This window comes from Savagea serpentis (assembly GCF_015351395.1).
In the GTDB taxonomy this organism is placed as follows: domain Bacteria; phylum Bacillota; class Bacilli; order Bacillales_A; family Planococcaceae; genus Savagea; species Savagea serpentis.
The window spans coordinates 1-42,472 of record NZ_JADKPV010000011.1 but is presented as its reverse complement, the minus strand read 5'-3'; the positions used below and the strand labels follow the sequence as shown (position 1 = coordinate 42,472).

The 42,472-nt window shown below is 39.3% G+C and carries 43 protein-coding genes, 1 tRNA gene and 1 rRNA gene; 43 read left to right on the top strand and 2 right to left on the bottom strand.

Annotated features, from left to right (window positions below; genetic code table 11):
* Positions 1–72 precede the first annotated feature (72 nt).
* From rrf to rsmI, 10 genes are all read left to right on the top strand, one after another.
* Positions 73–188, top strand: a 5S ribosomal RNA gene (gene rrf, locus IRY55_RS13180).
* Between the two features lie 79 nt (positions 189–267).
* A complete protein-coding gene (tmk, locus tag IRY55_RS13175; protein ID WP_194563797.1) occupies positions 268–888 on the top strand; it encodes a dTMP kinase in 621 nt (206 codons plus the stop codon).
* Between the two features lie 43 nt (positions 889–931).
* Positions 932–1,261 carry a cyclic-di-AMP receptor gene (locus tag IRY55_RS13170; protein WP_194563796.1) on the top strand — a complete coding sequence of 110 codons (330 nt, stop codon included), beginning with the start codon at positions 932–934 and terminating at the stop codon, positions 1,259–1,261.
* 15 nt (positions 1,262–1,276) lie between these two features.
* Positions 1,277–1,717, top strand: a complete 441-nt coding sequence (locus IRY55_RS13165; protein WP_194563795.1) for a YaaR family protein — start codon at positions 1,277–1,279, stop codon at positions 1,715–1,717.
* Between the two features lie 57 nt (positions 1,718–1,774).
* Positions 1,775–2,752 carry a DNA polymerase III subunit delta' gene (holB, locus tag IRY55_RS13160; RefSeq protein ID WP_194563794.1) on the top strand — a complete coding sequence of 326 codons (978 nt, stop codon included), beginning with the start codon at positions 1,775–1,777 and terminating at the stop codon, positions 2,750–2,752.
* 12 nt (positions 2,753–2,764) lie between these two features.
* Positions 2,765–3,577, top strand: coding sequence for a PSP1 domain-containing protein (locus tag IRY55_RS13155; protein WP_194563793.1), 813 nt, complete (start codon positions 2,765–2,767; stop codon positions 3,575–3,577).
* A gap of 17 nt (positions 3,578–3,594) precedes the next feature.
* Positions 3,595–3,945, top strand: coding sequence for an initiation-control protein YabA (locus IRY55_RS13150; RefSeq protein WP_194563792.1), 351 nt, complete (start codon positions 3,595–3,597; stop codon positions 3,943–3,945).
* Positions 3,946–4,017: 72 nt separating this feature from the next.
* Positions 4,018–4,764: a tRNA1(Val) (adenine(37)-N6)-methyltransferase gene (locus tag IRY55_RS13145; RefSeq protein WP_194563791.1), complete on the top strand. Its 747-nt coding sequence runs from the start codon at positions 4,018–4,020 to the stop codon at positions 4,762–4,764.
* The gene (locus IRY55_RS13140) at positions 4,754–5,026 is read left to right on the top strand and encodes a GIY-YIG nuclease family protein (protein WP_194563790.1); all 273 of its coding nucleotides are present in this window, start codon (positions 4,754–4,756) and stop codon (positions 5,024–5,026) included. The genes IRY55_RS13145 and IRY55_RS13140 overlap by 11 nt, the downstream gene beginning before the upstream one ends.
* Positions 5,010–5,882 carry a 16S rRNA (cytidine(1402)-2'-O)-methyltransferase gene (rsmI, locus tag IRY55_RS13135; protein WP_194563789.1) on the top strand — a complete coding sequence of 291 codons (873 nt, stop codon included), beginning with the start codon at positions 5,010–5,012 and terminating at the stop codon, positions 5,880–5,882. Before IRY55_RS13140 ends, rsmI begins: the two co-directional genes overlap by 17 nt.
* A gap of 46 nt (positions 5,883–5,928) precedes the next feature.
* Here the strand turns inward: rsmI and IRY55_RS13130 are convergent, their stop codons facing one another.
* Positions 5,929–6,204: an AbrB/MazE/SpoVT family DNA-binding domain-containing protein gene (locus IRY55_RS13130; RefSeq protein ID WP_194563788.1), complete on the bottom strand. Its 276-nt coding sequence runs from the start codon at positions 6,202–6,204 to the stop codon at positions 5,929–5,931.
* Positions 6,205–6,598: 394 nt separating this feature from the next.
* Here IRY55_RS13130 and metG point away from each other — a divergent pair, with 394 nt between their 5' ends.
* From metG to IRY55_RS13035, 19 genes are all read left to right on the top strand, one after another.
* Positions 6,599–8,545 (top strand): methionine--tRNA ligase, encoded by a 1,947-nt coding sequence (metG, locus tag IRY55_RS13125; protein WP_194563787.1) that lies wholly within the window; start codon positions 6,599–6,601, stop codon positions 8,543–8,545.
* Between the two features lie 295 nt (positions 8,546–8,840).
* Positions 8,841–9,611, top strand: coding sequence for a TatD family hydrolase (locus tag IRY55_RS13120; RefSeq protein ID WP_194563801.1), 771 nt, complete (start codon positions 8,841–8,843; stop codon positions 9,609–9,611).
* A gap of 92 nt (positions 9,612–9,703) precedes the next feature.
* A complete protein-coding gene (locus IRY55_RS13115; RefSeq protein WP_235961149.1) occupies positions 9,704–10,948 on the top strand; it encodes a G5 and 3D domain-containing protein in 1,245 nt (414 codons plus the stop codon).
* Positions 10,949–11,062: 114 nt separating this feature from the next.
* Positions 11,063–11,614, top strand: coding sequence for a ribonuclease M5 (rnmV, locus tag IRY55_RS13110; protein ID WP_194563786.1), 552 nt, complete (start codon positions 11,063–11,065; stop codon positions 11,612–11,614).
* 1 nt (position 11,615) lies between these two features.
* On the top strand, positions 11,616–12,521 hold the full coding sequence (rsmA, locus tag IRY55_RS13105; RefSeq protein WP_194563785.1) for a 16S rRNA (adenine(1518)-N(6)/adenine(1519)-N(6))-dimethyltransferase RsmA: 906 nt from the start codon (positions 11,616–11,618) through the stop codon (positions 12,519–12,521).
* Positions 12,522–12,612: 91 nt separating this feature from the next.
* Positions 12,613–12,879: a biofilm formation stimulator Veg gene (veg, locus tag IRY55_RS13100; RefSeq protein WP_194563784.1), complete on the top strand. Its 267-nt coding sequence runs from the start codon at positions 12,613–12,615 to the stop codon at positions 12,877–12,879.
* Between the two features lie 284 nt (positions 12,880–13,163).
* Positions 13,164–14,045: a 4-(cytidine 5'-diphospho)-2-C-methyl-D-erythritol kinase gene (gene ispE, locus IRY55_RS13095; protein WP_194563783.1), complete on the top strand. Its 882-nt coding sequence runs from the start codon at positions 13,164–13,166 to the stop codon at positions 14,043–14,045.
* Positions 14,046–14,112: 67 nt separating this feature from the next.
* Positions 14,113–14,940, top strand: coding sequence for a pur operon repressor (gene purR, locus IRY55_RS13090; RefSeq protein WP_194563782.1), 828 nt, complete (start codon positions 14,113–14,115; stop codon positions 14,938–14,940).
* Complete coding sequence (locus tag IRY55_RS13085) at positions 14,940–15,311, top strand: RidA family protein (protein WP_194563781.1); 372 nt, start codon at positions 14,940–14,942, stop codon at positions 15,309–15,311. The genes purR and IRY55_RS13085 overlap by 1 nt, the downstream gene beginning before the upstream one ends.
* A gap of 138 nt (positions 15,312–15,449) precedes the next feature.
* On the top strand, positions 15,450–16,823 hold the full coding sequence (gene glmU, locus IRY55_RS13080) for a bifunctional UDP-N-acetylglucosamine diphosphorylase/glucosamine-1-phosphate N-acetyltransferase GlmU (RefSeq protein ID WP_194563780.1): 1,374 nt from the start codon (positions 15,450–15,452) through the stop codon (positions 16,821–16,823).
* A 180-nt stretch (positions 16,824–17,003) separates the two neighbouring features.
* On the top strand, positions 17,004–17,963 hold the full coding sequence (locus IRY55_RS13075) for a ribose-phosphate diphosphokinase (protein ID WP_194563779.1): 960 nt from the start codon (positions 17,004–17,006) through the stop codon (positions 17,961–17,963).
* Positions 17,964–18,184: 221 nt separating this feature from the next.
* Positions 18,185–18,820, top strand: coding sequence for a 50S ribosomal protein L25/general stress protein Ctc (locus IRY55_RS13070; protein WP_194563778.1), 636 nt, complete (start codon positions 18,185–18,187; stop codon positions 18,818–18,820).
* Between the two features lie 71 nt (positions 18,821–18,891).
* Positions 18,892–19,455 (top strand): aminoacyl-tRNA hydrolase, encoded by a 564-nt coding sequence (gene pth, locus IRY55_RS13065; RefSeq protein ID WP_194563777.1) that lies wholly within the window; start codon positions 18,892–18,894, stop codon positions 19,453–19,455.
* Positions 19,456–19,508: 53 nt separating this feature from the next.
* Positions 19,509–23,030, top strand: a complete 3,522-nt coding sequence (mfd, locus tag IRY55_RS13060) for a transcription-repair coupling factor (RefSeq protein WP_194563776.1) — start codon at positions 19,509–19,511, stop codon at positions 23,028–23,030.
* A 51-nt stretch (positions 23,031–23,081) separates the two neighbouring features.
* Complete coding sequence (locus IRY55_RS13055) at positions 23,082–24,668, top strand: putative polysaccharide biosynthesis protein (RefSeq protein ID WP_194563775.1); 1,587 nt, start codon at positions 23,082–23,084, stop codon at positions 24,666–24,668.
* On the top strand, positions 24,665–26,119 hold the full coding sequence (yabN, locus tag IRY55_RS13050; protein WP_194563774.1) for a bifunctional methyltransferase/pyrophosphohydrolase YabN: 1,455 nt from the start codon (positions 24,665–24,667) through the stop codon (positions 26,117–26,119). The genes IRY55_RS13055 and yabN overlap by 4 nt, the downstream gene beginning before the upstream one ends.
* Positions 26,116–26,376, top strand: a complete 261-nt coding sequence (locus IRY55_RS13045) for an RNA-binding S4 domain-containing protein (protein WP_194563773.1) — start codon at positions 26,116–26,118, stop codon at positions 26,374–26,376. Before yabN ends, IRY55_RS13045 begins: the two co-directional genes overlap by 4 nt.
* A 78-nt stretch (positions 26,377–26,454) precedes the next feature.
* Positions 26,455–26,841: an FtsB family cell division protein gene (locus IRY55_RS13040; protein ID WP_194563772.1), complete on the top strand. Its 387-nt coding sequence runs from the start codon at positions 26,455–26,457 to the stop codon at positions 26,839–26,841.
* A gap of 125 nt (positions 26,842–26,966) precedes the next feature.
* Entirely contained in the window at positions 26,967–27,386 is a 420-nt protein-coding gene (locus IRY55_RS13035; RefSeq protein WP_194563771.1) for a S1 domain-containing RNA-binding protein, read from the top strand.
* Between the two features lie 98 nt (positions 27,387–27,484).
* On the opposite strand, the gene IRY55_RS13030 is transcribed toward IRY55_RS13035, so the two are convergent.
* Positions 27,485–27,558, bottom strand: a tRNA-Met gene (locus tag IRY55_RS13030).
* A gap of 103 nt (positions 27,559–27,661) precedes the next feature.
* Between IRY55_RS13030 and tilS the strand changes: the two genes are divergently transcribed.
* From tilS to lysS, 14 genes are all read left to right on the top strand, one after another.
* A complete protein-coding gene (gene tilS / locus IRY55_RS13025; protein ID WP_194563770.1) occupies positions 27,662–29,041 on the top strand; it encodes a tRNA lysidine(34) synthetase TilS in 1,380 nt (459 codons plus the stop codon).
* A 13-nt stretch (positions 29,042–29,054) separates the two neighbouring features.
* Positions 29,055–29,597: a hypoxanthine phosphoribosyltransferase gene (gene hpt / locus IRY55_RS13020; RefSeq protein WP_194563769.1), complete on the top strand. Its 543-nt coding sequence runs from the start codon at positions 29,055–29,057 to the stop codon at positions 29,595–29,597.
* Positions 29,598–29,704: 107 nt separating this feature from the next.
* Positions 29,705–31,738: an ATP-dependent zinc metalloprotease FtsH gene (gene ftsH, locus IRY55_RS13015; RefSeq protein ID WP_194563768.1), complete on the top strand. Its 2,034-nt coding sequence runs from the start codon at positions 29,705–29,707 to the stop codon at positions 31,736–31,738.
* A 152-nt stretch (positions 31,739–31,890) separates the two neighbouring features.
* Positions 31,891–32,655 carry a type III pantothenate kinase gene (locus IRY55_RS13010; RefSeq protein WP_194563767.1) on the top strand — a complete coding sequence of 255 codons (765 nt, stop codon included), beginning with the start codon at positions 31,891–31,893 and terminating at the stop codon, positions 32,653–32,655.
* Positions 32,648–33,550 carry an Hsp33 family molecular chaperone HslO gene (gene hslO / locus IRY55_RS13005; protein ID WP_194563799.1) on the top strand — a complete coding sequence of 301 codons (903 nt, stop codon included), beginning with the start codon at positions 32,648–32,650 and terminating at the stop codon, positions 33,548–33,550. Before IRY55_RS13010 ends, hslO begins: the two co-directional genes overlap by 8 nt.
* Positions 33,534–34,502, top strand: coding sequence for a peptidyl-prolyl cis-trans isomerase (locus IRY55_RS13000; RefSeq protein WP_194563766.1), 969 nt, complete (start codon positions 33,534–33,536; stop codon positions 34,500–34,502). Before hslO ends, IRY55_RS13000 begins: the two co-directional genes overlap by 17 nt.
* Positions 34,503–34,637: 135 nt before the next feature.
* The gene (gene cysK, locus IRY55_RS12995) at positions 34,638–35,561 is read left to right on the top strand and encodes a cysteine synthase A (protein ID WP_194563765.1); all 924 of its coding nucleotides are present in this window, start codon (positions 34,638–34,640) and stop codon (positions 35,559–35,561) included.
* 161 nt (positions 35,562–35,722) lie between these two features.
* Entirely contained in the window at positions 35,723–37,090 is a 1,368-nt protein-coding gene (locus IRY55_RS12990; RefSeq protein ID WP_194563764.1) for an anthranilate synthase component I family protein, read from the top strand.
* 5 nt (positions 37,091–37,095) lie between these two features.
* Positions 37,096–37,941: an aminotransferase class IV gene (locus tag IRY55_RS12985; protein ID WP_235961148.1), complete on the top strand. Its 846-nt coding sequence runs from the start codon at positions 37,096–37,098 to the stop codon at positions 37,939–37,941.
* Positions 37,938–38,756 carry a dihydropteroate synthase gene (gene folP / locus IRY55_RS12980; RefSeq protein ID WP_194563763.1) on the top strand — a complete coding sequence of 273 codons (819 nt, stop codon included), beginning with the start codon at positions 37,938–37,940 and terminating at the stop codon, positions 38,754–38,756. The genes IRY55_RS12985 and folP overlap by 4 nt, the downstream gene beginning before the upstream one ends.
* 8 nt (positions 38,757–38,764) lie before the next feature.
* Positions 38,765–39,133, top strand: coding sequence for a dihydroneopterin aldolase (gene folB, locus IRY55_RS12975; protein WP_194563762.1), 369 nt, complete (start codon positions 38,765–38,767; stop codon positions 39,131–39,133).
* A complete protein-coding gene (gene folK, locus IRY55_RS12970; protein WP_194563761.1) occupies positions 39,130–39,624 on the top strand; it encodes a 2-amino-4-hydroxy-6-hydroxymethyldihydropteridine diphosphokinase in 495 nt (164 codons plus the stop codon). The genes folB and folK overlap by 4 nt, the downstream gene beginning before the upstream one ends.
* Complete coding sequence (dusB, locus tag IRY55_RS12965) at positions 39,621–40,625, top strand: tRNA dihydrouridine synthase DusB (RefSeq protein WP_194563760.1); 1,005 nt, start codon at positions 39,621–39,623, stop codon at positions 40,623–40,625. The genes folK and dusB overlap by 4 nt, the downstream gene beginning before the upstream one ends.
* A gap of 80 nt (positions 40,626–40,705) precedes the next feature.
* Entirely contained in the window at positions 40,706–42,196 is a 1,491-nt protein-coding gene (gene lysS, locus IRY55_RS12960; protein WP_194563759.1) for a lysine--tRNA ligase, read from the top strand.
* Positions 42,197–42,472 lie beyond the last annotated feature (276 nt).

The window sequence follows — 42,472 nt, the reverse complement described above, 5'->3', positions numbered from 1 at the left end:
TATGTACAATCCGGTCAATCGTTGTGACCGATGTCCGTTTTATTCAGTTTTGAGTGAATGACTCAAAACAAGTCTAGTGATGATGGCAAAGAGGTCACACCTGTTCCCATACCGAACACAGTAGTTAAGCTCTTTAGCGCCGATGGTAATTGGGGGTTTCCCCCTGTGAGAGTAGGACGTTGCTAGGCAATCGAAAGCGAGTATTCTAAATAGAATACTCGCTTTTTTAAATTAAAAAATTAAATGAATGACTAAAGGAGTCTGCCTATGTTTATTACATTTGAAGGTCCTGAAGGTGCGGGTAAGACGACCATTTTAAAAATGATTGCGAAAAACCTAGAAGAAAAGCAATATGAGTATATTCAAACGAGAGAGCCAGGTGGAATCCGTATTTCAGAAGCGATTCGATCTGTTATTTTGGATAAAGCACATACTGAGATGGATGCTCGTACAGAAGCGTTGTTATACGCTGCTTCCCGTCGGCAACATTTAATTGAACGCGTCATGCCAGCTTTAGAGAATGGAACTATTGTTTTATGTGATCGCTTTATTGATAGTTCATTGGCATATCAAGGTTATGCGCGGAATATCGGTATACAAGAGGTGTGGGATTTGAATCAGTTTGCGATTCAAGATTGTATGCCTACTTTTACTCTATATTTTGATATAGCACCTGAATTAGGATTACAGCGAATTGCAGCGAATGCAAATCGTGAAGTGAATCGATTAGATCAAGAGAGTATTTCATTTCATAAAAGGGTATATGAAGGCTATGAACAAGTGCTTCAAATGTTTCCGAATCGCATTTATCGAATAGATGCTTCTAAATCTGTAGAAACAGTTTTTGAAGAATGTTGGAAAATTATAACTACTCATTTAAACGAATGAGTTCATTCATGGTATAATGAATAAACGAAAGGAGTGAGATGATATGAAGTTAGTTGTAGCAGTAGTCCAAGACCAAGATAGCAATCGTTTGTCGTCTGCTTTAACGAAAAATGATTTTCGAGCAACAAAGTTAGCGAGTACAGGTGGCTTTTTACGTTCAGGTAATACAACGTTTTTGATTGGTACAGATGAACGTCTAGTCCCTCAATTGCTGGATTTAATCCGAGATAATTGTCGTTCACGAGATCAATTGGTCGCTCCAGTCTCTCCGATGGGCGGTAACGCTGATTCCTATATTCCTTATCCTGTTGAGGTTGAGGTAGGGGGAGCGACTGTATTCGTCCTTCCTATTGAAAAATTTCATCACTTTTAAAGGTGGTTGTTTCACATGAGAGTCACGGGTGATCAGCATGTTAATTTGGAGAAATTACGCAATGATCCTTTAAAGTCACCTCAAAAAAGAGCTAATTTCGGTCAAATGGTGCAAAAACATGAACAAAAATTACACGGAGAACAAGTTACTCGTTTGTTAGGGAATATTAATGCAGCTGGGGAAAGATTAGCTCGTTCTCGAAAGTTACGAGATATGGCAAAGTTCAAAATGTTAGTTCGCCGTTTTTTACAAGAAGCTGTGGAATCAGGGCTCGAATTAGATCAGTCCCATACGTGGAATCAATTTGGAGAAGGACGTCGCTTAAACTTAGTAAAGGAAATTGATTCTAAGCTTGTGGAATTAGCTAAAACGATGTTAGATGAAGAAAAGACGTCTATTGATTTATTAGCAAAAATCGGTGAAATAAAAGGATTACTTATAAATTTATATATGTAAGCCCGTGTTTTCCTACTGCTGAGAAAACGCGGGTTTTTTTAAAGAAGAGGTGTAAAAATGGTAGAGGAAGCGATAAGTCTACAAGCTCGACCGTGGCAACAATTAGTTCAGGCAGATAAAAATAATCGATTAAGTCATGCGTATATCATGGATGGTTTACAAGGTACAGGGAAAATGCGACTTACTTTAACATTTATTCAATACTTACTATGTGAACAACGCGCGGGTGAGTTACCTTGTCAAATTTGTTCAGCTTGTCGAAGAATTGAAAATGGGAATCATCCAAATATATGGATGATTCGAAAAGAAGGACAATCTATTAAAAAGGAACAAATTGACGAATTGATTCAGCAAATGTCGAAAAAAGGGTATGAAAAAGGGCGCCGTTTTTATATGATTGAAGAAGCGCATACGATGACAGTATCAGCAGCTAATGCTTTATTGAAGTTTTTAGAGGAACCTGTCGGTGAAATCACTGCTTTTTTAATGACAGATACGTATGCGCAACTATTGCCGACGATCCAATCGCGATGCCAACGTATTCAGTTTACACGTCCGAATGAAGAACAATTGATTGGACAACTGGTAGCTGACTATCAATTGACCGATTCTTTAGCGAGCACATTGAGTCGGATCACCGCAAATGTAGATGAAGCTTTATCTTTGTCGCAAGAAGAACAATTTATGATGATGCGCAAGCTCGCTCTGCAATTAATTGAACGCATTGAACATTCAAAGGCAGAGGCTATTTTATTCATTCAAGGCGAGTGGCAAAGTGTTGTAAAAGAGAAAGAAGATTTAGAGATGATATTGAACTTGCTTCTTCATGGGTACCGTGATATTGTGACGATAAAAGTGAATATTGATCGTTCGATTTGTTATCCAGATGCACGAGAACTATTAGAAAAATTATCATATCGTTTAACATATGAACAACTATCTTCTAAAATTGACGAAATTTTGCACATGAAACAGAAAATTTCGAGCAATATGAATCGTACATTATTAGTAGAGCAGTTGATACTTCGTTTATAGGAGGGATACCGTTTGTATAAGGTTGTTGGAGTCCGCTTTAAAAAAGCTGGAAAAATTTATTACTTTGACCCAGTGGCGTTACCGTTACAAGTAGAAGATTATGTCATTGTTGAAACTGCACGTGGTGTGGAGTATGGTAAAGTAGTAAGTGATATGAAAGAGGTAGACGAAGAAGATGTCGTCCTTCCTTTAAAGAAAATTATTCGAAAAGCAACAGCAGAAGACCGAGTGCAAGTGGAAAAAAACAATCAAGAAGCGAAAGATGCTTTTCGAGTTTGTTTAGATAAAGTAGTGGAACATCAATTAGAGATGAAATTAGTCGATGTAGAATATACATTTGATCGAAATAAAATCATTTTCTATTTTACTGCAGAAGGCCGAGTGGATTTCCGAAATTTGGTGAAAGACTTAGCCGCTATTTTCAAAACTCGTATTGAGCTACGCCAAATAGGTGTGCGAGATGAAGCGAAGATGTTAGGTGGAATTGGTCCTTGTGGTCGTATGCTTTGCTGTTCGACTTATTTAGGCGATTTTGATCCCGTGTCGATTAAAATGGCAAAGGATCAAAACTTATCATTAAACCCTACTAAGATTTCAGGCTTGTGTGGAAGATTAATGTGTTGCTTGAAATATGAAAATGATACGTATGAAGAATCGAAGCGTCTCATGCCAGATATTGGCACGAAAATCCAAACAGCAGAAGGACAAGGACGCGTCATAGGTCTCAATTTATTGGAGCAAATTTTAGAAATACAATTGTTTGAGGCTGAACAAATTGTCCAATATACATGGGAAGAGTTGCAGCAAAGAGAAATGAATGCCTAATAAAAGAGGTGGCCACATTGAAAGAGAAAAATTTTCTTGACCGCGTAATGGAATTTGAGCAACATTTACAATATATGCAAGAACAATTTACTTTAATGATTCATGATGTTGCGAAGATGACAGAAGAAAATCATACGCTCCGTTTGGAAAATGAACATTTACGTGAAAGGTTAAATGTTTTAGATGAAAAGTTAGAGAGCCCTACAAAAGTAAAAGAGCGAGCGACAGCGGATGTTGGTGAAGGGGTAGACAATTTAGCCCGCATTTATAATGAAGGCTATCATGTATGTAATGTTCATTATGGCAGCAGTCGCAAAGGGGAAGATTGCTTATTTTGTTTATCTTTTTTAAGTAAGCATCATAGCTAAAAGAGGAGCTGAACCTATTCAGAGGGACAGCTCTTTCTTTTTGACAAAATTTAAGGAATGGAGTAAAACAGAATGAATATCTCATTAGAGGCGAATGAGCGTCTCGATTATTTACTAGCAGAAAATTTAAGAATCATTCAAAGTTCAGAAGTATTTTCGTTTTCATTAGATGCAGTCTTATTAGCACAATTCGCTTCGATTCCTTATCGTAAAACGGGGAAAATCATTGATTTATGCACAGGAAACGGGGTCATCCCTCTTTTATTAAGTGCTCGTTCTCAAGCTCACATATGGGGAATTGAATTGCAACCTCGTTTAGCTAGCATGGCGAAACGCAGTGTTGCTTACAATCATTTGGATGAACAATTAACGATTATTGAAGGCAATGTGATCGGCATTGAAGAGATAATCGGTACGGAATTGTATGATACTGTTACATGCAATCCTCCGTATTTTATCCATCATCCGCATAGTGAAAAAAATATAAGTGAACATTATGCAATTGCTCGTCATGAAATTGAATTAAATTTAGAACAAGCCATTCAAGCAGCAAGTCGTCTTTTAAAACAAGGAGGTAAAGCTGTTTTTGTTCATCGACCAGGTCGTTTAGCTGACTTTATGGAATGGATGCCAAAGTATCGACTAGAACCGAAACGAATTCGCTTTGTACATCCGAAAGAAGGAAAAGAAGCGAATATTTTATTGATTGAGGCCATTAAAGACGGAAAGAGGGATTTGAAAATTGAACCGCCTTTAACCGTCTATACAGAAGAGGGCGAATATCGACAAGAAGTGAGAGAATGGCTTTATGGAAAATGAACATTGCTTCTATGTATTACGTTGTGCTGATCGAACTTACTATACCGGATATACAAATCATTTAACGAAACGTGTTCAAGCACATAATGAAGGAAAAGGTGCGAAATATACGAGGGGAAGGCGCCCTGTACAATGCATTTATTCCGAACGCTTTAAGACAAAAACGGAAGCGATGCGTGCAGAATACGCATTTAAACAAAAAACACGCAAACAGAAAGAACAATATATAAAGGAGGCACTCGAACATGCAAATACAAAATAGTTTTGAAAAAGAAGAAGGAATTCTTTATCTCGTTCCTACGCCAATTGGAAATTTAGAAGATATGACATTTCGAGCGGTCCGTATTTTAAAAGAAGTGAATTGGATTGCAGCAGAAGATACGCGTAATACGATGAAATTATGCTATCATTTTGAAATTGACACACCTATGATGAGCACGCATGAACATAATGAGATGGAAAGTCGTCAGCATATTGTTGAAAAATTGCGGATGGGAGAAAATATCGCGCTCGTCAGCGATGCGGGAACGCCATGTATTTCAGATCCAGGTCAGTATGTTGTTCAAGCCGTCATAGAAGCTGGCTTGCCTGTCGTCCCATTGCCAGGGGCGAATGCGGCAGTGACGGCACTGATTGCGTCAGGACTTACGCCACAACCTTTTTTATTTTATGGCTTTTTAAGTCGCAAGAAAAAAGAACGGGAACAACAGCTCCGAGATGTATTGAATCGTTCAGAGTCAGTCATCTTATACGAGTCACCGCACCATTTAAAACAAACATTAGCCGATTTGAAAAAATGGATGCATAAAGAACGTCGCATCGTTTTAGCTCGGGAGCTGACAAAACGTTATGAACAGTGGATTCGAGGAACGGTTGATGAGGTTGTAGAATGGGCGGAAGAAGGAGAAGTTCGTGGGGAGTTTTGTTTAATCTTAGAAGGAATTAGTGAAGATGATGAAGCAGTGTTACAAGCAGAATGGTGGGAATCGTTATCGGTTGTGGAGCATGTCGATGAAATGATTCAACGTGAAAATTTAAAGCCGAAAGACGCCATTCGCCAAGTGGCGATTATGCGCAATGTGAGTCGAAGAGAAGTATATAATGCGTATCACCAATAAAAAAAGAGTGCGTCTCTCCACAATGAGACCGACACTCCTCTATTGATTATTTTAATTTACTTTCGATTTCCTCGATGAGTTGACGTGCACCCTCGCGGCTTACAATTAAGTTACCATCGATTAATTGTAAGTTATCATCTGAAACTTCGCCCGTAATAGAACAAGTCATATTCGGCATATATTTCTTTAAGATGATTTTGTCTTCATCCACATAAATTTCGAGCGCGTCTTTCTGAGCGATTCCTAATGTGCGACGAAGTTCGATTGGAATAACGACTCTTCCAAGTTCATCGACTTTTCTAACGATACCTGTTGATTTCATGACAAGAGATTCCTCCTATATAATGTTTGATTTGTACAATTGTTTTTGCAAATGCACAATCTTGTCTAGATGTTTAGAAGAAGCTATAAGTAGTTTTCTAAAACATACTTATATATAATAACTGTATTTGTGTAAAAAGTAAAAGATTTGAAATGATTATTTTTAAAGTTTTTTAAAATTAATCAATTAGACACATTGACAGAAAAGTGTGTAAATTCAGTCGAATAGCACAAAAAATTCTGGAACAGTTGTCTAATTCACTATACAGTGAATAACGGTTAAGCTCAAGTGTAAAAGTAGGAAATGTTAGGAGAACTAGAAGTTTAATGAAATGTGACATTCATAAATGTGGTAAAATGAATGAAGTAACTTTTTGAATGGAGGATTTTTATACATGACGACAAAAAACACGTTTTATGTGACGACACCTATTTATTTCCCTAGTGGAAAATTTCATATTGGCACGGCTTATACGACAATCGCTGCAGACGCAATCGCTCGCTACAAGCGTCTTCGTGGTTACGATGTTCACTTTTTAACAGGAATGGATGAACACGGTCAAAAGATTCAAGAGAAAGCTGCAGAAGAAGGATTAACACCTCAGGTACATGTAGATAAATTAGCGCAAATTGCAAAAGATTTATGGGCAAAGATGGATATTACGTACGACGATTTCATTCGTACGACTGAAGATCGTCATGAAAAAATGGTCGAACAAATTTTCCAGAAGTTTGTGGATAATGGTGATATTTACAAAGATGAATATGAAGGATGGAAATGTATTCCATGTGAATCATATTTTAAAGAGTCTGACTTAGTAGACGGAAAATGTCCAGACTGTAATCGTGATGTTCAAAAAGTAAAAGAAGAATCATATTTTTTCCGTATGAGTAAATATGCAGATCGTTTACTCGAATATTTCAATGAACATCCTGAATTCATTGAGCCTGAATCACGCAAAAATGAAATGATTAATAACTTCATTAAACCCGGACTAGAAGATTTATCCGTTTCACGTATGTCGTTCGATTGGGGCGTGAAGGTACCGGGAGATCCGAAACATGTCATTTACGTGTGGGTGGATGCCTTAACAAACTATATTACGGCGCTTGGCTACGGTACAGACAATGATGAACTCTTTAAAAAATATTGGCCAGCGGATGTCCAAGTTGTCGGAAAAGATATCGTTCGTTTCCATACGATTTATTGGCCGATTTTCTTAATGGCTCTCGATTTGCCACTTCCGAAAAAAGTATTTGCGCACGGATTCATTATGATGAAAGATGGTAAAATGTCAAAATCGAAAGGAAATGTCGTTTATCCAGACATGCTCGTCGATCGTTATGGCTTAGATGCGACACGTTACTTTTTACTACGTGAATTACCATTCGGACAAGACGGTGTATTTTCACCTGAAACATTTGTAGAGCGCACGAATGCGGATTTATCAAACGACTTAGGAAACTTATTAAATCGTACGATATCGATGATTAATAAATATTTCGATGGCGTCATTCCGACAGAGGACTTAGAAGCTACCGAGTTCGATGCATTGCTCCAACAAAAAATAAATGAAACGATTGCGAAATATGAAGCGCAAATGGAAGAAATGCAATATCATCAAGTGTTAATGACAACATGGTCACTTATTTCACGTACAAATAAGTATATCGATGAGACAGCTCCTTGGGTACTTGCGAAAGATGAAGCTGAAAAGAATAAACTTGCATCAGTGATGTTCCATTTAGCCCATTCATTGCGCAATATTGCGACACTTATTCAGCCGATTTTAACACGTGCTCCATTTGCGATGATCGAACAACTCGGTTTATCGAAAGAAGCACTCGAATGGGAAGCACTCGGAGATAAATCAGCCATTCCAACGGGGACGACAGTTATTAAAAAAGGTGTTCCGATCTTCCCGCGTTTAGAAGTTGAGGAAGAAGTTCAATATATTAAAGAACAGATGGCCATTACAGCACCGAATGAAATGAAAGAAGAAGAGGAAGAATCATCGAATGAAATTACAATTGATGATTTCAATAAAGTAGAATTACGTGTAGCAGAAGTACTTGAATGTGAGCGTGTCCCAAAAGCGGACAAACTATTGAAATTCCAATTGGACTTAGGTACAGAAAAGCGTCAAGTATTGTCAGGTATTGCGCAACATTACGAACCAGAACAATTAGTAGGACGTAAGTTAGTGATTGTTTCTAATTTAAAACGAGTAAAACTTCGTGGAGAATGGTCAGAAGGAATGATTTTAACGACAGAAACAGAAGGAAAACTCTCCATTGTTGAAATTGGAGAAATTGTTCCAAACGGTACTATTTTAAAGTAAAATGTACAAATCATGACAAGTAGCTCATAAAAAGCTACTTGTCATTTTCTTTTTTGAAATGTGGTAAAAGGAAATACTGAAAATGAAATATTTGTAATACAAATTGAACTTTTTAAAAATGGACGAATATTGTTGGTATAAAAGCGATTGAAGAAAGTGTGAAGTCATTTATGTTGAAGTCCCCTATCGGTTTATGTCAAAGTAATAAATGTTTGTAATATGATTGTAATGTTTTTGTGATGAATGAAATATAATCGTTGTTTAAAATATTAAGTGTTGTGAGGAGAATCGAATGATGTTAATAGATACGCATGTCCATTTAAATGCAGAACAATATAAGGATGACGTGGAAGAAGTAATCAAGAGAGCTAGAGAAGCAGGAGTGAAGAAGATGATCGTCGTCGGGTTCGATACGGAGACGATTGAACGAGCGATGGAATTAGTCGAGCGTCATGAATTCTTATACGCTGTCATCGGTTGGCATCCTGTCGATGCGATTGATTGTACTGAAGCAGACCTCGCTTGGATTGAATCTTTAACGAAGCATCCTAAGGTCGTGGGAATCGGAGAGACTGGACTCGACTATTATTGGGACAAATCTCCGAAAGAATTACAAATTGAATTATTTCGTAAACAAATTCGTTTAGCGAAAAAATTAGATTTACCGATTATTATTCACAATCGAGATGCCACAGCAGACGTTGTTAGAATTTTACAAGAAGAAGAAGCACATACAGTAGGCGGCATTATGCATTGCTTTAGTGGAAGTGTTGAAGTCGCGCGTCAATGTATCGAAATGAACTTTATGATTTCGTTAGGCGGACCAGTCACGTTCAAAAATGCGAAGATGCCAAAAAAAGTCGCAACTGAAATCGAGCTAGAACATTTGCTCGTCGAAACAGATGCCCCTTACTTAACACCGCATCCTCATCGCGGAAAACGGAATGAACCTTTCTATGTAACGCTCGTTGCAGAAGAAATTGCGAAGTTAAAAGAGATCACTTACGAAGAAGTTGCAGAACAAACAACTGCCAACGCTTTGAAGTTATTTCGCATCGCTGATTAAAATGTTATTTCAAAAAAATGTAAGCATTTCGAGTTGACAATCAAAATGAGAGTCGATATAATCAGCCGAGTAATGAAGGAGGAATTTTTTTCATGTCAAATCAGGCCATTAAGGGCGGACATAATCAAGGAAACAAAAAGTCGACAATGATTTTTGGAACAGTAATTGCGATTTTATTTGTAGCGATTATGGCGCTCGTTTTGATCGAAGGTACGAAAAAGACAATTGCTTTGACGGTGGAAGGCGAAGAGATGGAAGTTCGCACACATGCTAAAACAGTTGAACAGTTGTTAGAAGAACAAAATATAGAAGTAGCCGCACACGATATTGTGGAACCAGCTTTAGATACACCATTGAAAACAGGACTTGCTGTTGAATGGATTGAAGCAGAAGAAGTTGTGTTAACAGTGGATGAGGAAGAACAGACATTTGTTACAACGAAACGTACAGTTGGAGAAGTGCTTGAAGAAGCAGGAATTGAAGTGACAGAGCACGACATCGTTTACCCTGCATTAGAAGAAGAAATACAACCGAGAATTGCAGTAACAAAAGCAATTGAAGTAGAGGTTGTTGATGGTGGCGAGTCTAAAAAAGTATGGACGACACCAACATCCGTTGAATTATTCCTAGCGAATCAACAAATCGCATTAGGTGAGCATGATGAACTTGCGGGAGTGACATTGGAAGATCGCTTATCGAAAGACGCTTCAAAAGTAGAAGTCGTACGTATCGAAAAAGTGAAAGAACAAGTGGAAGCACCGACAGAGTTTACGGTAGAAGAGAAAAAAGATGCTAACTTAGAACAAGGAAAAACGAAAGTATTACAAGAAGGACAAAAAGGAAAAATGCTCCGCACTTACGAAGTCGTTATGCGCAATGGTGAAGAAGTTGAACGTAACGTCGTAGAAGAAGAAGTTGTGGATGCACCTAAAAATAAAATTGTAGCAGTTGGTTCGAAACAAATTGCTCAAGCAAAACCTGTGAATAAAACAGTTGTTTCTCGCGGTAACTCGAATGCATCTGCACCAGCGTCAGCACCTGCAGGCGGTAAAGAGTTTTATGTGGAAGCTACGGCTTACACACCATACTGTACAGGATGTTCAGGAATTTCAGCAGCAGGTATTAACTTGCGTGCGAATCCTAACTTACGTTTAATCGCAGTCGATCCACGCGTCATCCCGATGGGTTCGAAAGTTTGGGTTGAAGGCTATGGTTATGCAGTTGCAGGAGATACAGGTGGTGCGATTAAAGGTAATCGTATCGATGTTTTAATGCAGACAAAATCTCAAGCATATAGCTGGGGACGTAAAAAAGTTAAAATTAAAGTGATGAATTAATAATTATTTCGTTGACTACGCTAGTGGGAGAGAAATCTCTCACTAGCGTTTTCTATTTGATGAACGCTTCAAATATGTTTAAACTAGAGAAATGATTGTAAGGAGTGACGAACGATGCAAATTAAAGAATGGATTGTAGTGGAGGGGAAGTGTGATACTGCTGCAATTAAACGGGCAATAGGAGCGAAAACAATTGAAACGAACGGTTCAGCATTAGACGAAGCGACGCTACGCTTGATTGAAAAAGCCCATGCGCAAGACGGTGTTATTGTATTTACAGATCCTGATTATCCAGGACGACGAATTCGTGCTTTAATAGAAGAAAGAATTCCGACAGTGAAGCATGCTTTCCTTAAGAAGCGAGATGCGACTCCCGAACGTAAAGGGAGTGTTGGAATTGAACATGCTTCGAATGAAGCGATTCAAGAAGCGTTGAGCGCAGTTTATTCCTTGCAAGAGCGAGGAGCAGCAGAAACGGTCTCGCGTGAGTACCTCGTACGCAGAGGCTTCATAGGAGCCTCGCAATCGAAACAATTAAGACATCGTTTAGGAGAGGCACTTCAAATAGGAGAAACGAACGGAAAAACATTATTGAAACGCTTAAATCTATTTCAAATTACAGAAGAAGAAATTGAAGAGTGGTTCAAGACGATAGAGGAGAAATAATATGACGAAAGATATCGCAACATTATCGAGAACAAAAGAAATTATTGAGAAATACGGTTTTAAATTCAAGAAAAGCTTAGGACAAAACTTTTTAGTTGATTTAAATACGTTAAATAATATCGTTGCAGAAGGGCAATTGACAGAACGAACAGGTGTGATTGAAGTTGGACCAGGTATCGGAGCATTGACAGAACAAATTGCGAAACGTGCGGGGAAAGTTGTCGCTTTTGAAATTGACCAACGGCTCATTCCAGTATTAGAAGATACACTATCTCCTTATCCAAATGTTCAAGTCATTCATGAAGACGTATTGAAAGCGAATTTGCATGCGGTGATTGAAAAAGAATTTCATGATTGTGATGAAATTGTTGTCGTTGCAAACTTACCGTACTATGTAACGACGCCAATCATCATGCACTTTTTAGAAAGTGGGGTACGTTTAGACCGCATCGTCATTATGATGCAAAAGGAAGTAGGCGATCGAATTAGTGCAAAACCGAGCACGAAAGCATACGGTTCGCTATCTGTCGCCGTTCAGTACTATATGGATGCGCATACGGCGATGATCGTTCCGAAAACCGTTTTCGTTCCACAACCGAATGTTGAATCGGCTGTCATTGTGTTAGAAAGAAAAGAACAACAAGAAGTTATCGTACGTGATGAATCATTTTTCTTCTTTGTTGTACGGGGTTCTTTTGTGCAAAGACGAAAAACATTATTAAATAATTTACAAGTTTCTTTAGAAGACGGCAAAGCGAAAAAAGAATTGATTTTGCAAGCGTGTGAACGAGCGAATATAGACCCAAGACGCCGAGGGGAAACGTTAACGATTGAAGAATTTGCGCGACTTTCCAATGAATTGTATGACGATTTTTTTACATTTGACAAAAATATAAAAAAAGATTGACACGATAACTTTAAACTGTTAAAATATTTCGTTTCATTGACAAAAAGTGTGAAAAATGTTACAATTGTCTGTAAGTGAGGTGTGAGCATATATGCCGAAAACATTAGCAGATATTAAAAAATCATTGGATGCCCACTTAGGGAAACGTTTGCATTTAAAAGCAAATGGCGGTCGCAAAAAGACAATTGAACGTAGCGGTACATTGAGTGAAACGTACCGAGCAGTTTTTGTCGTCGAACTAGATCAAGATGAAAATGCTTTTGAACGCGTATCATATAGCTATGCGGATATTTTAACAGAAGCGGTTGAAATCACGATTCTAGAAGATGATGATCAAGAGGCTTTTTTAGTGAAATAAAGCATCTGATTTTTTAAGGTGCGATATCGGCTCCCACTTTTCAAACTTACAAAGTTTTGGCAGATAAGTGGGAGAGGATAGCGGGTATACATGCATCGATGCTGAACATGGAAGTTAAAATGTAACGAAGCGCCTATAATTAGGAAGCGATTCGTTGAATCATAGTGTAAGTTGATACACCGCCTCTTTGTTTCTTTTATAAGGAAATGAAGAGACGGTGTTTTTGTTTTGGAAAAATAGAATTACCTAAACTGTTCTATGGTAAAATATAAAAATAGAAGGAGATGAATTTTCGGACGGAGGTTTTACTATTGCTTTATGAAAAGGCACCAGCGAAGATAAATTTAACATTAGATGTTCTCGGTAAACGTGAGGATGGATATCATGAAGTAGACATGGTGATGACGACGATTGATTTAGCCGACCGTTTGACGTTTGAGTTACTACAAGAAGATGTGATTCAAATTCAAACGTACGATCGTTTTATTCCAAATGATCAACGAAATCTTGCGTATCAAGCAGCACAACTATTAAAAGAAACATATCATGTAGAACAGGGCGTGCGTATGACGATTCAAAAGCGAATTCCTGTAGCTGCAGGACTTGCTGGGGGCAGCACAGATGCTGCTGCGGCTTTAAGGGGCCTAAATCGTTTATGGCAACTTAATTTAAGTGTAGATGAATTAGCACAACACGGAGCACAAATTGGTTCAGACGTACCGTTTTGTGTATATGGTGGAACAGCGAGGGCGACAGGGCGTGGTGAACAGATTGAACATCTGGCTGCAATGCCACATAGTTGGATTGTTCTTGTGAAGCCAGCTATTTCTGTATCGACTGCTGCTATTTACGGCAAAGTAGATTATTCTATTTTAGGGCAACATTCCACTGAACAGATGGTTGAGGCTTTAAATCAGGGAGATTATTCTACTATTTGTCAAGCGATGCAAAATGCATTAGAACCTGTGACATTTCGACAATATCCCGAAGTTGCTCGCTTGAAAGAGAAGATGCAAAAAATGGGGGCAGATGCTGTTTTAATGAGCGGTAGTGGTCCGACTGTATTTGCAATTGCAAAAAATGAAGAGCGCGCTAAGCGAATCTATAATGGTTTGCGTGGCTTTTGTACGGAAGTATACTGTGTGCGTATGGGAAGTGAACGTTAACGGTTGATTCAAAGCGTACGATTATGATAATGTACGATTAAAACATTCGGGTTTAGGAGATGGTCTTTTGAAGTGGAAAAGAAGTGAAAGGCTTGTAGATATTACCCGTTATTTATTGGAAAATCCCCATAAATTAATTCCTCTCACTTTATTTGCGAATCGTTACAATGCGGCAAAGTCATCCATCAGTGAAGACTTATCGATTGTAAAAGAAACATTTGAAGCGATAGGAACGGGTAGTTTAATGACATTGAGTGGGGCTTCAGGTGGTGTGAGATTTATCCCGCAAGTGCCCGAAGAAGAAGTTGAATCATTAATCGATCAATTGTTGGAGCAACTTGGTCATACAGATCGATTGTTGCCAGGTGGTTATTTATTTTTAAATGATATTATCGGCCAACCGCGATTAATCGATCGAATTGGTAAAGTGATTGCTTCTGCATTCATGAATGAAAAAGTAGACGTCATCATGACAATTGCGACGAAAGGCATCCCAATTGCACATGCGATTGCACGCTATTTGAATGTACCTGTCGTCGTTGTACGCCGCGACAATAAAGTGACTGAAGGATCAACAGTAAGCATTAATTACGTATCTGGATCGACTCGTCGCATTCAAACGATGGCATTGTCTAAGCGTAGTATGAAGAGTGGTCAGCGTGTTCTATTAACAGATGACTTCATGAAAGCAGGCGGCACGATGGTTGGTATGAAAAATCTAATTGAAGAATTTGATTGTGAACTAGCAGGAATTGCAGTCCTTGTTGAATCAGAAGGAAGCGAACAAATTTTAATGGATGACTATTTATCACTTGTAAAATTGCAAAGCGTTGATGAAATAGATCGTACGATTACATTACAAAGAGGTAATTTTAAATTGAAGGAGGAATTATAATGAAGGTAGTACACACAAATGAAGCACCTGCAGCAATTGGACCATATTCTCAAGCGATGGAAGTGAATGGCTATGTTTTCACATCAGGACAAATCGCATTAACACCAGAAGGCGAATTTATCGGTGGAGATATTCACCAACAAACCCATCAAGTATTTGCGAATTTAAAAGCAGTTCTTGAAGCGGCAGGGACATCGCTAGATAAAGTAGTGAAAGCAACAGTATTCATGAGTGACATGGATGAATTTGTAGCAATGAATGAAGTGTATGGAGAGCATTTTGGAGAACATAAGCCAGCGCGTTCAGCTGTACAAGTTGCCCGTCTTCCAAAAGATGCAAAAGTTGAAATTGAAGTGATTGCACAAAAGTAAAACCCGCCACCTGCAAGTAGCGGGTTTTTGGCGAGCAATCAAGCAGTTGGAGTGGAATAAAATGGCAAGCGGAAGTTGAAAAAAAGCATCTTTTCCGCTATAGTCAATATTGAAATTACGGATGGAGGCTCGAATAAAATGCCGAATACATATGCGGTCATTCTTGCAGCTGGACAAGGGACGAGAATGAAATCGAAATTGTACAAAGTATTGCACCCAGTATGTGGAAAGCCGATGGTTGAACATGTTGTAGATCATGTGACATCAATTGGTGTAAGTAAAGTTGTTTCAATTGTAGGGTTCGGAGCAGAAAAAGTCGAACAAACATTAGGCGCGAAAAGTGAATATGTTTTACAAGAAGAGCAATTAGGGACAGCTCATGCAGTCATGCAAGCTGAGAAAGCTTTAGGTGGCTTAGAAGGTACAACACTTGTAATTTGTGGAGATACACCACTCATTCGTCCTGAAACGATGCAAGCGCTCGTCGATCAACATGAGCGCGAAGGAGCAAAAGCAACTATTTTAACTGCAATTGCTGAAAATCCAACGGGATATGGACGAATTGTACGTGGAGAAGACGGGCTCGTACTGCGCAATGTGGAGCATAAAGATGCAAATGAAGAAGAGCTCATGATTCAAGAAATTAATACGGGAACGTATTGCTTTGATAACCGAGCTTTATTCGAAGCATTGAAGCAGGTTGGTAATGACAATGCACAAGGAGAGTATTATTTACCAGATGTCATCCGCATTTTAAAAGAACAAGGAGAAATTGTATCTGCCTATGTGACGCCAGATTTTACCGAGACTTTAGGTGTCAATGACCGCGTAGCTCTAGCTGAAGCGGAACGTCTCATGCGTCAGCGTATCGCAGAGAAACATATGCGTAACGGCGTAACAATTTTAAGTCCGGAACAGACAATCATTAGTAGTGAGGCAGTGATCGGACAAGATACGGTGCTTTATCCAGGCACGATTATTGAAGGCTCAACAGTAATCGGTATGGAGAGTCAAATTGGTCCTAATACACATATTGTGGATAGTATCATTGGAGAAACATCGACAGTACATTCTTCAGTTATTTTGCAAAGTGTCATTGGAAAAGGCACAGCCGTTGGACCATTTGCACATATTCGTCCAGAATCTGAAGTGGGAGATGAAGTGAAAATTGGCAACTTTGTCGAAGTGAAAAAATCAACAATTGGCAACCAGTCAAAACTTTCTCACTTAAGTTATATTGGAGATGCTTCTATAGGAAGTAATGTCAATGTTGGTTGCGGCTCGATCACAGTGAATTATGACGGAAAAAACAAATATAAAACGACGATTGGTGATCATGTATTTATCGGATGTAATTCGAATTTAGTGGCACCTGTCGAGATTGAAGACGGTGCATTTATTGCAGCTGGAACAACTGTGACAAAAAATGTACCAAAACGTTCACTTGCAATTGGGCGCGCTCGGCAGGAAAATAAAGAAGGTTATGTTGATAAACTCAACTTAAACAATTAAATTTACTCTACTCAGATGCGAATCATTTAGTATACTAGAGATGAACACTTTCCAATTTGTTCACAATCAAAATCGTAGGAACGGCGAGGCTTGCCTAACATTCATTGATAGTCGTTAGGAATATTTCATATCTGACGCAGACTTGAAATTCGTTTCAAAACAAAACCTAGGGGGACCATGATGGCTAACCATTATCCTAACAAAAAGTTAAAAGTATTCACATTAAATTCGAACCAAACACTTGCACAAGAAGTTGCAGACCATATCGGATGCGAACTCGGTAAATGTACTGTAAAAACATTCAGTGACGGTGAAGTTCAAATTAACATTGAAGAAAGCGTTCGTGGGTGCGATGTTTTTATCGTACAATCAACATCTAATCCAGTAAATGATAATTTAATGGAATTATTAATTATGGTAGATGCATTAATGCGTGCTTCAGCGCGAAAAATTAACGTTGTTATGCCATATTACGGCTATGCACGTCAAGACCGCAAAGCGCGTCCACGTGAACCAATTACTGCGAAACTCGTAGCGAACTTGTTAGAAACAGCAGGAGCTCATCGTGTAATCGCGATTGACTTACATGCGTCACAAATTCAAGGGTTCTTCGATATTCCAATCGATCACCTCGTAGCAGAGCCGTTACTTTCTGAATACTTTATGGGCGAAGGATTAAAGGGAGAAGATCTCGTAATCGTATCACCAGACCATGGAGGCGTAACGCGTGCACGTAAAATGGCGGATCGCATGAAAGCACCGATTGCAATTATTGATAAACGTCGCCCGAAACCTAATGTGGCAGAAGTAATGAATATTGTAGGAGAAGTAAAAGGAAAGACAGCTATTTTAATTGATGATATTATCGATACAGCAGGAACAATTACAATCGCAGCTGATGCTTTAATCGAAAGTGGAGCAAAAGCGGTCTATGCATGTTGTACTCACCCTGTACTTTCAGGTCCAGCAATTGAACGTATTAATAAGTCACAAATTAAAGAGCTTGTCATTACAAACTCTATCGAATTACCAGAAGAGAAAAAATCAGAGAAAATCACGCAATTGTCTATTGCAGAGTTATTAAGCAATGCAATTATTCGTGTATTTGAAGATAAGTCAGTAAGTAAATTATTCGACTAAATTGAGCATTGGCGGTGTATGTAGTATTTACCTCGCCGACAATCGATGAAATGTCGAGTATGAAAAGCCAAAAACTTGAACAAGTGTGATATAATGTTCCTGTATCATGTGCTTTTTCTATATTGTTAGTAAGAAGTGCACATTTTTGCTAAGGTTCATTGCAAAATGATAAAAGCAAATCAAATAAATATTGAATTTCAAGACAGAAAGGTGTTAAGCAAATGACTATTACAATCGAAGCACAAAAACGCGAAGGTAAAGCAAAATCAGCATTAACAGAACTCCGTGCTACAGGATATGTTCCAGCAGTTCTTTATGGATATAAAGCAGAAAACGTATCACTCGCCGTAAAAGAGCGTGACGTTTTAAAAGCGGTTAACGAAGTAGGACGTAACGGAGTTATCCATATTACAGTTGACGGCGAAACATATAACGTCGTTATGCACGACTATGAACAAGAAGTTTTACGTGATAACTTAGTTCACATCGACTTCTTATCAATCAACATGACTGAGGAACTCGAAGTTGACGTAATTGTTAACCCAACAGGTACTTCTGTAGGTGAAAAAGATGGCGGTATCGTAGAACAACCAGTTCGCGAAATCACGATTAAAGTAAAACCAACAGATATTCCAGAATCATTCGATATCGACGTATCAGCACTCGAAATTGGAGATTCATTAACAGTAGCAGACGTACGTAAAGATGCACCATTCGAAATCTTAAACGACGACGAAGAAGCATTAATTGTTATTTCTGCTCCACGTTCTGAAGCGGATCTTGAAGCGCTTGATGAAGCAACAGAAGATGCAAGTGCAGAACCAGAAGTAATCGGCGAAAAAGCTGACGAAGAATAATAACGTAATATCGTAAGCAGGGGCGTCTATGTAGACGTCCCTTCTTGTACGTCTAAAAGGAGTCGTCTATAATGAAAATAATTGTAGGACTTGGAAATCCAGGTACACGTTATGAGAAGACGCGACATAATATCGGGTTTCGAGTGATTGATGAATTATCAAGTCGGTGGAACGTTTCCTTAAATCAATCGAAGTTTAAAGGGCTTTACACGACGTATCATCACTCGAGCGGCAAAGTGATTCTCGTACAACCATTAACTTTTATGAATTTATCAGGAGAGTGTGTTCGTCCTTTAGCGGACTATTTCAATGTTCCATTAGAGAATATTACAGTGCTATATGATGACTTAGATTTACCATTAGGTCGTTTGCGTTTGCGTCAACGGGGCAGCGCAGGAGGGCATAATGGTATTAAATCATTAATTCAACATTTCGGAAGTGAGAAGTTCAATCGCGTCAGAATTGGAATTGATCGACCAACAAATGGAATGAATATTGCGGACTATGTGCTAGCACCTTTTTCGAAAGAGGAAGAACGAATAGTAGAAGAGATCATTCAACTAAGTGCTGATGCTTGTGAAGCATGGCTCGACATGCCTTTTTTAGAAGTGATGAATGAATTTAATCAAAAGTAAGAACAGCTTTGGTTCATGCCAAAGCTTTTTCGGTTTGAAAGGGGTTTATGAAATTGAGTGAAGTCCAACAATTGTTTCAAGAGCGACTACATATCGAATCATTCGTACAACAATTATCTGAGGGCTCTAATGCATTGGTGACAGGTTTATCAAGCAGTGCAAAAACGATGTATGTACGAGGGTTATATGAAACATCGAATCGTCCGGTCTATGTGATTGTTTCAAATATGTTGAGCGGACAAAAGATGTATGATGATCTTGTTTTACAAATGGGTGAGGAGCAGGTTTTTCTTTATCCAGCAGAAGAATTAATTGCGGCGGAAATGTCTGTTTCAAGTTATGAATTACGTGCAGAGCGGATTGAAACAATCCATCATCTAGCAAACGAGCGCCGTGGTATTTATATTATTCCAGTGGCAGGACTTAAGCGTCGTGTAATGCCAAAAGCGATGTGGAAACATTTTGTCTTCACGATAGAAGTCGGAAAAACGATGGACTGGGAAAGTGTTGAGCGTAGGCTCATATTAGCAGGGTATAGTCGAGAAACGCTCGTTAATGCACCTGGACAATTTGCGGTACGTGGTGGAATTATTGATATTTATACATTAGACCAAGAATATCCGATTCGAATTGAGTTATTCGATGATGAAGTAGACTCTATTCGGACATTTGATGCAGAGAGTCAACGTTCTTTACAAAATCAAGATAGCGCGACAATCGGTCCTGCTGTGGAGTTAATTATTCCAGATGAACAACGACATGAAATAGCGACAGGTTTAGAGCGAGATTTAGCAAAGCGATTACTCGCGATGGAAAATGACACATTTAAAGAAAAATTACTGATGAATATTCAAGGGGAAATTGATCAGTTGCGTGAAGGAATTATGCGTGAACAAGTCGTAACGTATATTCCTTATTTAGAACATCATTTACAATCGCTCATTCATTATTTTAATCCGAACGGTTATGTCATTTATGATGAATTTGCAAGAATTCAAGAAGTCGATGAAACGCTAGAACGAGAAGAAGAAGAATGGTTTTATCATTTATTTGAACAATTGCGCATACCTCAATTGCGTAAAGTAACTTATCCATTGAGCGAGGTAATGGCAGATTGGACTGGATCAACGGTTTATTTCTCGCTATTTAAACGCTCTATTTCTCATGTATCACTGGAAGAGAATGAAGCTATTTCTTGTAAGCCGATGCAACAGTTTCACGGACAAATGCATTTATTGAAAGTGGAGATTGATCGTTGGATGACAGAAGGTTTTACAGTATATGTGAGCGTGCAAGATAAACAAAGGCAAGAACAAGTTCTCTCCATTTTAGATGATTATGAACTTTCGAAATACGTCATTACAAAAGGTGTAGAAGAACGGGGAATTGTCATTACGACAGAACAATTCCGTACTGGTTTTGAATTGCCGATGCAAAAGCTCGCTTTAGTAACGGATCAAGAACTTTTTAAAATGAAACAAAGACCACGTCGCAAAACACAAAAATTGACGAATGCGGAACGAATTAAAAGTTATTCAGAAATTAATAAGGGCGATTACGTCGTTCACGTGCATCACGGGATTGGACGTTTTTATGGGGTCGTTACTTTAGAAGTTGGTGGCGTTCATAAAGATTATTTAGATATTCGCTATCGTGGCGATGATAAAGTATATGTGCCAGCAGATCAAATTGAACTCGTACAAAAATATGTCCCTTCAGGAGAGAAAGAGCCGAAGTTACATAAGCTCGGAGGAACTGAGTGGAAAAAAGCGAAAGCGAAAGTGACGAGAGCGGTTAAAGATATTGCGGATGAACTCGTTAAATTGTATGCAAAACGTGAAGCTGAAAAAGGATTTGCCTTTTCTCCTGATGATGATATGCAACATTCTTTCGAAACAGCTTTTCCATACGATGAAACGGATGACCAATTACGTTCCATCGAAGAAATTAAAAAAGATATGGAACGAGAGCGCCCGATGGACCGTTTGCTCTGTGGAGATGTCGGTTATGGTAAAACAGAAGTCGCGATCCGAGCAGCGTTCAAAGCAGTGAACGATGGAAAACAAGTCGCCTTTTTAGTACCGACGACGATTTTAGCCCAACAACATTATGAAACGATGGTGGAACGATTTGCGAATTTCCCTGTTGAAGTGGGCTTATTAAATCGTTTCCGTACGAAAAAAGAACAAGAAGTAACATTGCGTGACTTAAAAGCAGGAGTCGTCGACGTCGTTGTCGGAACGCATCGCTTATTATCGAAAGATGTTCAGTTTAAAGATTTAGGTTTGCTCATTGTCGATGAAGAACAACGTTTCGGTGTTACTCATAAAGAAAAAATTAAACAGATGCGTACGAATGTTGATGTGCTCACACTCACTGCAACACCAATCCCGCGAACATTGCACATGTCGATGGTCGGTGTGCGTGATTTATCTGTCATCGAAACGCCACCAGCTAACCGTTTCCCGGTTCAAACGTATGTCATGGAGCATAATTTTGGACTCGTGCGTGAAGCGATTGAGCGCGAGATGTCACGGGGGGGACAAGTCTTTTACCTATACAATCGTGTGGAAGATATGGACAAACGTGTTGCGGAAATTCAAGAGCTCGTTCCAGAAGCACGTATTGCATCAGCTCATGGGCAAATGTCAGAGACGATGTTGGAATCGGTCATTTTAGATTTCTTAGATGGCCAATATGATGTGCTTGTTACGACAACAATCATTGAAACAGGGATTGACGTGCCGAATGTGAATACATTAATTGTTCACGATGCGGATAAAATGGGCTTATCCCAGCTGTATCAGTTACGTGGTCGCGTTGGTCGTTCCAATCGTGTCGCTTACAGTTACTTCTTATATCAAAAGGATAAGGTGTTAACGGAAGTGGCCGAAAGTCGTTTGCAAGCGATTAAAGAATTTACCGAGCTTGGTAGCGGATTTAAAATTGCGATGCGCGATTTATCCATTCGTGGAGCAGGTAACTTACTTGGCGCTGAACAACATGGTTTCATTGATTCTGTTGGATTCGATCTTTATTCTCAAATGTTGCAAGAAGCGATTGAAGAGAAACAGGAAGTGAAAGAACAAGTCGAAGCGTCACCAATTGAGATTTCTTTAGCGATCGATGCGTACTTGCCAGATTCATATATTCCAGACGGATTCCAAAAAATTCAGATGTATAAAAGAATTCAAGCTGTCGAAACTGTTGCGGAATACGAAGAGCTTTTTGATGAAATGATTGATCGCTTCGGTGATATGCCTTTACAAGCAGAATTACTTTTGCGTGTCGCGAAAATGAAAGCGCTAGGTAAGCAAGCAGGAGTAGAACAAATAAAAAAACGACAAGCGATTACGGAAATCCGCTTGAGTGAAGCGGGCACTGCAAAAATGGATGGACCGAAAGTAGTGAGTGCAACAGTTCCTTTTGGTCGAGCGGTTGGATTTTCCGTGGAGAACAATCAATTCATTTTATCCGTTGATGATCGTCAAACGGGAAAGAGGAAAGATTTCGACGTGATTGAACAATTATTAGAAATATTAGCATCTAGTCAGAAAGAACTCGCCGCGACTTAAAACGTCTATGAGAGTGATGATTCCAAATGATAGAGAGAAAAGAGGAATATCATGAACAGACAAAGTGAATGGTCGATGCAACAATTTATGAAAGGCGCTTCAATTTTAACGTTAGCAGCTTTTATTGTGAAAATATTGTCGGCAATTTATCGAGTTCCTTTTCAAAATATGGTAGGGGATGCTGGATTTTATACGTATCAACAAGTGTATCCTTTACTTGGCATTTTTGTCATCTGGACGTCTTTTGGTTTTGCCGTTGCTTTGTCGAAACAACTGGCCGATCAAACAACGCTCCAAGCGAAGCGAGAAGTATATACGAGTGCTGTATTACTTCTCGGGATTATTTCGATTGCTTTATTTATTGTATTGCAAAGCTCAGCTCCTCTTATTGCGAGCATTATGGGAGATACTCAACTGACTTCTTTAATACGAGCGACGAGTTGGATGGCTTTATGTATGGCTCCGATCGCAACGATGAAGGGTGCAGCGCAAGCAGAAGGACGCCTGATGCCTGTTGCGATATCCAATATTATGGAGCAAGCTGTGCGTGTGACAATCGTTATCGGTGGAGCATATTTCGTGATGCGCTCATCTGCTGATATTTATAAAGCGAGTCATGTTGCCATCTATGGCAGCATTGCAGGTGGTCTTGTCGCAGTAGTTATTTTATGGATAAAGAGAGAGCCAAGGAAATGGGCATATTCATCGCAATGGAAGCGCCATTGGAAGGAATTATTCATTTTAAGTGTGAGTTTTAGTGCGAGCTCTTTAATTTTACTTTTTTATCAATTGATTGACTCTATCACGATTTTTAAAATATTAGTTAAAAGTATGCCAATGCAACAAGCGATGGAATTAAAAGGAGTTTATGATCGAGGCCAACCTTTCGTCCAACTAGGTATATTAGTGGCGACGACATTGTCGTTAGCAATCGTCCCCCTCATTGCTCATTATGAAATGGCAAAGACAGAGGAAAAAGCGAAACAATTTACGACTTTAACATTTCGCATCGCTTTTATTTTCGGTCTTGCAGCGACCGTTGGATTGTTACTCGTTTTAAAACCACTCAATATTATGTTGTTTCGTCATAACGAACAGTGGGAAGCACTCGCATTTTTCTTAACTCAAATATTTCTTCTGTCACTTGTATTACCTTTGACGGCAATTTTACAAGGGAAGGGTAAAACCGCATTTCCGATTGTAGTGTTCGGAGGGAGTGTCCTGTTGAAGTACGGGTTGAATATATGGTTCATCCCTCATTATCAAGTAGTTGGAGCTGCGCTAAGTAGTTTCATCACACTATGCCTTGTAACATTACTGATGATGGTGTATTTTAAACGGATTGTGCAAGAACGGATGGCGACAAGACGATTTTATCGCATTAGTCTTGTATCGACTTTAGCGATGGTTGCCATTGTATATCCTTATTTATATATGATTCCGTGGGAAGACGTTATTGGTACTAGCCGATTTGCGGCGACTTTTTTAACCATTACTAGCGCTATAATCGGAGCGTTCGTTTTCAGTATTTGTATGATGAGACGCCCTATTATTCAAATTAGAGAATGGTACGTGTTACCATTCGGTCGACAAATTGCTAAATGGCAATTATATGTTCAAAAGGAGGAAAAGAAATGAAACGAGTGACAGTAATTGGTCTTGGCTATGGAGAACTCGAACAACTCCCGCTAGGTATTTATCGATTCCTTAAAGAAACGAATCATATTTATACGCGGACAGTTGAGCATCCGATTTTCGAACAACTACAAAAAGAGAATATGCATATCGAAAGCTTCGACACAATTTATGAAAAGAATGAAACGTTTGAGGCAGTGTATGAAACAATTGTAGAACACTTATTGAAAGTAGATGCACCATCTGTCGTTTATGCAGTACCAGGGCACCCGCTCGTTGCAGAACAAACAGTTCAGTTGTTAATAGAAGCGGAACAACAAGGGAAGATTGAACTTAATATTAAAGGAGGGCAAAGCTTTTTAGATGCGATGTTTACTGCGGTTAGAATGGATCCAATTGAAGGCTTTCAACTGGTGGACGCCCTTCAACTAAAGGCGGAAAATCTTGTCATGAATCAGCATATTTTAATCGGACAAGTATATGATGCGTTCGTTGCGTCCGAAGTGAAATTAACATTGATGGAAAAATATCGTGATGATTACGAAGTGACAGTCGTGACAGCGGCAGGAACGAGTATGGAGCAAGTGCTCACTGTCCCGCTTTATGAATTAGATCGCGTGATGCAAATTGATAATTTAACATCCGTTTATGTGCCACCTGCTCCTTTTGAAGAACGCATGCGAGATTGGTCTTCTTTGAAGGAAGTGATTCGTATTTTACGCTCCCCAGAAGGCTGTCCTTGGGATCGGAAGCAAACTCATGAATCATTAAAGCGTCATTTAATTGAAGAGGCTCACGAGGTCATCCAGGCGATTGAAGAGCAAGATGATCATGCCCTCATTGAAGAATTAGGAGATGTTTTACTGCAAGTGTTTCTTCATGCCCAAATAGGGGAAGATGAAGGATACTTTACTTTAGAAGATATCGTCCAAGCAATTCAAGAAAAAATGATTCGTCGTCATCCTCATGTATTCAGCGATACAACAGTAGCCGACGCGGATGAAGTGGTGACAAACTGGGAAGCGATTAAACGAGCGGAACGAGGCGAAGTAGAGAATTCTATTTTAGACGGTGAATACCGCGCAAGTTCGTCGTTGCTCACATCTTACAATTATCAAAAGAAAGCCGCAACATTAGGTTTTAATTGGCCATCTATTGATGGAGCTTTAGAAAAGTTTGAAGAAGAATGGGCAGAGTTTTTACATGAAGTAAGCGAAGGGGATGCCGAAACACAAATCGATGAATTTGGCGATGTGCTATTTACTCTTGTGAAAATTGCTCAATTTTTAAAGATTAGTCCTGAAGAAGCGATGATTCATGCGAATGAAAAATTTTCTCGACGCTTTCGACATGTTGAACGTCGAATGAAAGAGAATCATGCTACAGGAGAAAAAATAAACTTAGCGCAAATGGATGCTTATTGGGACGAAGCGAAAGGGGAAGAAAACCGATGAGATTGGATAAGTTTTTGAAAGTATCACGCTTAATTAAGCGTCGTACATTAGCTAAACAAGTAGCTGATCAAGGGCGAGTCACCATTAATGGTTTAGAAGCGAAAGCATCGTCTAAATTAAAAGAGGGCGATGAACTCGCAATTCAATTTGGCCAAAAAATAGTGACCGTACGTGTGAACGAACTAAAAGATTCGACAAAAAAAGAAGATGCTACTAATATGTATACAATAATATCTGAGAATACAATTAATTCTTAGTGTTTTTTGGATAATTTTGCAAAGAGGATAAAATTCCCTTATAATTAAGAGAATGAGGAATAAGGAGTGTGAGGCGCAATGCGAGATGAGCAAACGGTCTATTTCCAATCGGATGAGCAAGAAGAAGCTTATAAAGAAAAGAGAAAATGGCGCCTGCAACAAAAAAAGAGATTAAGAAGGCGATTTTTTTTCTATGCTTGTATTGCGTCTTTAACATTTATTACGATTTTTTCGATCTATTTACAACAAGGGAAAGCACAAGAACGGTATTTAGCAGATAAAGCAGAGTTATCTGTTGAACTTGAAAAAGTACAGGAAGAACAAGAGCAATTAAAAGCTGAGCTTGAACGCTTAGATGATGATGAATATATCGAAAAATTAGCGCGACAGCAATATTTGATAGGAAAAGAAGGGGAAGTCATTTTTTCTTTACCTGAAAAAGAAAAGAAACAACAAAAAGAGTAGTCAGTTGACACTCTTTTTTTGTTCGTTATAATGTTAAGTAGGAGACTTGTATACTTTTCATACGAGTGCATGTAAAGATTTCGTCATTCGGAATCGTTTAAACTTTAAGGAGGAGCATTTTTTTTATGTCAATTGAAGTAGGCAACAAGTTACAAGGTAAAGTAACAGGGATTACAAACTTCGGTGCGTTCGTTGAATTACCAGGTGGTTCAACAGGGTTGGTTCACATTAGTGAGGTAGCGGATAGTTATGTTAAAGACATTAACGAACATCTCAAAGTAGGCGAAGAAGTCGAAGTTAAAGTAATGAATGTTGGTTCGGATGGGAAAATTGGTTTATCGATTCGTAAAGCGAAGCCAGAATCAGAAAGACCGCAACGTCCACAACGTCCACGTCACAATAATCGTCAAAGTCAACCTGTCGAACGTGCAGAAAACTTTGAGCAAAAAATGGCACGCTTCATGAAAGATAGCGAAGAGCGACTTTCTACATTGAAGAGAGCTACTGAATCTAAACGAGGTGGCCGCGGTTCACGAAGAGGGTAACTTGAAGTTTACTCAATCTTTAGAAAAAATGGCTTTCGAAATTAAAGCAATAAAAAAGCGATGGAACGTTTACACGTTTCATCGCTTCTTCTTTTGTATAGCGGCGGAGGGAGTCGAACCCACGACCTTACGGGTATGAACCGGACGCTCTAGCCAGCTGAGCTACGCCGCCAAAATGTTCTGATTTAGAACAACATGAATTATCATACACAACAAATGAAAATTTGTCAAATAGATTTTCGAAAAAATTATTAAAAGAAAAGGGCGACTCGATTATGAATTCTCTTATTCATAAAATCCAACATCATATATTGACAATGCAAACATCCGTGCAAAATAAAAAAATATTAGTAGCATGCTCGGGAGGAGTCGATTCAGTAGCACTTGTTCATCTCGTCGATGCGATGCAACGACAGCTACACTATCAATATGGCATCATTCATGTCGATCATATGTTACGAGGACAACAATCTTTTGAAGATTTACAATTTGTGCGCCGATTGAGTGAGAATTATAATGTTCCTTTTTATAGTGAACGAATCGATATACCGAAATTAGTTGTGCAGCACCGAGACAATGTTCAACAAAGATGTCGAATAGAACGCTATCAATTTTTTCAACAAGTGATGGAGCAAGAAGAATACGATATTTTATTGACTGCGCATCATCTCGATGATCATATTGAAACAGCGATGATGCAGATGTTACGAGGACAAAAGCCAATCGGCATTTTAAATGAGCGTCCTTTCCATACAAAATGCTTAATGCGTCCATTACTTTCAATAAGGAAACAAGAATTATTAGCCTATTTACAAACTCATCGTTATTCTTATCGCCACGATCCATCCAATGATAAAGATGACTATGTACGCAATGCGATTCGTCAACATGTCTTGCCACAACTAGCAAAAGTTGAACCGAATTATCCAAAATTAATGGCCTATAGTTTAGAAGGGAATCAACAAGATGAGCAAGCTTTGAATGAAGCGGCGAAAGCATGTTTAGAACACATTCAAATTGAAATTTCAAAGGATCGACAAATCATCGATTGTAATGCCTTTCAAAAAGAGGCCAGCGCTTTACAAAGGCGTGTCATTCTAATACTATTGAATTATCTTTATTCGAATCAAAACGAAGAGATTACATATTCAAAACGCTTGCTAAACCGAATTCAAGCTGAACTCAATCGCATAGCAGGTGAACAAGTAGTTCATTTGCCGAATGGCTATCAAGTTCGCCGTTCTTACAATCGAGCTTATTTCGAGAAGAGAGAATGCTTGAAACAAGGTACGGAGCTTTCCTTATCATTGAATGAGATCGTTCAGTGGGAAAGTTACACGTTTCAGTTATGTTTCCAAAAAGATATTCAAACATTTGAAAATTCTAAACAATACTATTCACTTTCAGATGCTAATTTACGAATCCGTACTCGTCGAGAAGGTGATCGTTTGCATTGGGAAGGAATGGAACGACCGAAAAAACTAGCACGTCTATTTATCGATGAAAAAATAGCCAAACAAAAACGAGATGATTGGCCAATCATTGTCAACGAACGAGACGAAGTGTTAGTTGTGCCTTATTTGAGATGTCGCTATGATGTGCGTTTAAATGAAAGCGATGAGCAAACCTATATGCTCATCGTCGAGCGAAATTAAAGGAGAGAAAAACATGTTAGAAAAAGACATTCAAGAAGTTTTAATTACAGAGGAAGAAATCCGCGCGAAAGTGAAAGAGTTAGGTGAAACTCTTACAGAAGAATATAAAGATAAGTATCCACTTGCGATTGGTATTTTAAAAGGAGCGATTCCTTTCATGGGTGATTTAATGAAAGAAATTGATGCTTATTTAGAAATCGACTTCATGGATGTCTCGAGTTATGGTAATGCAACTGTCTCATCAGGAGAAGTTAAAATTGTGAAAGATTTAAATACGAATGTAGAAGGCCGTGATATCTTAATTATCGAAGATATTATCGATAGTGGTAAGACGTTGAAATATTTAGTGGACTTATTTAAGTACCGTCAAGCGAGCTCTATTCAGATTGTTACATTGCTTGATAAGCCGACAGGACGTAAAGTGGATTTAAAAGCGGACTATGTCGGATTTGATGTTCCGGATGCATTCGTAGTCGGGTATGGTTTAGATTATGCAGAAAAATACCGTAATTTACCATATATCGGCGTATTGAAAAAAGAAATTTATTCATTTTAATTTAGAATGAATACCTATAATGAAAAGGCGTTTTCATTGTAGGTAAGTGTTAATATATGTTAAGATTTACAATAGTTTTTTGTGAATGAAATGAGGAGGATTTTAGGATGAATCGAACGATGCGATATATTATATTGTATGGATTGTTGTTCCTTGGACTTCTAGGAGTCTTTAATCTATTCAACAATCCGAACCCGAAGATGCAGCCGATTCGTTACGATGAATTTGTCAATGCGTTAGAAGCGGGCAATATCGAAGCAGCAGAGTTGCAACCGATGCAACTTGTTTATGAAGTAAAAGGGAAGATGAAAGATGCCAAAGATGGCGAGACGTTCATTACGAATATTCCGATGGACGATCGACCAGTATTAGATACAATTGGAGAACTTGCAAAGACGGGTCACGAATTTAAATTCGAAAAAGCGCCTGAGAAAAGTATGTTCGCTACATTTATTGTCGGGGTTGTACCGTTTATCATCATCATCATCCTATTCTTCTTTTTATTAAATCAAGCGCAAGGAGGCGGCGGTGGTGGCCGTGTGATGAACTTCGGTAAGAGTAAAGCGAAGTTGCATACAGACGAAGGCAAAAAAGTAAGCTTTGCTGACGTAGCTGGAGCCGACGAAGAGAAGCAAGAACTCGTTGAAGTTGTTGATTTCTTAAAAGACTCGCGCAAATATATTCAATTAGGTGCTCGTATTCCGAAAGGGATTTTACTCGTAGGACCACCAGGAACGGGTAAAACATTACTCGCACGTGCAGTAGCTGGTGAAGCAGGCGTACCATTCTTCTCGATTTCAGGATCTGATTTCGTGGAAATGTTCGTCGGTGTCGGAGCGAGCCGCGTACGTGACTTATTCGAAAATGCGAAGAAAAATTCACCGTGTATCATATTTATCGATGAGATTGATGCGGTAGGTCGTCAGCGTGGAGCTGGACTTGGCGGTGGACATGATGAACGTGAACAGACGTTAAACCAATTGCTCGTTGAGATGGATGGCTTCGACGGCAATGAAGGAATCATTATTATCGCAGCGACAAACCGTGCAGACATTTTAGACCCTGCATTGTTACGTCCAGGTCGTTTTGACCGTCAGATTTTAGTGCATAATCCAGATGTGAAAGGCCGTGAAGCAATTTTACAAGTCCATGCGCGTAACAAGCCATTGGATGAATCAGTGAAATTAAACGTGGTCGCGAAACAAACCCCTGGCTTTTCGGGTGCTCAACTTGAGAACTTATTGAATGAAGCAGCATTAGTCGCAGCTCGTCGCAATAAGACGAAAATTGATATGTCCGACATCGATGAAGGAACAGACCGTGTTATTGCAGGGCCAGCGAAGTCTAACTCTGTTATTTCCGAAAAAACCCGTCGTCGCGTCGCCATTCACGAAGCAGGGCATGTTGTCATTGGCTTAATGCTAGACGATGCAAGTTTCGTTCATAAAGTAACGATTGTACCGCGTGGTCAAGCGGGCGGATATGCAATTAGCATTCCACGCGATGAAAGTAACTTATCGACAACACAAGAATTGTTAGACCGTATTTCAGGTACATTAGGTGGCCGCGCTGCGGAAGAAATTATTTTAGGTGACGTATCAACAGGTGCTGTCAATGACTTCCAACAAGCGACAGATATCGCACGTCGTATGATTACAGAATTTGGTATGAGCGATAAGCTCGGTCCTGTTCATTTAAGTGCAGAGCGCAGTCAAATGTTCTTCGGTCGAGATATCGGAAGTACACCGACGTATTCGGATGAAACAGCACGACTCATCGATCAAGAAGTTCAAACGATGCTTCAAGATCAATACGAGCGTACACTCGATATTTTGCGCGAGAACAAAGAGCTTCTCCAATTAATTGCTGATACATTACTTGAAGAAGAAACGCTCGATGCAGAACAAATTAATCACTTAAAAGAACATGGTACATTACCTGTTCGTTTATATGATCAAAATAATCGTCCGGAAGAATTGCAAGCTGTTGTAGAGGACAGTTCAGAAGACACTCAAGCAGAGCCTGAATCAAAAGAAGAGCAGAAAGAGGCTTTGGAAGATACAGGAGAAGCAGAAATCGAAATTATGGGTGACCTTGGTACAACTTCTAAAACGAAAGAAGAACAGAACGATAAACAATAAATAGAACAGGCGGGGAGTTGAATGATTAAATTCAACTGTCCGTCTTTCTTTATTTGAAAGTTTGTATATTGATTTAAGAGTACAGTTGTTTTTTTCTCTATGTAATATGTTATGATAACGTGGAAAACATTGAGAATGTGGGGCTAGAGAAAATGATCTTAGTATTAGATACGGGGAATACGAATATCGTATTAGGGGTTTATGACCAAGGCGAGTTGAAATATCATTGGCGTATGGAGACGTATCGTCATCGTACAGAAGATGAATATGCCATGTCAGTGAAAGCATTGTTTAATCATGTTGGATTAAAGTTTAATCAAATTCATGGCATCATTATTTCATCGGTGGTACCGCCAGTGATGTTTCCGCTAGAACAAATGTGTCGTAAATATTTTAACCAGCGACCACTTGTTGTAGGGCCAGGCATTAAAACAGGTTTAAACATTAAGTACGACAATCCAAAAGAAGTCGGAGCAGACCGTATCGTGAATGCCGTTGCAGCGATTCATGAATACGGGAGTCCGCTCGTCATCGTAGATTTTGGAACAGCGACGACGTATTGCTATGTGAATGAGAAAGGTGAATATATGGGCGGAGCCATCGCACCAGGAGTTGGCATTTCGATGGAGGCACTTTTTGACCGCGCTTCTAAATTACCACGCGTCGAACTTATTCAACCTGAACAAGTCGTTGGGCGTAACACAGTCGAAGCGATGCAGTCTGGAATTATTTATGGTTATGTCGGACAAGTTGAGGGTATTGTGCAACGAATGAAAGAGCAAAGTAAGGAGATGCCGACTGTTATCGCGACAGGGGGCATGGCACAATTAATTGCAAAAGAAACGGATGCGATTGATGTGGTCGATAATTTTTTAACATTAAAAGGTTTACATTTAATATATGAACGAAATGAATGAGGTGACAATCGTGGGAAACGATTATTTAGTAAAAGCATTAGCATTTGAAGGAACAATTCGCGCTTACGCAGTGCGCTCAACAGAGGTAGTAGGGGAAATGCAAAGACGTCACAACAGTTGGCCAACAGCCACTGCTGCAATTGGTCGTACGATGACAGCGACAGTGATGATGGGCGCAATGTTAAAAGGCGAAGAGAAATTAACGATTAAAATCGAAGGAAATGGTCCACTTGGTGCTATTATTGCAGATGCGAATGCAAAAGGCGATATTCGAGGATATGCACTATATCCACAAACTCATGTCGAATTAAATGAGCAAGGAAAGCTGGACGTGAGAGGAGTTGTAGGTACAGAAGGAATGTTATCTGTTGTTAAAGATATCGGTCTTCGAGATTTCTTTACAGGGCAAATTCCAATCGTTTCAGGCGAAATTGCAGAAGACTTTACGCAATATTTCGCTGTGTCGGAACAAGTACCATCCGCTGTAGGATTAGGTGTTCTCGTGAACCCTGATAATACGGTGCAAGCGTCAGGCGGTTTTATTTTACAAGTGATGCCAGGAGCAACTGATGAAACGATCGATGCATTAGAAGAAGCATTACAAAAAATGACACCAGTATCGACGATGATTGATAATGGATTAACACCAGAAGAAATGTTGTATGCGATTTTAGGGGAAGAGCGTGTGGACATTGTGGATGAAATGCCAATTCAATTTGCATGTAATTGTTCACGTGAACGATTTGCAAATGCAATTGTCGGCTTAGGACGTGAGGAGATTCAATCGATGATTGATGAAAATGGTGAAGCGGAAGCAGAATGTCATTTCTGTCTTGAAAAATATCATTATTCTAAAGAAGAGCTGGAGCAATTATTGAATGAAGCGCGTGCGTAATCGCCAAGCTTCACCGAAACAAAGACAAACTCCACCAGAAAAGACACGCCCACAACCACCTAAAAAAAGACGGACTTTGAAACGTAAACCGTTACTCGTCTTATTAGCGGGTTCGGTTATGCTGAACTTTATTTTTCTTATACTTCTACTCATTCCGAGTGAAAAGGGGACAATGAATGAAACGGTTGCAACAGTTGGTTCTGAAAAAATAGATCGTAATACGTGGATGAATGCGATGGAACGTGAAATTGGTCGCGAAACATTGCAACGCCTCATCAATGAAAAAGTAATGGAAGCGGCAGCCAAGTCTTATAAATTGAATGTCACGGAAGAAGAAGTTGACTTAGAACTCGCTTTATTAACTGCTTCGGATCGTCAATTAACGATTGGTAATCACGAAGAGTCTTTACGTGAACAAATTCGAGCAAATCTTATTTTGGAGAAAGTATTAACGCATGATATCGTTATTGAAGAAAAAGAGATTCAAGAATATTACGATGAACACCAATCTCTCTATAACGTTCCGACATCTTACCGTACATATGTCATTGTGACAGAAACGGAGGAAGAAGCGAAACAGACGATTGAAGAAGTGAAAGAAGGATCGAATTTTGAATTACTAGCGAAAGAGCGATCCATAGATATTCAGTCTTCTAATTTGGGCGGTGATTTAGGATACATTAATACATCGACTGAACTGGTAGATGAACAAATTTTAAAAACGGCAAAAAGTTTAGAAAAAGATGAATTAAGTAACCCTGTTCGTTTGGAAGACGGCACTTACGCAGTGATTCGTATTCGTGATATTATTGAAGAAAAGAATTTTGATTTTGATTCAGTGAAAGAACAAATTAAGCGAGTATTAGCGATGGAGCAATTACCTTTAACGGTTCGTCCAGAAGTATTTTGGAAAGAATTTAAAGTAGATTGGATTTATCAAGAAAAGAAATAAGAACGAAAATGAGGAGTACGGAAGTGCTTCTCATTTTTTATTTTAAAACCTAGTATATTGGTTGACTTTATAAGGTGAAGTTGTATACTAATATTAATCATATTAAAACAGTAGGGATTAAAAAGGAGAATGACCATGGCCATTGTAGGGAATTCAGTAGCAGACTTAGTAGGAAAAACACCATTAGTGAAATTAAACCGTTTAACAGGTGAAAATGACGCGGACGTTTATGTAAAATTAGAATACTTCAATCCAGGATCAAGTGTGAAAGATCGTATTGCACTTGCGATGATTGAAGCGGCTGAAAAATCAGGGGAATTAAAAGAAGGTAGCACAATTATTGAGCCGACGAGTGGAAATACAGGAATTGGACTTGCAATGATTGCTGCAGCGAAAGGATATGGCGCAGTTCTCGTTATGCCGGATACAATGAGTTTAGAACGTCGTAATTTACTTCGCGCTTACGGAGCTGACCTTGTTTTAACACCAGGAGCAGAAGGGATGAAAGGTGCGATTGCGAAGGCAGAACAATTGTCGAAAGAAAATGGCTGGTTCATGCCACAGCAGTTCAATAACGAAGCGAACCCAGAAGTGCACCGTTTAACGACAGGACCTGAAATCGTTGAAGCGCTCGATCAAGTCGATGCGTTTATCGCAGGAATCGGGACAGGTGGAACAATTACAGGTGTCGGACAAGTGTTAAAAGAACACTTCCCAAATGTTCAAATCGTAGCGATCGAGCCTGATGAGTCTGCTGTATTGTCAGGAGATGCACCAGGGGGACATAAAATTCAAGGAATCGGCGCTGGATTTGTTCCGAAAGTGTTAGATGAAGAAGTGTATGATGAAATTATGCGAGTAAAAGGTGACGATGCATATGAATACGCTCGTCGCGCAGCAAAAGAAGAAGGAATTTTAGGTGGTGTTTCTTCAGGGGCAGCGATTTACGGTGCATTACAATTAGCGAAACGACTCGGAAAAGGAAAAACAGTCGTAACGCTCTTGCCATCTAACGGAGAACGTTACTTAAGCACACCATTGTATCATTTTGATGATTGATTCATAATGTTTGTAATGAGGCGTAGTGAAGCAGGAGAGATCCGCTCGCTACGCTTTTTGTTTTGCCATAAGAGCAATGTGTAGCAGAATACCTTCTATAAGAGGTAAAATAGAATCGAATGAAACCATTTGAAACTGAAAGAAGCTGGAGGATTAAATCGATGAAACGAGTGATTTATAAAGAGCGAGGGCATATGACGCATGAACAATTTATCGGAAAATATGCTTCATTAGGAAAAGAAAAACAACATCATATGTTGCTAGAGAGCGGGAGGGGTGGAAACTATTCCATTGTAGGGATGCATCCACTTAAGCGCTATGAGTCAACAGGGAAAGGTGTTCGAATCATTGAAGGAGAACGGGAATTTTTTAGCGATTTAGATCCTTTACAATATATAGAGCAAGAACGACAAGCGATGCACATCGAAAGTGCCGATGTCGATTTACCTTTCAAAGGTGGTTTTTTAGGGTTTGTCGGTTACGATTATGCACGACGTTATATGGATATCGGAGAAGTAGCATCGACAGAAGTTCATATTCCAGATGTCGTTTTTTACTTATTTGAAGACTATGCGATATTCAATCATACGACGAATGAGGTCACGTGGTTGACGTTCAAAGATGATGAACATTTAAAGCGATGGAAGGAGCTTTGGTTAGACGCTCGTGAATATGAGCAAAAAATGCGCAGTAACAAGCAATCACTTGAAATTGTAGCGGGGATGTCAGAGGATATATTTTGTGAAGGAGTAGCACATATTCAGCAGTTAATTGAAAACAATCGTGTGGAACAAGTGAACTTAACTGTTCTTCAAAAGGCGAAAAGCGACATTCCAGCATTACATATGTATTTAGTGTTACGCCAAATTAATCCCTCTCCTTATATGGCGTTTATTCAACATGAACAATTCCAAGTGGTGAGTGGATCGCCTGAATTGTTGTTGAAAAAGAGAGGGACTCAAATTGAAACGCGCCCTATTGGAGGAACGAGACCTCGTGGGATGACACCTGAAGAAGATGCCGCGTATATTCAAGATTTAAAAAATGCACGTAAAGATTTAGAAGAACATGATATGCTCGTACAATTAGAAGTGAAAGATTTTAAAAAAGTATGCGTGCCGAATACAGTAGAAGTGAATGAGTCGGAAGAGATTGAAAAATATTCCCACGTCATGCATCTCGTATCGAATGTACGCGGACGATTGAAAGATGATGTTACATTACAAGAACTTGTAGAAGCGGTGTTTCCAGGAGGGTCGATAACGGGTGACCCAAAATTGCCGACAATGCGAGCAATTGAACGATTGGAACCGACGAAGCGAAATTTATATACGGGGTCAATCGGTTGGATTGGTTTTGATGGTGATTTGGAATGGAATATCGTCATTCGTACAGCGCTTGTAGAAGCGGGGACATATTATGTACAAGCGGGTGCAGGGATTACGAGTGACTCTGTAGCGAAAGAAGAATACGCAGAGTCGTTAATGAAAGCAGAAGCGCTATTTGAAGCATTGCGATTAACGGAGTGAGAGAATTGTATTGTTATTATGACGGAATGATTATGAAAGAGAGCGATGTGTCGATTTCGCCGATGAGTCACGGTTTTTTGTATGGTGTCGGCTTTTTTGAAACGTTTCGCACGTATAATGGAGAGGTTTTTCAACTCGATGCTCATTTTGAGCGTTTAACTCGAGCGTTAACCGATTTAAATATGGCATGTTCTTTAACGCCTGAACAATTGCGTATTGCATGCCGACAATTAAATGAACTTGACGAAAATAAAGATGGTTATTTTCGATTAAACGTATACGCAGGGGAAGAAGGTTTAGGACTGGCGGTTCCTCAATATGATCACGTGCATGTATTATTGCTAAGAAAAGAGCTACATGTTTCACGTGGAACAGAAAAACTAGCCTATCGCATTGAAGTGCCACGCAATAGTGAAGAAACGACATATCGCCATAAATCATTTAATTTTTTAAACAATGTTAAAGCACGTCAACAATTAAATAGTTTGGCGACAGAAGAAGGGATTTTGATTAACCGAGAAGGATATGTCGTAGAAGGGGTGACATCGAACGTATTTTGGTCGAAGGATCATGTCATTTATACCCCATCTGTCGCAACTGGATTATTAGAAGGTACGGCACGTTCAACCGTTTTAAAAATCGCATCACCTCATTATGAAGTGTGTATCGGTGAGTTTAAAGAAGAAGACTTGCATAGTATAGAAGAAATGTGGATAACGAACGCAGTACAAGAGCTCGTTCCGATTAAAAGTTATGAAAATAAACGATTGCTAGGAAATAAAGGGCCGATTTATCAACATCTGCATGCGCTTTATCAACAAGTTGTGTATAAAGGAGAGAATGAAAAGTGAAACCGTACGTCATTAAAGGAGAAACATTTGATTTTCAAAAAGAACCTGTCGTCATGGGAATTTTAAATGTGACGCCAGACTCGTTTTCGGATGGTGGAAAATATAACGAAGTAACAAAAGCTGTCGAACACGCACGAGAAATGTTAGCATTCGGGGCTCGAATTATTGACGTCGGTGGAGAGTCGACACGCCCAGGGCATGCGCCTGTGTCAGAAGAAGAGGAAATCCGTCGAGTCGTGCCGATTATCGAAGCATTGACGAAAGAATTGGATTGCGTCATTTCCATCGATACGTATAAAGCAAAAGTAGCGGAAGAAGCGGTGCGCGCGGGGGCTTCAATTATTAATGATGTATGGGGAGCACAGAAAGAACCAGCAATTGCAAAAGTTGCGGCACGTTTCGATGTTCCGATTATTTTAATGCATAATCGAAAGGAAGCGGATTACCCAGAAGGATTTATTGCGGGGTATGAAGCGGACTTAAAGCGTAGCATTAAAATCGCAAAAGAAGCTGGCGTACGCGAAGAAAACATTTGGTTAGATCCAGGTATCGGCGTCTTTTCGAAGTCACAACCGGAAAATATAATTGCGATGCAACACTTAAAACAGTTAAATGAGTGGGGGTATCCCATTTTACTCGGCACGAGCCGTAAATCCTTGATTGGATATGTACTCGATTTACCGGTAGAAGAACGGTTAGAAGGGTCGCTTGCGACGGTCAGTTACGGCATATTAAACGGAGCTCATATCGTGCGCGTACATGATGTGAAAGAAACGGTGCGAACGGTTAAAATGTTAAATGCATTAATGAAATGAGGATGAACATGGATTATATTCATATTGAAAACATGCAGTTTTATAGTTATCACGGTGCGTTAGAGGAAGAAAATCGTCTCGGTCAACGTTTTAATGTCGATGTTTCATTAGCGGTTTCTTTACAGGAAGCGGGAGAAACGGATGACTTAGCAAAGACAATCAATTATGCAGAAGTGTATGAAGCGACGAAGGAAGTTGTAGAAGGAGAGCCTGTTAAGTTGATTGAAGCGGTAGCAGAACGTATCGCAACGAGTATTTTGACAAAGTTTTCACCATTGACAGAGGGTGTTCGAGTGAAAGTTATCAAGCCGGATCCACCCATTCCCGGACATTACAATCATGTAGCGGTTGAAATTGTACGGGGCGATTATCGATGAATCGAGTGTATTTATCGATTGGCTCAAATATCGGAAATCGCATGGACTACTTAACGCGAGCGATTGAACAACTCCAACATCATCCAGCGATTCAAGTGAAACGTCAATCTTCTGTGTATGAAACGGAACCAGTTGGGCTCGTCGATCAAGCGAACTTCCTCAACATTGTCGTAGAAATTGAAACGAATTTAGAGGCAGACGCTTTACTACAAGTATGTCAACTCGTTGAAGAGTTATTAGGGAGAGAACGTGTCATCCGTTGGGGACCGCGTACAGTCGATGTCGATATTTTATTGTTCAATGAAGAAGTTATTCGGACAGAGTCGTTAATCATTCCTCATGAACGCATGCATGAGCGACTATTCGTTCTCGTCCCTTTATTGGAATTATCGCCTGGGCTCGTACATTCTGCAACTCAACGTCCTTTGAAACAATATGCAGAAGAAGCGACAGGAGAAGTTTGGATTTATGAAGGAGAGGAGTCATCATGACAACGAAACCTTTTAAAATTGGAAATATCGAACTGGACAATCGCGTCGTCGTAGCACCTATGGCGGGCATTAGTAATTCTGCGTTCCGCCTTACAGTGAAAGAATTTGGGGCAGGTCTTGTGTATGCGGAAATGATTAGCGATAAAGGAATTATTCAACGCAATCGCAACACGATGAACTTACTTCATATTGATGAGCGAGAATACCCTCTAGCTTTGCAGATTTTCGGAGGAGAAAAAGAAACGTTAGTAGAAGCGGCGCAATACGTCGACCAACAGACGAACGCGGATATGATCGATATTAATATGGGATGTCCTGTCAATAAAATTATTAAATGTGAAGCGGGAGCAAAATGGCTGTTAAATCCTGACAAAATTTATGAAATGGTATCGGCAGTAACTGAAGCAGTTGAAAAACCGGTCAGTGTAAAAATGCGAATCGGCTGGGATGAAGAGCATATTTTCGCGGTGGAAAATGCATTAGCGGCTGAAAAAGCAGGAGCGAGTGCTATTGCGATGCACGGTCGTACGCGTGTCCAAATGTATGAAGGTAAAGCGAATTGGGATGTGCTGCGACAAGTGAGTGAAAAAATTACGATTCCCTTTATCGGAAACGGAGACGTCGCAACACCGATGGATGCTAAGCGCATGTTGGAGGAAACAGGGGTAGATGCGGTTATGATTGGTCGTGCTGCATTAGGGAATCCATGGATGATTTACCAAACGGTACGCTATTTAGAAACGGGAGAGTTTGTGGAGGAACCAAGTCCGATTGAAAAAATCGACGTATGCTTACTCCACTTTAATCGTTTAATGGCTTTAAAAGGTGAGCGGGTAGCGGTGCGTGAAATGCGCAAACATACAGCGTGGTATTTGAAAGGAATCAAAGGAAGCGGTCCGATTAGAAGCGCTGTGAATGAAACGGAAACGAAGGAACAATTGACAAATCTTTTACAAGGATTTCAACAAGAACTTGCTGAACGACAACAAACTACAATTTAACAATGAAACGATTGATTAAATCGTGTACAATACAAGATAGTAAATCCAATTAACGGATAATGAATCAAGGAGTGAACGAAATGTCTCATTTAGACGAATTGAACGATCAGCTTATCGTGCGTCGTGAAAAAATGGAAGCGATTCGCGAAGGTGGTCTCGATCCATTTGGTAGTCGTTTTGAAAGAACGCATTTATCAAGTGATATTCATGAAGCGTATGACCAATATTCAAAAGAAGAATTAGAAGAGATGGAAACAGAAGTAACGATTGCAGGTCGCATTATGACGAAGCGCGGTAAAGGGAAAGCTGGATTTGCTCATTTACAAGATATGAACGGTCAAATTCAAATTTACGTGCGTCGTGATGAAATTGGCGAAGAAGCATATGATTTATATAAAACAGTAGATATCGGTGATATTATCGGTATTAAAGGTCGCATTTTCAAAACGAATGTCGGAGAATTATCTGTACGTGCCAACGAATTTACATTTTTAACGAAAGCATTGCGTCCATTACCAGAGAAATTCCATGGATTAAAAGACGTAGAACAACGTTACCGTCAACGTTATTTAGATTTAATTTCTACAGAAGGTAGCAAAGAGAGATTTGTGCTCCGCAGTCGCATTATTCAAGAGATGCGTCGATACTTAGATGCACAAGGATTTTTAGAAGTTGAAACACCGATGCTCCATTCAGTAGCAGGGGGTGCGAATGCTAAACCATTCATTACACATCATAATGCGCTCGATTTAGATCTCTATATTCGAATCGCACTAGAATTGCACTTGAAGCGACTCGTAGTCGGTGGATTTGAAAAAGTTTATGAAATTGGTCGCGTCTTCCGAAACGAAGGGATTTCAACACGTCATAATCCGGAATTTACAATGATTGAATTGTATCAAGCTTATGCAGATTATAACGATATTATGGAGCTTACCGAAAATATGGTGGCACATATCGCTCAAGAAGTACTTGGTACAACGACGATCCAATATGGGGAAGACACAATCGAACTCGCGCCACGTTGGAAACGACTCCACATGGTAGATGCAGTTAAAGAATATACAGGGGTAGACTTCTGGCCAGAAATGACGAAAGAAGAAGCGCATGCATTGGCGAAAGAACATAATGTCGAAGTAGAAAAAATGATGGATGTCGGTCACGTCTTAAACGAATTCTTCGAACAAAAAGTAGAAGAACAACTCGTTCAACCGACATTTATTTATGGACATCCTGTTGAAATTTCACCACTTGCTAAGAAAAATGCTGAAGATCCACGCTTCACAGATCGTTTTGAATTATTTATCGTGCGTCGCGAACACGCGAACGCATTTACAGAATTGAATGACCCGATTGATCAACGTCAACGCTTCGAAGCACAACTCGCTGAAAAAGAGATGGGGAATGATGAAGCGCATGATATGGATGAAGATTATATCGAAGCATTAGAATACGGTTTACCACCAACAGGAGGATTAGGTATCGGAATAGATCGTCTTGTTATGTTATTAACAGATGCACAATCGATTCGTGATATTTTACTCTTCCCACAAATGCGTTCGAAAGATTAATAGAATAAGTTTTCTAAATCAGAAAGTGAGTTACTCGCTTTCTGATTTTTTTATTTGATTTTATATTGATATGTTGAAATAGAACTCATAGTTCAATGAAAATATAGAGGAAGTATGTAAGATTATAAAAAATAACAAAAATTTAAGGAGAGAGAAAGGAGTGCAAGTAATAGCGATACGGGTTTAAATCGATTTGCATGTTTTGAAAATAGTGAAGAAAATCGAAATATAAAAAAGCTATATAATGAAGGGAAATTTAAGTTAAAATTTTTAAAG

Excerpts from the sequence above, each read along its gene's own strand:
- tmk (WP_194563797.1), top strand. The coding sequence starts at position 268 with ATGTTTATTACATTTGAAGGTCCTGAAGGTGCGGGTAAGACGACCATT.
- IRY55_RS13170 (WP_194563796.1), top strand. The coding sequence starts at position 932 with ATGAAGTTAGTTGTAGCAGTAGTCCAAGACCAAGATAGCAATCGTTTG.
- IRY55_RS13165 (WP_194563795.1), top strand. The coding sequence starts at position 1,277 with ATGAGAGTCACGGGTGATCAGCATGTTAATTTGGAGAAATTACGCAAT.
- holB (WP_194563794.1), top strand. The coding sequence starts at position 1,775 with ATGGTAGAGGAAGCGATAAGTCTACAAGCTCGACCGTGGCAACAATTA.
- IRY55_RS13145 (WP_194563791.1), top strand. The coding sequence starts at position 4,018 with ATGAATATCTCATTAGAGGCGAATGAGCGTCTCGATTATTTACTAGCA.
- IRY55_RS13140 (WP_194563790.1), top strand. The coding sequence starts at position 4,754 with ATGGAAAATGAACATTGCTTCTATGTATTACGTTGTGCTGATCGAACT.
- rsmI (WP_194563789.1), top strand. The coding sequence starts at position 5,010 with ATGCAAATACAAAATAGTTTTGAAAAAGAAGAAGGAATTCTTTATCTC.
- IRY55_RS13130 (WP_194563788.1), bottom strand. The coding sequence starts at position 6,204 with ATGAAATCAACAGGTATCGTTAGAAAAGTCGATGAACTTGGAAGAGTC.
- metG (WP_194563787.1), top strand. The coding sequence starts at position 6,599 with ATGACGACAAAAAACACGTTTTATGTGACGACACCTATTTATTTCCCT.
- IRY55_RS13120 (WP_194563801.1), top strand. The coding sequence starts at position 8,841 with ATGTTAATAGATACGCATGTCCATTTAAATGCAGAACAATATAAGGAT.
- IRY55_RS13115 (WP_235961149.1), top strand. The coding sequence starts at position 9,704 with ATGTCAAATCAGGCCATTAAGGGCGGACATAATCAAGGAAACAAAAAG.
- rnmV (WP_194563786.1), top strand. The coding sequence starts at position 11,063 with ATGCAAATTAAAGAATGGATTGTAGTGGAGGGGAAGTGTGATACTGCT.
- rsmA (WP_194563785.1), top strand. The coding sequence starts at position 11,616 with ATGACGAAAGATATCGCAACATTATCGAGAACAAAAGAAATTATTGAG.
- veg (WP_194563784.1), top strand. The coding sequence starts at position 12,613 with ATGCCGAAAACATTAGCAGATATTAAAAAATCATTGGATGCCCACTTA.
- ispE (WP_194563783.1), top strand. The coding sequence starts at position 13,164 with ATGAATTTTCGGACGGAGGTTTTACTATTGCTTTATGAAAAGGCACCA.
- IRY55_RS13085 (WP_194563781.1), top strand. The coding sequence starts at position 14,940 with ATGAAGGTAGTACACACAAATGAAGCACCTGCAGCAATTGGACCATAT.
- glmU (WP_194563780.1), top strand. The coding sequence starts at position 15,450 with ATGCCGAATACATATGCGGTCATTCTTGCAGCTGGACAAGGGACGAGA.
- IRY55_RS13075 (WP_194563779.1), top strand. The coding sequence starts at position 17,004 with ATGGCTAACCATTATCCTAACAAAAAGTTAAAAGTATTCACATTAAAT.
- IRY55_RS13070 (WP_194563778.1), top strand. The coding sequence starts at position 18,185 with ATGACTATTACAATCGAAGCACAAAAACGCGAAGGTAAAGCAAAATCA.
- pth (WP_194563777.1), top strand. The coding sequence starts at position 18,892 with ATGAAAATAATTGTAGGACTTGGAAATCCAGGTACACGTTATGAGAAG.
- IRY55_RS13055 (WP_194563775.1), top strand. The coding sequence starts at position 23,082 with ATGAACAGACAAAGTGAATGGTCGATGCAACAATTTATGAAAGGCGCT.
- yabN (WP_194563774.1), top strand. The coding sequence starts at position 24,665 with ATGAAACGAGTGACAGTAATTGGTCTTGGCTATGGAGAACTCGAACAA.
- IRY55_RS13045 (WP_194563773.1), top strand. The coding sequence starts at position 26,116 with ATGAGATTGGATAAGTTTTTGAAAGTATCACGCTTAATTAAGCGTCGT.
- IRY55_RS13040 (WP_194563772.1), top strand. The coding sequence starts at position 26,455 with ATGCGAGATGAGCAAACGGTCTATTTCCAATCGGATGAGCAAGAAGAA.
- IRY55_RS13035 (WP_194563771.1), top strand. The coding sequence starts at position 26,967 with ATGTCAATTGAAGTAGGCAACAAGTTACAAGGTAAAGTAACAGGGATT.
- tilS (WP_194563770.1), top strand. The coding sequence starts at position 27,662 with ATGAATTCTCTTATTCATAAAATCCAACATCATATATTGACAATGCAA.
- hpt (WP_194563769.1), top strand. The coding sequence starts at position 29,055 with ATGTTAGAAAAAGACATTCAAGAAGTTTTAATTACAGAGGAAGAAATC.
- ftsH (WP_194563768.1), top strand. The coding sequence starts at position 29,705 with ATGAATCGAACGATGCGATATATTATATTGTATGGATTGTTGTTCCTT.
- IRY55_RS13010 (WP_194563767.1), top strand. The coding sequence starts at position 31,891 with ATGATCTTAGTATTAGATACGGGGAATACGAATATCGTATTAGGGGTT.
- hslO (WP_194563799.1), top strand. The coding sequence starts at position 32,648 with ATGAATGAGGTGACAATCGTGGGAAACGATTATTTAGTAAAAGCATTA.
- IRY55_RS13000 (WP_194563766.1), top strand. The coding sequence starts at position 33,534 with ATGAAGCGCGTGCGTAATCGCCAAGCTTCACCGAAACAAAGACAAACT.
- cysK (WP_194563765.1), top strand. The coding sequence starts at position 34,638 with ATGGCCATTGTAGGGAATTCAGTAGCAGACTTAGTAGGAAAAACACCA.
- IRY55_RS12990 (WP_194563764.1), top strand. The coding sequence starts at position 35,723 with ATGAAACGAGTGATTTATAAAGAGCGAGGGCATATGACGCATGAACAA.
- folB (WP_194563762.1), top strand. The coding sequence starts at position 38,765 with ATGGATTATATTCATATTGAAAACATGCAGTTTTATAGTTATCACGGT.
- folK (WP_194563761.1), top strand. The coding sequence starts at position 39,130 with ATGAATCGAGTGTATTTATCGATTGGCTCAAATATCGGAAATCGCATG.
- dusB (WP_194563760.1), top strand. The coding sequence starts at position 39,621 with ATGACAACGAAACCTTTTAAAATTGGAAATATCGAACTGGACAATCGC.
- lysS (WP_194563759.1), top strand. The coding sequence starts at position 40,706 with ATGTCTCATTTAGACGAATTGAACGATCAGCTTATCGTGCGTCGTGAA.